Raw genomic sequence first — 57,671 nt, 5'->3', positions numbered from 1 at the left:
CCCCAGCGCGGTACTCCAGACTTTCGCCACAGACGAACCGGTGAGCGGCTGCGGTCCGATCAACTCCAGCGTTACACAATCCAGCGCCGAGGCTGCTCTGTCACGACGCAGCAATTCCGCAACGGCGACATCAGCGATATCGCGCGCATCAATCATGGAAACACCTGCCGAACCGATTGGCATTGGATAAACCGAGTAATCCTGAATGGTCTGTTGGACCATGCGATCGTTTTGCATGAAATAAGCCGGACGCAAAATAGTCACGGGCATGTCGAGGGTCTCGATCATGCGCTCAACCGTACGCTTGCCGGTGAAGTGCGGGACATTGGTGAACTTGTCCGCATGGATCACCGACAGGTAAACAATGCGCTCAATACCCACCTCGCGAGCAAGGTTCAGCGTAATGAGGGCTTGGGTGACCTCATCAGGCGTTACCGCATTGAGGAGGAACAGCGTACGCACCGACGACAGTGCCTCGCGCATCGACGCTACATCGGTTAGGTCTGCGACCACCTCAGTGACGCCCGTCGGGAAGGTCCGCTTACCCGGTTGGCGTACGAGAGCTTTGACGTCAGCGCCCGCGTCAGCAAGGCCTTGGGTGATCAGTGAACCAATAGTGCCGGTGGCACCAGTAACCAGAATGCTCATATTGAAACTCCTGCTGAGGATTTGAAGTTGATCTGCGAGTGAAATCCGCAACGACCTTGACGAGAAAGTAATCCGTTGCACTTATAAAACGAAGACCCCAAAATCCAGACACCTCGTTGCAAATATGGAACACCATGAACCTGAACGCGCTGATCGATTTCATGCTCGTCGCCACCCATTCAGGGCTGGGAAAGGCAAGCCGTGCGAGCGGTGTTTCCAAAGCCACGTTGTCGCGCCGAATCGCCGACCTTGAAGAGCAACTGGGCGTAAGGTTGATTGAGCGCAGCGCCCGCGGCCTGAAACTCACCGAAGCGGGCAAGGCGCTGATGTCTCGAACTGAAGCCCCGCTGAGTGAAGTAACTGAAGCAATGACGGCTGCAAGTGAAGGCGTTTCAACGCCTCGCGGGCGCTTGCGGGTCGCGGCACCGATTTTGTTCTCTCAGCTCGCGATGGGCCGTATCGGCGCCGAGTTCTGTGCGGCCTATCCGGAAGTCTTGATTGAGGTGGTTGCGGAAGATCGCATGGTCGATCTGGTGGAGGAGCAATACGACGTCGCCATCCGGATCAATCCAGGCCCGGACAGCAGCCTGGTCGGCAGGTGCTTCGCCAAAGACCGGCTGATAGTCGTGGCGGCGCCTGAAATACCCAAGCCGATGCCCGGCGCAATCAGACCCGTTCCGGGCATCGTGACTTCAACGTTCCAGCCCACCCACTGGAGTCTCGATGGCGGGCAGTTGGTCCTGGAGCCGATCCCGAAAATGAGCTTCTCTTCATTGCTGATGGTCCGCGATGCAGCTATCGCCGGGGGCGGTGCGGCCCTCATTCCACAGTCCATCGCCTGGAGTCAGCTTGCCCGAGGTGAGTTGGTTCAATGGGGGACTGTGTCGGGTGTCGAGCCGTCGCTGTGGGTTTTGCATACATCCAGGCGGCTTGCGGCTCCCAAAGTACGGGCATTTGTCGACTTCATGTGTGCTATGTATCCGGACATGTCCCTAGTGCTTGATGGGTAGAAAATCGCTCACACAAGGGAATGCATTTCTGATCGCACAGATGCTGTGATGGTATAGGCCCCTTCGCGAATGAATTCGCTCCTACCGGATTTGTGCAAGGCTGATGCTCAACGCAAACTGGTAGGACCGAATTTATTCGGGAAGACGGTATCCCTGACGACGCAAATGCTGTGGCTGTGCCGGCCCCTTCGCGAATGAATTCGCTCCCACAGGGTCTGCACCTTCCTCACGTTCACCCCGATCCTGTGGGACCGGATTCATCCGGGAAGGCGGCATTCCCGACGATGCAGATGCTCTGGATGTACCGGCCCCTTCGCGAATGAATTCGCTCCTACCGGATTTGCGCCGATCAATCATAAATAATCTTCTGATACACCGGGGTCTGCTGCGCGCTGTGTTTGATACGCCGCACCGAGCTGCCGGTGATCAATTGCCCGCCCAGTAGAAGATTGCCGCATGGTGATCGCGGTTCGAAGAGACGTTGCCTTAATACCCTGATCGCCTCCGCCCCCAACTCATCGCGAGGGACGTGAAGCGTGGTGAGCGGTATGTCGTTGATGTCAGCCAGATTGAAGCCATCCATGCTCATCACAGAAACGTCCTGAGGCACCCTCAAACCAGCGCTCTGTAGCGCTTTCACGGCACCGGCTGCTATGAAATCGCCCCCGGCAAGAATCGCGGTAGGTCGGTCATCAGGTGCGCAATCTGCAATAAAAGCCGCCACCCGCGCTTCCGCCTCGGCACTGCCGAAGCCTTCGGTAATGATCTGATGGTTCGCGTCGACAAACTCGAGATTCTGCTCCTTCCAGGCGTCGCGAATCCCACGCATGCGCAGATCCATCGTGTAGCGCCTGAGGCACTGCAATGTCAGTACGTTTCGATGACCCATCTGAAACAGGTAATTGATCGCAAAATGACCGATCAAAAAGTGGTCGGGCGATATGGAAGGCAGGCGCATGCTGCGATCAATGCAGTTGATCAGCACAGCAGGCTTGCTGAAATCCGCTGCCAACTGGTGAATGTGCGGATCATCAATGCCGATCAGAATCGCTGCATCGGTTTCTTTCTGATTCATCTTTTCAAGAAACAACAATGCGTCGCTGTCGACCTCCTCAAGTTCGCAGTAACGAACTCGAACATCATGCTGAGCAACCGCCTGGGTGATGCCCTGGATAACCTTGTAGTAGAAGATATCCGAGCGGACGTTGAAGGCACGCGAGGGTGCAAAGATGGTCAGCCCGTTTAGCAGAAACCGGCCATTGGCGAGGTCTTCCATCACCCCATGCTGGCGCGCCACCGCCAACACTTTCTGCCTCGTTGCCGCGCTAGTATTTGATTTACCGGCAAGCACTCGGGAAACCGTCGCAATCGACAGACCTGTTTGTGCAGCGATCTCAGTAATGCGTAGCTTGCCCACAGCGACTGATCCATTGAGACAATTTATGTAAAAGCTTTCATATCAGAAAAAGACCACAAGGCCTAGCGTGGTCTGGATTCCACCAATCGATTCACTAAGAAAATGTAAATTTATACATCGTTAGCTCTGTACGGGGCATAAGCCGTTGCCCTAGCGTTGAGCCTCAAATAAAAACAAAACGCCGGAAAATCCGGCACAGGCGAAGAATTGATGACTATCGATATCGACCGCAATGCTCGACTTTCGGCCAAGCGAAAATTCATCCCGCACCTGCGCTGGTGGATGCTCTCCCTGTTTCTGCTTGGCGTCACCGTCAACTACATCACCCGAAACTCATTGGGCATATTGGCCCCGGAACTGAAATCCACGTTCAGCATGTCGACTGAACAATACTCGTGGGTAGTCGCCGCTTTTCAACTGGCTTACACCCTCTTCCAGCCCATCTGCGGATGGCTGATCGATGCTGTCGGGTTGAAACTCGGCTTCGTGATATGTGCCGTCATATGGTCGGTGATGTGTCTGCTGCATGCGGGCGCAGCGAGCTGGGTACACCTGGCGATCCTGCGCTTTTTCATGGGTGCTTCGGAGGCTGCCGCCACCCCCGCGAATGCCAAAGCCATCGGCGACTGGTTCCCGAAAAAGGAACGGCCTGTCGCGGCAGGCTGGGCTGGCGTCGGCTTCTCGTTGGGCGCGATGTTAGCGCCGCCCATCATCTATCTGGCTCACGTTTCGCTGGGCTGGCAGGGCGCATTTTTGATTTCCGGTGGCATCGGACTGGTGTGGGCTGGCCTCTGGGCCTGGCTTTACCACGCGCCAGCCATCCACCCTCGCCTCTCTCCCGCTGAGCGGGAACACATCCAACAAGACGGCGAAATAACCGGCCAGCAAATGCCGTTTTTCAAAGCGCTGAAAAAGATCGGTCGGGACAAAAGGTTTTACGGAATCGCCCTTCCCGCCTTCATGGCTGAACCCGCCTGGGCGGTCATGAGTTTCTGGGTGCCTCTGTATCTGGCCAATGAGCGAGGCATGGACCTAAAGCAAATCGTTCTTTTTGCCTGGGTGCCTTTTCTGGCAGCAGACCTGGGCAGTATCGCCAGCGGTTATCTCTCCCGTGCCTACCACCGAATCTTCAAATGCACGCGGGTCAACTCAATCGTTGCGAGTTCGATCACGGGCGCGTTTCTGATGTTTTCGTTAGCCGTCATGACTCAGGTGAAAGATCCCTATGTCGCGATCGCGCTCATTTCAGTCGGCGGTTTTGGCCACCAGATTATCTCCTGCATGTTGAGTGCATTGGTGGTCGAGACCTTTGATCGGGATGAACTGGCGACGGTTAACGGCATGCGTGGTTCCTGCGCCTGGATTGCCAGCTTTATCTTCTCGCTGATCATCGGTGTCAGCGTCGACAAAATAGGCTTTAACCCACTGTTCATCGCCATGGGGCTCTTTGATTTTATAGGGGCAATTTTCATGATCATGTTTATCGCGGACCGTACCCAGTCCAAATCCAGGCCAAAATCTGAAGTGGTGCACCCACAATGAAATCACTCAAAAACTGGAAGTTCCACGCACGAAAAGAAGGCTATATCGAGCTGCTGGTCGAGGACCGGCATGTATTCCGCATCCATATGCTCGAAGATGGTTTGGCTCGTGTCCTGCTGATGCGCGCAGGCACATTGGAACTGGATCGAACCTGGAGCATTGCGCCCAGGGAAGATGTCCCTTGGGAAGGTCGGTCTCGTGAGTCCGTCGCTGACTTTTCCTTGCCCGCTTTTCAGCTCGAAGAGCTTCAGGACCGACTGATACTGACCACCCAGAAACTGCGCGTCACGGTGCATCAGCCGCTTTGGTTGCAGTGGGAATTTCACGACGGCCTGGCCTGGAAGCCGCTGGTCTCGGATCGCCCAACCGGCGCCTACTCACTCAACGCCCATGGTGATGGCGTCGAGCATTATCAGTTGCGCGCCCCTGAACATCGCTACTACGGCCTAGGGGAAAAAACCGGTGATTTAAACCGAACCGGCAGACGTTTTGAAATGCGTAATCTCGACGCCATGGGCTACAACGCGGCGAGCACTGACCCGCTTTACAAGCACATTCCGTTCGTCATTACCCAGCAGCAAGACGCAAGTTTCGGGATGTTCTACGACAACCTGAACACCAGCGTCTTTGATCTGGGCAACGAGCTGGATAATTACCATCGCCCGTATCGTCGCTACAAAGCGGACGCCGGGGATCTCGACTATTGGGTTATTGCAGGGCCGCGCGTACTCGATGTGACCAAGGCCTTCGTCCGCCTGACCGGGCGCACCTTGTTCCTGCCTAAATGGAGCCTGGGCTACAGCGGCTCAACCATGCGCTACACCGATGCTGACAATGCGCAGGAGCAGTTGCTCGGGTTTCTTGATCTCTGCCGGCAACACGAGATCCCTTGCGACTCGTTTCAGCTGTCCTCCGGGTATACGTCGATTGGCGACAAACGCTATGTGTTCAACTGGAATTACGACAAAGTCCCGGATCCAGAGGCGCTGGCGCAAGCGTACCGTGATGCTGGAGTCAGACTGATTGCCAACATAAAACCGTGTCTGCTGCAGGACCACCCACGCTACCCAGAAGTGGCAGATCAGAAGCTGTTCGTGACCGACTCGGAATACGACCAGCCAGAAAGGTCGGTTTTCTGGGACGACGAGGGCTCGCACCTGGACTTCACCAATCCGGCGGCCATCCGCTGGTGGCAATCAAACGTCACCTCGCAGCTTCTGGAAATGGGCATTGATTGCACGTGGAACGACAACAACGAATATGAAGTGTGGGACGGCGAGGCACGCTGCCAGGGCTTTGGTCGCGAGATAGCGATAAAACATATCCGGCCGGTCATGGCGCTGTTAATGATGAGAGCTTCGCTGGAGGCGCAGCAGCGATTCGCACCTTCAGAACGCCCTTACCTCATCTCCCGCTCGGGTTGTGCCGGGATGCAGCGCTATGTTCAGACCTGGAGCGGCGATAACCGGACCAACTGGGACACCCTCCGCTACAACACCCGCATGGGCCTCGGTATGAGCCTGTCAGGGTTGTACAACGTGGGGCACGATGTCGGCGGGTTCTCTGGCAACAAGCCGGATCCTGAGCTTTTTTTACGCTGGGTCCAGAACGGCGTGATGCACCCGCGTTTCACTATTCATTCCTGGAACGACGACGGCACCGTCAACGAGCCATGGATGCACCCCTCCGTTACCGACGCGATCCGCGACGCCATCCGCCTCAGATACCGGTTGATGCCTTATTTCTATACCTTGCTGTGGCAAGCGAGTCATGAAGACGAACCCATTTTGCGGCCGACTTTTCTGGACCACGAGCACGATCCGCAGACCTTCGAAGAGAACGACGAATTCCTGCTGGGCCGGGACATGCTGGTCGCCAGCGTTGTAGAGCAAGGCGCACGCGAGCGCGAAGTCTGGCTACCGGTTAACGAGACGGGTTGGTGCGACTGGCATACTGGTGACTGGTACGAAGGCGGCCAATACGTGTCCCTCGCTGCACCGCTGGAACGCTTGCCATTGCTGGTACGGGGAGGCGCTGCGATTGCCACCGGTAAATGCCACAAGCTCAATGACTCATCTCTTGATCGACACCGTGAGCTGCTGATTTTCCCTGCACCCTCAGGCTCCGCAAACGGGGTGCTGTTCGAAGATGATGGCATCAGCCACGGGTGGAAAAGCGGCAGCAGCCTACTGATTAACTGGACCCTCGAATATGACCCGGACTTCATTGATTTGAAGATCGTCAAAACAGGAAGTTTTCGTCCCGCGTGGGAGCAGCTTGAGGTGTCGCTGAAGGTACAGGATGCGCGACCGTTGAGGATCAATGGCAATAGCCGAACGACTTTAGGATTGGCCGAGATTCCGGATCACGAACATGATTGATCAATGACTGATTTGGAATGCTTTTCTGTAGGAGCTCACGAGCACCGCGAGGCAGCGATGGCGGTCTGTCTGATATACCGCTATCGCGGCCTCGCGGTGCTCGTGCGCTCTAATAAAACAACATGCAATTACTGGATTGAAATGCATTTTCTGTAGGAGCTGCCGAAGGCTGCGAAACATTTCTCCTGATACACCGCGATCGCAGCCTTCGGCAGCTCCTACAGGTCCTGTGTTTGCCGCTAGACAGCGCGGTGATATGGAAACAGGGCCAGCTTGGCTGCCAGGTCTGTGGAATGCCCAAGCTCCATAACCACCTCAGGATTCGTCGCCGAGCCGGGACAGGCTTGCCGCGAGCTCATCCTTTCGAAACGGTTTGGCAAGCCGTGGAATATCCGCATCAAGTCCCTCACGTTCGGCATAGCCGGAGACCAGGAGGATTGCAGTCCCGGGCCGGGAAGTTCGGACTACTCGGGCCAGATCGGTGCCACTGATACCAGGCATCAGGTGATCCGTGACAAGCAGGTTGAAGGGCTGCCCGGCGTCCAGCAGTTGTAAAGCCTCCTCGCCCGATGCCGCCTCGATCACCCGGTAGCCCAAGTCCGTCAGCATGTACGAGGTGCTTGCGCGTACAAGTTCTTCATCGTCGACCAGAAGCGCAATGCCACGCACCGATTGTCGCTCCGGAGCCTCGACTACGCGCAAGGCTGCTGCTGGTACGGTCATGCTGCGCGGAAGCCACAGCTCCACGTTCGTTCCCAGACCGGGCAAGCTTTGAATCGTAAGCGCACCGTTCAACTGAGATGCCAGGCCATGCACCATCGAGAGACCAAGACCCGTTCCCTTCCCGACGCCCTTGGTCGAAAAGAACGGCTCCACCGCCCGGGCGAGCGTTGCCGCGTCCATCCCCGTGCCGGTGTCAGCGACAGACAGACAAAGGTATTCGCCGGTCGGAAGCCTCGAGCGGTGACCGATACTGACCAACTCAGTGCTCGCGGATATGCGCATCGTCCCCCCTTCCAGCATCGCGTCGCGCGCGTTCACGGAGAGATTCAGAAGTGCCATTTCGAGTTGGTTCGGGTCCGCCATCGCCGCAGGCAGATTCTCCGGAGCATCAACGACGACCTTGATTTGCGGACCGGTGGTGCTGGCGACGAGATCGCCCATGTCGCTGACCAGCTTTGCCACGTCGACCGGAACCGCTTGAAGCGGTTGGCGACGCGCGAAGGCAAGCAACCTTTGCACAAGGGTCTTCGCACGATCCGCTGATTGCAGCGCACCGGATATCAGCCGCTGCTCTCGCTCGCCGCCCACGCCTCTGCGCTGGAGCATGTCCAACGTGCCAACGATCGGGGTAAGCAGGTTGTTAAAGTCATGAGCCACGCCGCCGGTAAGCTGACCCATTGCTTCCATCTTCTGACTCTGACGCAACGCCTGCTGGACTTCTTCCCGCTCGGCGATGGCCTGGGAAATCCTCGCTTCGAGCGTGGCATTGAGTTCGCGCAGTTCCTCCTCGGCGGCCTTGCGGGCGGTAACATCAACCACGGTGCCGGTAAAACGCAGACAGCGATTGGACGAATTGAATACAGCCCGGCCCTTGGCCGCTATCCAGCGGACAATGCCATCCTCGCGGCCAATCGTGCGGTAGTCCACTTCGTAAAGGGCGCGCTGCTCAGGATCGACGGCCGCTGCGAAGGCCGCAGTCGTTGCTTCTCGATCTTCTGGATGCAAGCCGTCATAGAAGTGTTGCAACGTGACCGGCACATCAGCCGAAATGCCGAACATGGCCTTGGTCTGTGGCGGCCAGATGAGCGTTTGATGAACGATATCCACGTCCCAGAAGCCAATGTCGGCGTTTTCCACGGCAAGGCGCAGTCGCTCCTCGCTCTCGCGCAGACGCATCTCGGCACCTACCCGCTCAACATGTGCCCAGCAGCGCTCGACGACTTCCCTGACCAGGGATATTTCGGACGGTTGCCAGTCCCGGGGCTGATCCTGATGAACCGCCATCATTGCCGTCAGCCGGCCGTCCTTCACGAGCGGGCAACAAATGATCGCGTCCACACCAATGGATAGAAAGGTCTCAAGGCCCGCGCCACGGTTCAGTTCTGCGACAACATCACGTATGACCAACGTGCGGCCTGCGCGCATATCCTGCGCAGCACGAGGTCCAAAAAGGTCGAGGCTATAGGCTCCAACCGAGCTCTGGATGCCGGGCGCATTGTAATCACTGCGAATCCAGAACCGGTCGTGGTCGATATCCACATCCGCGTAGGCGCAGCGCGAAATGTTCAGCCTCCGACCGAGCAGCTCGGTCGCGGCAAGCAGCGCGTCTTCGGCATGCTGGATATTGAAGAGCCGGTTGTCGAGTTCATCAAAAAAACGCAGTCGCGAAGCACTGTCTTGCAGTGCCGCCTCAGCCTGATGCTCGGCCGTGCGGTCGCGGAAGATTTTCACAAAACCGCCATGATCCATGGCGAGCGGCATCATCAATCCCGAACCCCAGAAGCGTGTACCGTTTTTGCGGACGTGCCAGCGCTCGTTGACGGCTCGCCCCTGCTCACCAGCGACTTTTAGCTCGTTGTGGAACACTCGCTCAGCCTGGTCCATGTCCGTATAGAAAAAGTCGCCCTTGCGACCGACTACTTCCTCTGCACCATAGCCAACAACGCGCTGGGCACCGATATTCCAGCTCGTTACCATGCCTTGCGCATCGTAGGTGATAATCGCAAAGTCCTCTGCGCCCTCAACGATCTGGCAGTATCGCGCCTCACTGAGCCGGATAGCAGCCTTCGCCCGAGCTCGATGCACAACGAGACCCACCGTCTGGACAACGAAGTCGACGATCTGGGTATCAGCTGACAGGGGCTTGCGCGGTTCATGGTGGTACATGACAAAAGCGCCGAGCACGTCGCCCTGCGCCGAACGGATCGGGAATGACCAGCAGGCGTGCAGGCCGTGTTCAATGGCTTTCTCCCGGAAACCGGCCCACAGCGGGTCGTTCGCAATGTCGGACATGGGCACTGGCTCGCGCCGACAAGCCGCAGAACTGCCGTAGCTCGAGCTCTGGCCGACAATGACGCCCTCCATGTCGGCATTGAATGCACCGGGAAGACTCGGGCCTGCGCAATGCTGCAGCTGCTGACCGTCTTCATCCAGCAGCAGAATACTTCCCAGGAAACGGGACGTGGAAAGCGCTTCCACTTCCCTGACAATCTCGTCCAGCGCGACATTGAGAGGAGTCTCTTCGACGGCCAGTTTCAGGATACGGTTCTGTGCATCGCCCAGCGCGGCCGCGCGATTGCGTGCCTCAGTGAGGCGCGCATTCTCGATGGCAATAGTCGCCAGACGTGCCAGACTTTCCAGCCGTTTGATCGTATCCAGGTCGTGGGTGCGGACCTCCGACCAGTAAGCGCCCAGCGCCGCAACCGAAACCGGTCGTCCGATCGGTACCATCACCATGCTACGGACAAAAGTCGGCGAATAGGCGTCTTGAGGAATGCGCGGGTCGAGCCGGACATCGGGAATGGCGACCGTCTCGCTGTGGTGCATGACCCAGCCCGAAATACAGTGGTCAGCCGGGAACGTCAGGCCTTCCCACAACGGAGAAACTGCGTCTTCCGCCACATAAGAACAACGCCCGTCATGCTCAATAACGACCGCTACGCCCTCTGCTCCGACAGCGGCACGCGCCGTGTCCCGAAGCACGGCAACGACCTCTTCCACCGATGCCGCCATAACCAGTCGCTCACTGGCATCCAGCACATGGGACAAGCGTTCATCAACGCCTGGAGCTATCGGAACAGATGGCAAACGAATCTCCCACCGACGGCCACAGAATCGCTCTTCCACGGACGGGTTCAAAATGAATGATGCTAAAAAGACATTATATATAGCATCCCGTCTCGATATGCAGAAATGCGACCATCGAGCATCACGTTAAAGAACTTCCAGCCTTAAGCCGCCTCAAGCGCCGCAGCAATAGCCTCGTTGAAAGCTGGGATATCATCCGGAGTACGCGAAGTAATCAGCGTCCATCCATTGGCCGGGCATCGCTTGACCTCGGCATCGACCCAACCGGCAGCACCGGCATTTTCCAGGTCAAGCTTTACGCTCGGGTACGAGGTGAGGGTCTTGCCATTGATCACGCCAGCGTTGATCAGCAACCACGGCCCGTGACAAATCGCAGCAATGACCTTGCCTGCATCAGCGAACTCCTTGACCAGACGCTGAGCGTTTTCATCCAGTCGCAGCGTATCGGCATTGACCGTACCGCCTGGAATCACCAACGCATCAAAATCCGACGCTTTAAGCCCGGCCAGCGCAGTCTGGGATTCAACCGTGCGATCTTTCTCAGTGTCCTGAACGAAAGTCTGAGCAGTCCCGCCGTCACTCGAACCATGGGTGACCGAAGCCCCTTGGGCCTTGAGCGCTTCTAGCGGTTTAATCAGCTCGTCCCGCTCGATCCCTGTATTGGAGGTGATGAACAGTACTTTTTTGCCTTCCAGTTGATTACTCATGGTGGTTACTCCGCCCTCTTATCAAGGTGATCAATTCATGCGTGCGAATGGTGATTCATCCGACGCGTTGAAGATGGGAGGTCGGACCGGTTTTGAAAGTTCAGCTGGATTTTGTGTTGGTGCCGGCTGAGTAGGCGGTACTGACACGACGCTATCGTGCAGTGAACACAAAACCCTTTGTGGGGGCCGGGCTTGCCCGCGATGCATGAGACACAGCCAGAAGGCAGACCGCGTCATCGTTTATCGCGGGCAAGCCCAGCTCCCACAGGATTTTGGAATGAGCATTACATCTTGAGCGTCTTTACAAAAAATCATGAATCAACAGCGGCTTCTCAGTCGCAAAAGTTGACTCATGAACAGCGCTACCACGCAGCGCAGAATACTTCGATCGCGACAGCTAACTTCAGCTAGCGCCGTCAATTGCAGCTACCACGGCAGATAAGTGTCAGGCTCAAGCCTGCTCATCTTGCTCGTCTTCATCATGCTTGAGCGCAGGCTTCATACCTGGCTGAGGTGCGTGCTCGGCATTCGGCGCGATCTCTTCGCCGTGATTCTTTTTCTCTTGCTGAACTTTTTTGTCGTGGGCAACGTTGCGTGGGTCGGTCATTGGATTTCCTTGATTGGGCAGTGATTCAAATACCCATCGACGCGAAAGCTGAATCTGAGCGCCCGGGCAAGATTTGGAGTTCGCTGGGGATAGAGCGTTCAGTGCAATTCAAACCTGTAACGGCCGAGCAATGCGAGGAGAGTAAAAGCGTCTAAGAACGAAGCCATCAGGATCGGAAACGAATAAATCAGCAATGCTGACGCAGGACACTAGTAGTACCCAAGGGTTTGCAACGTTCTGGCAAGACTCAGTACAGGTTGTAATTTTTCATCAAGCAACGTCCACCACTCGTGCTCAACCCACTCACCTGTCTCTGTCTGGTGCATGGGAGGTATCCATTCTTTATGTCGATTGAAAACATCCGGGATGGCTCGCCCAAGGGCCGAGAGTTGATCCTGGGTGAAACCCTCTTTTTGAAGCTCAAGAACCTTCGCGAGCGCCAGACGATAATGCTCAACGTAAGTCATCGCCGGAGTAGAACCAGCGACCCGTATCAATTCGGGCAGTACTGACTCCAGTTCCTTGAGCTGACTCAACCTGTCCGCGTTCGTATAACGGTATTCGGCCATTGTGATTCCCTACTATCTGTTGGATAGCTGCAACAAGAGGCTCTCTTGAGGCCGCGCGACAGCGGCTTCCCGAGAGCCTCAACCACTATGTCAGCGATACCAATCCGGTGCGCTTAGTCGATGAACTCGTCAGGCTTTTTAACCCACTCAAAGTAGCTCGTCCTTCAGCAGCTGCTTGATCAGTCGTTCCGTCTCATACATTTCGGCAAGAAATTCCTGATCATGATGACTGGTGGTTTCCAGGTAGCCCCGCGTGCAGTTCAAGAGCCCCTTCAAGCTCGCCTCCAGTTTTTGTTTTGAGCCGATCCCGATTAGCGCCAGACTTGCCTCGTACCGCTTCAAGTAATCAGCTACGACGACTTCATCAGACGCACTGCACTTGTCTCGAAGTGCAGCAATCGTTTTTTCGATTTGCTGGTTCACACTCCGCAAGCTGTCTGAAATCACCTTTTACTCCCGTTAATAGTCACCGAGCGGCGCCTGGATTTTATAGAGACAGATGAACGACAGGTTATGGCCGGGAGCGCTCTTCATTCGCCAGGCGGTTTGTGGCCGATTTCTGTCTCTCACGAAGGTTTGCAATCGGCTCGAAGCAGTCACTCAGATCTCAGCAAGCTTTCCAGGCTAAACGCAACGCCACATCAGCAACATCAAAATCGCGTTCGGTGAGTTGCTTGACTGCTTCAATCTTGAATTTTTCGGGGTAACGCCGATTTCTGTAGGCACCTCCTGATGGGCATGATTATGAGGCCTATCTACAAACCCAGCGGAGACTCACAACATCAACCCAAAGACAAAACAGGGCGGATTGGTTTAAGCGACAGCCGAATTAACAACTGAAATAAATCCGCCCCCTTTTCGGTCTCGGCAAATGGTTCTAGCGCTTCAATTCAAACCGACTTTGACAGAACGCTCGGACGACCAGGATTTCTGGCCTGACGGCAATATCGGCTCGGCAGGAATTCGATATTGCCCGAACTCCTTGACTACGGCCTGGTCGACGTCAGCGTTGCCCGAACTTTCGATCAATACGATTTGTGGCACATTCGAACCAGATTTTCCTTGTACTTGCAGAGTCACCGGTTTACTGACGCTGCCGTGTTGGACTTGCTGATTTAAGGCAAACTCGGTGTACATTGTCAGGCGATTGAGACTCTTGCGACTGGTATCAGTCCAGACCTCGCTATAGCGCTGGATCTGTTCAGCCGTTAGCACCAGTCCTTTGGCGCGGATACGCTGAATGCCCTTCCAAGAGACATCACCGGCATTCTGGCTGGCCTCCACGTAATACATCATTGCCCCGAACAAGTCCTGCGAGCCACCGCGACCCTCCTCCATCAATCTGGCCAATGCGAGTTTACTTTTATCGCTGTCGCTGTTGGTCAGTGCCAACTGATAAAGCCGTCGCGCTTCGACATCGTCAGGCGCCTGCCCGTGGCCGTTCTCGGCCATGAGTGCCAGTTTCTCGTTACCGACGCCATCCACGGCGGCGACGGACTCATAGAGCGATCTAGCCTTGCCAAAATCTTGCGGCAGGCCGCCACGACCGAACTCATACAAACTACCGAGAGTGGTCTTACAGCGCACGTTGCCGTTATCACTGGCGTTACGAATGTATTGGACCTCGTCCGCGGTGGGGTCCTTAGCGCCCTCAAACAGCATACATTGGACGTTGGCCATACTATTTTCCATGAGGCTTGGTGGCCTTGAGGTTTGACACCCTGCGATGAGCCCCGTGATTGCCAGTACAACAACCGCCTTTTTCATGTGATGCATCCGTGAAATCCTGAGGGTTTAAGTATGATCATTATCAAGGCACGCAGCGTTGCTGATAGATCGAATGAGATTGACGTCGCATGGTTTGCCAGATCATCTCCTGCATGAACGCATTCACGATCAATTGCGACCTCCAATATGACCACTCATTTCTACCGCTGTACTGTCACTGGATCGACCACAGTAGAGACATCAGCGACTACCTGTCCACAGTCTGCTGCTCGCAACCACAAGCGGAAATTTGTTGGATAAGTTAACGCTCTCCACAGCGGTTGAGGCCGCAGCAAGACTTGTGGCGTCCTACCGTTTCTTTAGATTTTAGCTCACGATATAGGGCCAAGCGCTGATCGATGGAGCCAATATGCGTATTACCCAAGATTTCCGCTCAGACGAAATTCTCAGGCTTGAGCATCTCTTGGAGGGCTTCAACTATTCCGTTTGGGTTAACACCTACGGGCCTTTTGATCTAAGCAGAACGCTTCAGGAGCAACTGTCCCATTGCACTGGTAACGAAGTAATCATTGGTGGCCAGTCCTGCGTAACTGCAAGCCAAGCCCGCCGCGAGATTACTGAGAACCTGCTGCACCTGGGGGATGGCGGTTATGGTCCAGTAGATCTAACAGCAAAGCGCTCAGAAATAATGATCCTCCTTGAGGCCCTACTCACGTATGTGCACCTCGACCAAGCCAGCGCCATAACTTCATTCTGGCTAACCGAAGGCCATCCGGCGTACCCGGTATTCTGGGACTTCTCTTTCGATATTCAGGGGTATGGGAAAAGATGGATTCTGATGGGCAGCAGCAGCGACTAGGCTAAGAAGGTCTGACCTTAAAACTCCCTTTTGGCAGGGCAAGCTCTTAATGATCGCTATGGGTCGAAAGCCGTCGGTCGCGACAGGCCATTCGAAGTGGAGGTGGAAGGTAGGCCGTTCAAAAAATTATTTCACACCGTGCCTCGACGGCCTGCACTCTTAGTGTCAGACCCGACTCGAACCGCATGACAAGGTGATGATCTGGCTGGATGTTGTCCGTGAGGTAAAAGGCTTGTGTATCGGCTTCCGGATCCACCGTTCCAATTGACTGAATAACACTGCTGTCGTCGTCAATTGGATTTGCATTACCCCCACTCGCTGAAAAGTACTCGACGTCATGGAATCTGAAAGTAATTTTGCGTGCTTCTTCGATCGGCACCCACGCGTCAGTCCGTCGAATAAAGCTGAGTACAACCGATCGATCCAATACATCGTAATTGATGGCGCTGGCTTGGTAGAAGTTATGCAGATCGTAAGCGCGACCGTTAATCTCAACCTCGATATGACCGAATACGAAACCTTGGAATAGCATGAGTTGACTCTAATCATTATCAGTAAGCGTGCATCGTACTGCGTAGATGCAATGATCGCTATCCGAGTGCATTCAGCCCAAAAGGCGGTCGCTAATTGCCGAGTGAAGGCTAAAGAACCTGATCACCTATCACTATGATGGATGCTCCGAAGGTTACGTCAGATAGCCGGGTAACCTCAGCCAATACCCGTGAAGGGGCAGGCAAATCGAAAAGTGTCCGTGGATTCAGTGGCCGGTATTGCAACTCATACCCCCTCAAGGCCTGTCCGGAATCGCGATGAACGTCCGACCAGTCGTATGCAAAGAACCCACGTCTGGCAAATTCAACGAAGGCGTTTGCGCCAGCCCGGGTATTGGCCCGATCTACCTCGGACACCTCAGGCAATGAAAGGACAAATTCTTCGGAGTTTTCGACGGAGGGCAGAGCGGAATCAGGAACCGGCCCGGGGCCGCCCGTAGTGAAGAGCGCAACCTGCCCGAGGGCGTCGGTGGCGACCCATCCAACATCACAATCCTGAAGAACGAAGGTAGTCACTATTTGCACCTACTTTAGAAAAGAGTCGAGGTCATTTCCCAACTCTACTTGCCAGCCCTGAATGTGTAAAAGCGCGTCAGCAAATTCTCAAAGCGTGAAGAAACTCGATGGGTGTATTTCCGAGTTTTGACCAATTGCTACCAGCCACGACAGGCAGGAATCGGCCAATTGCAGCTATCGGGATCTAGTGATTGAGGTGAGTGAAACGGTCATGCTCAGATGAACATAAACGCTCCACTACACCTCAGCTCCCTAATACACATAGCTGGCCAAGCTGGCCAAGGTTCTTGGTCTGCTCAGGTGTGTAATGCTCAACGACCTGAACCGTGTCGGACAATTGAATACTAGGGTAGTGTTCCCGCATCCCCTCAAGCATAACCATTGGCGGCCACGTGGCCTCCATGCCGCAGAACGCGGCCGCCTCGTTCAAAGGCATGTACGTGCAACGGGTGACCCACACGACAGTCGTTTGACCAGGTTTTCCTTCGCACTCATAACGCAGATAGCCAGGAACTATGTGCGATTCGCCGAAGCGGATCGTTGACCTCTTGTTTCCATTTAGCAAATCAGGGAAAAGTCGAGAGACCACCATTAATGTTTGCATGCTTGACTCCTTCATAAGCACATCAAGCGGTGCCGGGCGCGGAGGCAGATTTAAAAAAGCTTCTCTACCAAAACTGTAGTCGCGTGGATAGCCATATCTCCAAAATCACCCTCAAGGAATAAAACGTTCTCAACAATGTTTATCCCTTCAAGCTCTCCAAGCCCCCTTGAATCCTTAACATCAAGAGCGCCAAGCCTGATGGTGAGCTCAGTACCGTCGGCGTTCCATGCCATCAGCTTGTACTTGGTCTCGTCGTCCGCACTAACAACCATCTCAAAATATCGATGGGCCTGATCCACTGTGATCGACAAGACGTTGCTTTGCTCGAGCGCTTGAACATCCATGGCGAGGCTACTTTTGCTTAAAGCCGCATCCTACTACGACAGATGCTTGCCTTGGAATATTCTCGCCCCGGTCTTCGGCTCGAATGAATGCGGTTGAGATAGCAGTAGATATTGTGCCTAGACTTAGGTGTTCACCTTGGATAAAGCGCCTCATGGGCAATCCCCACGATAAAATCCTCACCCATCACAGCAAGGGATCACGGAGTCGGTTCAACATACGCTGGGGCAGTCTTACTGCGATGCGGCTCGTGACCGGACATTGATGGCTGAACAGAAATCGGTAATCTATCTGCTGTGCCTGACAGCCATAACCTTGAGACAATTACGGCGGTGGAGCGCAGCATGAAAATGATCTAGGGGCTGATCAAGTTGAATTGGCAAAATACGGATCCGAGACCTAAAGGTACCCGATCTACTCGTTAGGAGATGAGCCATGCAATATTATGTTCTTCGACATGAAGGGACAGCCGACAGCCTCGTCGATGCGGATGTTGAGTTCGTCCCTAGGCTTCCAGAGTACTATCAGGTGGGCAAGAAGTTTTTTTTGGCCGAAACCAGGGTTAACCTGAAGCTAGATAAGCGTGTGAAAAAGCTAAAGGCGGATTTCTTTCTTGCAACTTGCGGTGCTTTTTTCGTGTCGGAGCCATTGAAAGAAATACTGAGCAGCCATAAGGTTGCCCTGGATTTTCTCATGGTAAATTCCAGCTATTTCAATGGAAGCGCAACGGAAAATAGATATTTCCTGGCTCATGCTGAAAACAAGTTGATCTGTTTTGATTATCTCAATTCCGAGTACTCAGGAAAACCCATGATTTTAGACAGGATTGCAAACGGCGAGCTGTCTACGGATTATCAGGTCAGGGGTATAAAAAAATTATGCATCAATGAACAAGAAGTCAAAGGGTTGGACTTTTTCTTTGTTGATAAAATTATATGGATTGATCCTCTCATCTCCGAAACGGTTGTAAATGCTGCAAGGGACAGTGGAATTCGACTGAATGTGGAGAAGATTTGCTAGAACGATATTCTGCTGTGAAATCTTTATCACTCCGGTTCTTGTGATAAATGATTGGTGCCGTGGCTGCCAGCATTGAGTCAGCAACTTGTCGTCAGCCTATATCTGGCGCGATCAGGAGTAAAGCTATGACCCCGGGGGGCAATTTGATCGAAAAGCACATCACGTTTTCTGCCTCAAACGGCTGGTAGAGAACCGCCAAAAGCGCCCTGTCGCGATCAGAAACGTTTGACGACAACACGTCCCTCTCGCACTCTGCTTTACCCCTTTCGTTCACCAGGCTTCCCATGACACTCCCGACCGTAGTGCTGCTCGACTTCTGGCCACAGCCCAGTACGTCGCCCGAACCCGTGGTGTTCGCCACGGACACACAGCTATGTTTGCGGTACTGCGCCGATGGGGAGGAAATAGTTTTGATCCATTTTCCCTTGGTAAAAAAAATCCAGTTCGGCTGGCCAAACGATGAGGCTTTGGGCGGCCATCCATTGATTGGACTTGGCCTCAAGCAATACCAGATTCATCGGGTGGATAATTCGCCCTGGCTGGCAGAGCTTGAGCAGAGAAACGCCATTCATCCGCGACACGATAAGCGACTGTTTGTAGAAGATGCCATCCACTATGTCTTTACGTTTCAGGACTCAACTTTGGAATGCATCGTATCTGAGGGGCCGTTCTGGTATCCAAAAGTACAAGTCTTTACTTCGGAGCAGGAGGCAAGGGATGGCTGGCGCAAACTGATAAATGAAGTGGACACATGAACTCAATTGCCAGTAGCGAATGACAGCTCTGAATCGGAAGTGGTCTTACGTGAGAGGCAGAGATCGGCCAGACGAAGCCGTCCAGGACCATTGGGTCCCGCGCAGAAGATTCGTCGAGCGTGGGTGGGGGCGCAAGAGCTCGCGCGTCAGGCCAAACAGATCACCTCGCTCGAATCCAACGGCATTACGGTGCACCGGTACTTTGTGTTCGCTCAAACACACCCCGTTGTCCACGCGTTCATGCATCAGAGCCTGATGCGCTTCAGCTCGGTAATTGCCAGATAAACCGTCGGACCATCAGACGAAGAAGGTGCCCGGTAGCAACCCATTGCATCCAGGTGTTGAACCGCAAAGGCAGCAAGCTCCCAAGCCATGGCTTCGTCCTCGACAGGAAACGCCTCTTCGTTGCCAAACAGTTGAAAACCCGTAATGGCTTCCAGCTCCTTGAGCGGCAACGCCCGATCGCGAAGGGCGTCAGGCACGGTTGGATTACTCCAAGCCCATTTCCAGCTTGAGTGCTTTGGTACAAAGGAGCCGATATTGATAATCAGCGCTTCGGCGACCTTCCTGTCCTGCTCATCGAAAAAACTGAGAGAGGCGGTGTCCTGATCAAGCCACCAGCGCGCCATGCCACCCAACCCATACTGTTGCTGTAATGCTTCCTGCTTGCTCATCAACCCGGCCATGGCCGTTTCAAGCAGCACGTCAAAAGTGTCTTCCGACATCAATTCTTCCTTGTTCATTACGGCCCGTGCGCGCCTTTGAGCCCGGAAATCCATACGTGATATTTGAGCGATTTCTGCCTTATTGCATCGTCTGCTTTCGGGCCTATAGGCATAACCTACGGATATCGACCATTTGCTGCCTGTCACTGAAAGGCTACCCGTAAGGCAAGGCGAGTGCCGAGCGACTCATTGCGCGGATAAACCAGCGTTCAGTTGAGTCGCACGCTCCTCCAGAGTAAGCAGTCAGTAAAGGCCTGTGGCGCTATCAGGTTCGAATACCGGAACCTGGTGCACGCTGACCATGTTGTAGTTGAGCATGAAGCCGACGCCGCCCTCGGACTCCATCACTTCAGCCACCCAACCAATAGGGTTGATGAACAATGAGTTGTCGTGGTTCAGCACGCCGACCGCCGCAGTGGTCTCATCATAATCCCAAACGACATCGCCCCAGTGCCAGCCCTGCCCTTCTACGTACTGTTGGCCGAGCAACGCGCCAAGCGCGAATATTTCGTCTTCGGGCAACGTTGTGCCACTCGCTTTGCACTCACGCACCCGCGCCGTAATTGCCTCAACCACGTCAGCCGGAGCATGATCCTGAGTAAGGCTCAGTAAGCCGAGCCCTTGATGGATCAAACCTTTGAGCTCCTCTGCCAAATGGGCAGGCACCTTGCTGATTTCAGCCATTTCTATTCCTTCATTTAAAAAACTGCATCCAGGTTGAATAATATAGTGGCACAACGTATTGGGTTTTGACTTGTCAGCTTCATTAGCTCATTAACGGAAACTGAGTCATAAACAATACTTCAGCCATGCCCCTCAAGGTGCCTTATGAGTTTGATACCCGAACTGAACAGCGAAGCTCACGTGCTGGTTTGCGGAGCCAGCCGAGGTATCGGCCTGGCACTCTGCGCGGCTTTGCTGGCTCGCGATGATGTGGCTCAAGTCTGGGCCGTAGCACGAAAGGCAAGTACCTCCACAGAACTGGGAAAGCTTGCAGAGCAATATGGCGACCGTCTGAAACGAGCCGACTGCGACGCGCGCGATGAGCAATCCCTCGAAACACTCGTGAGCGAGACGCTTGAAGGATGCGATCATCTGCACCTCGTCATCAGTGCGCTGGGCATTCTTCATCAGGACGGCGCAAAACCAGAAAAGGGTCTGGCACAACTGACCCTTGCGAGCATGCAAGCGAGCTTTGCGACCAACACCTTTGCTCCAATCCTGCTGCTTAAACACCTGCTCCCGTTATTGCGCAAGCAACCCTCGACCTTCGCGGCACTCTCCGCGAGGGTTGGCTCTATTGGCGATAACCGATTGGGTGGCTGGTACAGCTACAGAGCCAGCAAGGCTGCACTCAACCAGTTACTACACACGGCCAGTATCGAATTAAAACGCCTAAACCCTGCGTCTACTGTTCTGGCAATACACCCAGGCACGACTGACACGGATCTGTCCAAGCCATTCCAGGCGAACGTGCCTGAAGGCCAACTGTTCGAACCGGCTTTCTCGGCGGACCGCATTATTGAGTTGGTAGGAGCGCATGGACCGTCCGACAGCGGGACCTTTTGGGCGTGGAACGACGAACCCATTGTCTGGTGAATTATTTCACTGACAACTCAAGACTATGGAGATCTATCGACGTATGAATCTGGCCCACGAAGACATCCGAGAATTTCTTACCAATGGCGTCGTTGTGGGTGATCTTCTTTTACCCACGCACTATGCCAAACCGGATCGTCTTGATGATTTTCAGGCTGGCTTCCGGACCCACGGGAATACCGGCGAAAGCCTGGTATCCGACATTGAAGGCGAATGGAATCCCGACTGGTATGTCCTCGCAATGACCGGGCTGGATGACCCGGTTTTTATTGCCGCGACCGAAGCTTCAAGCGGCTATCCCGTCTATACCGCACCCCACGGAGCAGGTCGGTGGGACGCCATACAGATAGCGCCGAGCATTATGGCTTTTCGCCGTTTGCTGGAAGCATTGGCAGAAGTGAATGATGACGCCGTCGAATTCAATCGCTTGATCATGGCGGAGATCGGCTCTGCGAATCAGTACTGGCGTGAAGTCATCGATGCGCGTCAGGAAGCAGAGCTTCTGGAGCAATCGACACCTGAAATCAGTGTCTATGATCCGGCTGATTTTGAAAGCGGCGACTTGATCGTTACTGCCTTTGGTCTCCATAAGCTCAAGGTCGTTCAGCTAGTCAGCAAAGGGAGCAAAGGGAGCAAATTGTCATTGAAAGAAGCACTGGCACTTGCCGACGCGCCTGAATTCAAGGCAGGAAGTGGCACCAGACTTCAACTGCGCCAATTGCGTGACCGGCTGGAGGCTTTGGGCGCAACGGTCGAGTTCCGGCCTGATTGATAGCTGAGCGCGTAATGCCTCGCTTGTTTGGACGACTGCTCACTCAAACCGAACATTTCATTGCGTTCGAGATTGACACCGATATCACACACCGAGAACTTCAATCCGTTGATCGCTGGGAGCGATATCTCTGCTCAGCAGGACTATTCAGTGTCGAAGAAAGGTATCGGGAAAGGCTATGGGGCTATAGCGTTGGAGGTCAGGCGACAACTTCTTTCCCTACCGCAAAAACCTGCCTTCAACGCTGCCACATGAGATCTTGTCGGAGGAGCTGACCAGAGTGTCCATAAGGTTCGCATTCGGCCAGAAACGACCGATAGAATTAGACTACACCGAAGTCCTGTCAGAGATTATTTGCATGCTGATTGAGTGTCTAAGGTGCGGCCTGGACACCAACTCCCTTCACCACCCCCAACGCAATAATTCTGCCCTCCCGCTCCAGCAAAAAGCGTGAGCCGGTAGCCGCCGAAACCGGCGCGCCAAGTTGCAGCGACATGTCGCCGCTGTCGCCAGGGTTGAGGGTATGGGTCGACGACACCCGCCCCTGGCTAACGCGGCCGTTTATCCAGACGGTGACGGGACTGTCTTTTTGCAGTGCCAACGTCCACTTCGACTCTAGCGGCGTTAACCGATAGATAAACGTCGCCAGTTGCTGACCGTTGATAAAAGCGAGAGATTCCTCCGGCCGATCAGGGGTATTTTTGAGTGCAGCAAGAGCGTCGCTTAACTCATCGCCACCGCGCCACAAGGTCTTGACCGTGAACAGCGCAGCTTGATCGCCGTTCAGGTCATAGGTGCTCAGCACTGCCCGGGCCTCTTGCTCTTCCATCTTCAGCAATTCACTGTCTTTCACTCGGCCGGTGTTGACGAACAACAAAGATAGGCTGGGCACTCCCGCCTGCCGGGCGATCAGGATATGTTCACGGATAATTTGCAGTGGGCCTCGTGTTGCGTCGACCACAATTACCGCATGCTTCGCGCGCTGGCCAAGGGAGGCGATGCTTGAGGCGGAACTGCCCAGTGGCGCAGTCGCTACGCTGTTCGCGCCGGAACGGCATGGCTGCGTGCATTGTTTCAGCAATAACACGCGGGCGTCGTCACCAAGCACCACGATATCGGGGTTGCTCCATGTGGGCAGGGAAAACATGAGTAGCATGCAGGCGATGGCCTTACAGACTGTCGACTTCATTGAGTTCCTATTGCGGTCGGTTCTAGCGATCACCTGCTTTCTCCTGCCACTGCGCAAAATTATCCTGGTGCCTGGATGGTGCCAGAAGCAGTCATCCCGGTTGAGCGCTATCCGGAATGACTTTGGCCTCGACGTCAAACCTGCTCAACAATGCGGCACCGTCAGTGACACCAAGGATCTGATCAATTGCATTCGCTGGATAATTGGGAGTGTCATTCACAAGGCAGTCAGGCGATCAAGCTGCTCTGCTGAAGGGAATCCTAGTGTCCGATAGCGAGGTGGATAGCCAGCTTCTGTAGTCAGCAGATCGCCAAGCTCGGATTCAAGTTCGCTCCATAGAACGGTTTTGACTGTCGGCTCCCCACCCTCAAAGGGGTCAACCAACACGATGCGATCACTCTTGGGCAATAGGGTCGGCACATCTTTTGTCCAAGTGCTGATCGATACGGTTTTGCCGTTCTGGTCAGTCAGCTCGTAGAGAAGGTACGAGGCAACAAACACATCGACGCTCGTTTCCAGATTGACCTTATCGAGCAACTCTTTCTGATTGCTGTAGCTACCCTGGAGCAGCAGATGTTCCAGCGTGGCCAGACGGTTATTGACCGCTTCATCATCAGGGTGAAATGGGACGATATCGCGCCCGTCATAGGTATAAATGTCGGTGGAGACTGCCCTGCCCCTCTCAAGCGCTTTGAAGCCAAGCTCGACCATCTGACGGATGCCTTGCTCGTCCTTGTCGCCCGTGACCATCAAGACGTCACGACTGGGGATCATGAACACCGGTCGACCTTTAACGGGTGCGCGCTGTAGAACATCTGGCAACAAGACTCTGCTGCTGTCGTATCCGTCCGCCCACTCCGCGGAGTAAAGCCCAGGGATAATTTCACCAAAGGCATCGTGCGTAGCATCGCGCAAGTTCTCAATGGAGATCGCCACTGCCTCATCCATTGTGACACCCCACTGCGCTTCAGGGCCGCTGGTAAGGGTGGCGGTGGACTCGGGAGAGTCAACGGCAAGCATAATCACACAGTCGCGGCCCAAGGGCTGATAAACGACATCGTGCCGCTTGTCGCTATGATTTCTGGCGTGCTCCAGTCGAATTTCCTCAAGCATGGCAAGATTTCGAATCACCGGACGTAATTGCGATTTCACGTTTTCAAAGACCGTCCCGGTTCTCTGGCCAGACACCAACAGAGTCGATACGTACCCATTCAGAATTGCGACCTTCTGGGTCTTGTCTCCATTTTGATAGTCGTGAAAGGCGTTATGAAGATTGAAGTACGAGCCATTGTTATGACGGATGCGAAACTCGCTAGCCTGAAAGTCCATGGCCTCGCTGTAGCCAGCCTTGCGGGCTGAGTCGATAAATTTTTTGGCAAATTCTTCCTGAGTCAGAGGACGACTGAAGATTTTGTCGAGCAGGGATTTGAGCATGCACAGGATCCTTCGTGTCAGCAGGCATTTGTAAACAGGGTGGGTTGGGCGAGGCTAAACTTGTTCACAGCTTGAACGGCTGCTTTCTATATCGACGGGTCTCAGATGAAAAACAGGGTCGTACACCTGGAGCTAATTTTATGAATCCTACAACCCGGACGGGCGTTATTTTATTGCAAATGCCCGCCTTTCACGATAGGCAGACATCAGCCAGAAGCTGCCTCCCAGAAAGCTAACGCCGAACGGTCAATCGTCAAACAAGGTCCAGCCATGGCAAATGCCGACAAAGTCTTTTGCCGTAAAAAACAATGTCAGCTCCTCTGGGTCAAATTCTTTGTAGAGCCAGTGCCCAGGTAGCGGGCCTCTCGTTATCACGTATTCCAGGTGGTATTTCTGGACGGTTCCAAAACTGCAGGAGCGTGAGTTCAACTCAAATCTGTCACCGCTGTTAAGCGCCCATAGATTTTCAACAAGGCATTCATCAAGCACCACCTCTCCCGCTATCTCAATGAGATGCTGCGAATGAAGTTTCTTCTGAAGCCTAACGCTTCTGGCCATATATCAACCTAAGTATGAACTGTCCGGGCATCGGCATAATAATACTGGTACATGGCGATGAGCGATCTGGTTGGAAAAAGCGGGCATTTCGAGTGTCGCTTGATTTAGGGGGGATTTCACTGCGTGGGCGGTTCTCGGTATCGTGGGAAATTTGGCGGTTCTCGTTATCACGGTCCAGCAAAACTCCTCGCGGTGATGGGCAATATCATATGTACTGACAGGCGGCTTGCAGCCATGAGCCGTTGATAGCGAAACGAATCCTGGAAGTGAGTAAATATTTTATGAACGAAGGTTGGCAAAACGACGATTACCTCATCGTGCTCACACAGGATGAAAGCTTCGCTGCGATGAAAGCCTACCGGTTTGACCATTACCTGCGGGGCTACACGCTACTGGGCCTGAAGAGTTGGGATGACTTTGTAGTCATCAACTCCTGCGGAGTAATGTTTACGGTTCCAACGCTGCCACTTGATGTGTCCTGTATTACACCGTATGAGCTGCCCCAGCAGATTTCGCTGGAGCCTGACGAGCAGTTCACAGGGAAGATCAAGTGGTATGTGAAGCCGTTAGCCTGCGGGGGCGACCCAACAGACCAAACGAATGTGGCGTGGGTCACTCATGAACAACATGCTGAACTTGTCGTCTGGTGGAACGAGCAGTACAAGCGCGCAGCTGTCGCGAAGTAAAGCTCTAGACTCAATACAGCCTTTAGGTGTTGGCATCGCCTGGAAGCCGCCTGATTTACACGGGATCCAGTGCACTCTCATCATTAGGTATCAGGAATGATCAAGCGCGTTGCGATTACGACACTGGCCTTTCTCATTGCACTCCCATCATTCGAATGGTTATTTAGTGAAGCGGCAGTGTTGTTTGAGATGGCTAACACGGGAGCCACGTCAAGAGCTGAGCTGGCAGACGACTTTGGTCTTGGCATCATTGGAATCATGGTTGTCTTGCCAGCAACCATAATCGGTGCAGTCATCACAGCATCAGTTGTCTGGTGGAAAATGAGCCCCCGAGAGTGAGGCTAAATGCCTGGCAGAACATCCAGAGCGGCTGAAAGAAGCGTTTCACTAGACGATCCTCTCGTAAACCCAAATATTGGTTCCTGCCGTGAAGATAGTGAAATCTGTCCGTTTTGACGATGTCGACCTTGATCTGGAGTACGAGTACCGTGGATACAATTACAGCGTAGAGCACGAAGGAAAAATGTTCCTGATCAGAACTTACGATGACGAGCCTGGGCGGGCGATAGTCATCAGTCCGGCTACGATGCATACCAACGGTAATCTTGGGCCGCTTGTCTCTTTCTTGCAGGCGGAGTTAGGGGTCTCCAGAATCAGGCTCTATAAGGGAGACTTGGGAAGCTACGCCGAGATCGACCCTGATACGTTAGCGTTCCTTCCCGTTTGAATCAGGCTGCGACAGCAAGATTTTTTGGGGAGACGCACTCCAGGTCACTCAAGAGCTACGCAGACCTGTTCGAACCACGCCGCAAAGGTTGGCCAGCTTTCGTCTGTACTTCCGTTGTGTGACCAGTATCGAACAGCACCTGCCTGCGATATGCAGAAGTAGTCGCTGTTATCCTCAATGAAAGGCAACCAATCCCGCGACAAGCCCTGAGCCCAGGCGGCTTCAGCAATTTCAAAGATATCCAGATGGCTGCATCCGCTCAAAATCAACGCGGGTTCAAATACGGCGTTTGCGACATCGCTGCCACCTTTCAGGAACTGGATATATTGATCGGGAAAGCGAAAGCTGAGCCTGCTCTCCGCGTCAGCAATTTCAGCATCTGTTGGGATACGAAAAGGATCGTCTGTCATTCGTTCAAGTCCGAGTGTTGATCAGTATCATGTGATTAGCTTATTCAATCAGAAAGTGCAGGAGTCCGCTTTGAGTCGATAGCGGCGGCTGCACACTACGCCGTCAGCCATTGCATCAACGCTAACGTGATTCGAAAGTGGATGCCGCTGTACCGAGATCAGCCACCAGCGATGCTATCAGCTTTTATTCCAGTGAAATCTACGCCAAAACGGTCGACTGAAAAGTCGGCGGTTATCGATCTGTCGTTTGGCGATCAATCGACCACAGTGAACTGGCCAACTTCTGATCATGAAGCTGGTAGTTCTATCACGCGACTTTAAAAGGCTGTAATTCGCGCCGAAAGGCGGCAATTCAGCTATCAGCAAGGTGTATCTGCCAGACGCTCACATTAAGCGAGCACAATAGGCTGAAGCCCGGTAAACCAACCTCTCTCACCCTTCAAAAATCCCTTTCACCAACGCGAGCCCTAGCGTCTCGCGCCTCGCCTCAATCTCCTGATCAACCCCCCGCTTACCACTCACCAACCGCACAGCTTTCAACTCTGGCAACGGCTGATCAAGCAAAGCCAGCAAATCCAACTCCGGCGTTTTATAAATCGACAACTTGCCAATCGGCGCTTCGCTCAACCCGTCAATTCGCCCAAGCGACTTGAGATTAGCCAAACGCAACGCCCGCAACCTGCTACCCGCCCCGAAAACCAGCTCACCCAAGTGCGGCTGATCCTCAATCTCCAACACCTCAAGCCTGGGAAAGCGTCCAGGCTCCAGCGCTTGCAACCCGCGGACCCGGAGCAGGCTCAAGTGCGTAACGCTGTCACTGAACAACTCCGGCATCGCCTCACGGCTGCCAAATCCGATTGAAAGAGTCTCCAAACCGGGTAACTTCGAGATCACCTCAAACGTGGTAGTGGCCGGCTGTCGGTACAGGCTGAGTTCGGTCAGTCCAGTAAGCGCTTCCAGCGGCTTCAGCCCCTGGGTTTTTGCATTCAGGTGCAGCACCCGCAGGTGGGGCAGGCGGCTGACCGAAGCGAGGTCCAGCTTTGGCCCCACTTCCTGGAAAACCCGCAGCATGGTCAGGTTTTGCAAGTTGCTAAAGGCCAATATCGGGTTCAGGTCAAGCTTGTCCACGCCAAGCGCCAGACTGCGCAGGTGCTCAAGGCTTGCCAGCGTCTCAAGCCGTTCGGCGTGATAGAGGCAATCGAGGGTCAAGGTCTGCACATTAGGCAGGGCTTCGAGTGTGCGACCGTCGAAGGGCTGGTCGGCGGCGTAGTGCCCGTAGAAGCGCACGTCGAGGCGATGGCCGTGTTGTGCGCACAAGGCATCCAACGCTGTCAATATCGGTGCCGGGTATTGCTCGGGCGCCGAGAACTGCACCACGACGTGTTCGTCACTGTTGCCGAGCAGTTCGGCCACGGTGGTTTGCAGGTCGTGCAACGAAGGTGATTGGATACGTTGGGGCAACATGGCACAGCCTTTTTAGCAGAGAGTAAGGGTCGATGTCAGGAGTGACGGCATTCACAACGTCGGTTTCGGCCGCTCTGGAGCGACTCGAATCCGCTTGCGATCCTCTTCCAATGAAGGCACATAGGGAAGTCCGCACCAGAGATCACCCAGGCTAAGATACGCCCCAGTCTTCCAGCGTGCAGACAACTTGAAGCCTAGCGTTTCCTCATAAAAGGCAATGCTGCTTAGCAAGCTGCATACGGCGAGGATGAGATGATTGAATCCGGTCAGCATGAGATCGCCTGAAACAGATGGACGGCTAGAATGTAGATCAGACAGGATGAAATGTCAGCTTTGGCTGCAATGAAGCTCAGCCCCCGGTGCCACATATCAGAATCATCCACCCAAGAGATCGTAAAGGCGGGATGCCCGGACGGTGACTTCTTATAAATTCAGCAATCGGCATTTGCGGTCAGGCTATATCGGGAACACGGTCGCCCCTGGACGTGATCACAAGCGCTCACCCGTTCAGTATTGCCTGTGCCAATAGCGACTAATGGCCCGTCGAGCTAACCCGGAATACGGCCCTATAAAACTTCACGGAGAAAGCCAGATGTCACGCCGCATTCTCATCACAGGAGCCAGCATCGCAGGCTGCGCCACCGCTTGGTGGCTGGCTCAGCAGAACTGCGATGTCACGGTCGTCGAGCAGGCGCCAGCCTTTCGGGACGGTGGGCAGAATGTTGATGTCCGGGGCCCGGCCCGGGAGGTGCTGCGGCTTATGGGGCTTGAGCAAGCGGTTAGAGATCACAATACTGGCGAGCGTGGAATAGCGTGGGTCGACAACCAAAACACGACCGTGGCTCGTATTGACCTGGCTGATCTGGAAGGAGACGGCCCTACCGCCGAGCTGGAGATATTGCGCGGCGATTTGGCTCGTCTCATCTACGAAGCATCATTGCCTCACACCGAGTATCGCTTCGGGGAGCGGGTCACTGCCGTTGTACAGGATGAAAAGGGAGCGATTGTCCGGTTCGAGAGCGGCACCGAGGAGCGCTTTGATCTGGTGATCGTAGCCGAAGGCGTTGGCTCGTACACTCGCGACATGGTGTTTCCCGAAGAGAACACACCTCGCTGGATGGATCTGGCGACTGCATTCTTCACCGTGCCACGCGCTTCGACGGACAGTGAGACCGCACGTTGGTATAACGCTCCCGGCGGTCGAAGCGCAGGCGTGCGCCCGGACAATAGTGGTACCACCCGCGCCTTCTTCAACATTCAGGGGCAGCGAAACGTGGCAACCGTCAGGACTATCGCCCAGCAGAAGGCTTTTCTGAAAACGCATTTCGAAGGTGCAGGATGGGAAGTACCACGCCTGCTCTCGGGCATGGAGGCAGCCGACGACTTCTGGTTCGACGATCTGCGGCAGGTGAAGATCAAGCGGTGGTCGGCGGGTCATGTGGTTCTCACCGGCGACGCCGCCTGGTGCGTCACCCCACTGGGAGGGGTTGGAGCTTCACTGGCCCTTGTAGGCGCATACGTGCTGGCTGGCGAACTCTCGAAATCCCATGATCTTTCTGCTGCGTTTGCAGCTTATGAGAGCGTCATGCGACCCGTTGTCGAAAAGTCGCAGAACATCCCGAAGATCGTCCCCCGCCTGACCCACCCTCGCAGCCGCGTGGGGATCACCTTGCTCCGTACCGTGCAGCGGATTGTTACAAGTCCTGTTATTAGCAAGCGTGCAGCGAAATCGCTTACTCCAGCTCTACAGTCGTTCAAACTACCGAGCTATTAACTGTGCTTAACGACGCGTTTCTCTGTCTCCTCGCCACACTCGACTTTCCAGACAAATATTGGGCGTTGTGTGATCGCTTCCCTCTAGTTCCTGGTTCATCATTTACTGCATCGAAAAAAGAGCTACTTAGCGCCTTCGAAGCAGCTGGGGCTTCCATACGCTACGACAGTCGCGATCGATCATTTGAGATCGAGTCAGAAAAGATTGGCGCGATTGAATGGAAGGCGTTGCTCGTAAAGCAGCGCGGTGGTCTCGAGTTCATGATTTCGGGGCTCGGCCCTGAAGGATATATCGGGTCTAACTTTGCTGTGCTTGCCTATGAGGGAAAGCGCAAGGAAGACCCAGGCTTTGTCCGCAGTCCGTTCTCAGGCCCGCCGCCATACCCAAGACCTTCAGCCTCAAATCCTGTTCAGCTCGCAGCTCTAGTGCAAGAGTTCGTTGGACTGGTGAGGGAAATCAAGGCAGCACTTCGCAAATGCGCAGAGGCTGTGTAACAGATCGCTCAGCGGTAGCGAGGGACGACAAAGGTCACGCCCATTCTTAAAAATCGAAATGCTGATCAAACACCATCTGTCGCCCGTGGTTGATCAGTTTCATTTTCCCAGCCCATCAGATCAGATTTAAAGCATCACAAATCACCCAACCCCTCATACCGCCCCTGAATCCGCCCCAACTCCCCCGACTTTCGCAGCTTCTCCAACGCCCTCCTCCATCCCGTCACCACCTCATCATCACAATCCAGACTGAACGCTATGTACAACGAAGATCGGTACACCTCCACCGGTATCCGCCTCAGCGTGCCCGGCGGGATTTTCAGTTGGCGGGTGTAGTAAGCGACGCCTGCATCGGTATCGCCGACGATGACGTCGGTGCGCCCGGCAAGGAGCATGCGGTAAAGCTGAGGGCTTTGGGTGGCGGTTTTGTCGAGGTTGGTGAAGTTGAGGGCTTGCAGGGTGTCGGGCACCAGACCGGCGTGTCGGGTGGTGACCATTGGCGCCTGGCGGAGTTGTTCCAGAGTGTTTAACGGCGGAGCATCGGCCATTTGGTAAGGATGTATCGATTCCTCGACGATGGGACCGACCCATTTGTATAACGGCTCGCGCTCGGTGGTGCGGAACATGGAGTACATGATGGTTTTGGGGCGGGCGTTCAGTGCGTAGCTGGCGCGCATACTCGGTAGCAGCACGATGTCGAAGTTGTCTCCGGTGAGCGCCATGATGGCCCGAACGATTTCGGTGGTCATGCCGGTGAGTTGGTTGTTTTCCACATAGTTGTACGGCGCCCACTCTTCGGTCACGACCTGATAGTGATCGGCCCTGACGGGCGTGCCGAGTAACAGGCAGAGGCAGAGCAAGGCTGCGTTGGGTATCGAATGTCTCACGTGTTCTGCCTGGTAGGCTGTGCGCGAAGGGTCGACCTTGTCTGCAAGGTCAAACTCAGCATAGACCCTTCCAGACATCTACCCCCTTGAACCACGCCGCAAACGGTGAGATTTATCACGTTTCTTCAGCGATAAACCTGGGCAGAGCGGGTTTAGCACCGCTCAGGAAGGTGAACTTCAGGTCGGCAGAACCAGCGTGAAAACGGTCCCGGCGCTTTCACTTGTGACGGTGACCTGTCCTCCGTGGGCTTGCATGATCGAGCGCACGATGGCCAGACCCAGTCCGCCCGAGTCGCCGGGCTGGTTACGGGAAGGATCGCAGCGATAAAAGCGCTCAAAAAGATGCGGCAGATGTTCTGCGCCGATAGGTTCGCCGACGTTGTGGACGTATATCTCTAAACCAGCATCGCTGAGCGTACTGCCGATGGTGACCGGGGTGTTCGGCGTGGCGTAACGCAGGGCGTTGGCGATCAGGTTGGCCAGTGCGCGACGCAGTAATTCCGGGTCGGCGTTTAGCGTGCACTGGCTCTTATCAAACACGGAATAACCATCTGGATAAACCTGGTCTTTCTGTTGGAGCGAGGCTTGCCCGCGAAGAACGATAGCGTGGTGTGCGTGACTTACCGAGTCGACGGCTTCGCGGGCAAGCCTCGCTCCCACAAGCCCGTGTTTGCCGCACGACAGCGGGGTGTCAGTGACACTGGGGCGGCTCCTATTGATCAGCTCGATGCCACGGTCTTCGCCCATGCCTTCGAAGTAATCGCACAACTGAGCGACCATCGCGTAAAGGTCGATCTTTTGGCGGTTGATCGAGGATTTGGGCTGTTCGGTACGCGCCAGGAACAACATGCTGTCGATCATGCGCGCCAGACGTTCGTACTCTTCCTGATTGGAAACCAGCAGTTCCTGATAGACCTCAGGCGAGCGGCCCCGGCCCAGTGCCTGTTGGGTTTGCCCCATGAGGTTGCTCAGCGGTGTGCGCATTTCATGGGCGAGGTCTTCGGAAAAGCGGGTGAGCTGAGCGAAACCGTCTTCGAGGCGGGCGAGCATCTGGTTGAGGGCGTGACTCAGGGCGCTCAGTTCGTTGACGTCCTTGAACGCCTGCAAGCGCAGGTGCAGGTGTTGCGCATCGATGCTGGCAGCACGTGTCGCCAGTTGTCGAACCGGGCGCAGCCCCCTCTGGCTGACCATCCAGCCCAACAAGAACGCCAATACTGCGCCTACCAGCAAGGCTATGCAGATTTTCATGCGGTAGGCGCTGAGCATTTGCTCGCGCTCGTTGACCAGCTTTCCAGCGATCAACTTGAGGTGTCGATCGGCGCCTGGCACATCGAGCCACGCCAGCCGCAACGACTTGTCACCCGGGCTATCACCCAACTGTGGCGAAGGCGCTGCTGGCAACTCGGGCACTGGCAGGGCAAGCGGGTTGACGTCGATGAGCAGTTGCCCGGCGTCATCGACAATCCACAGCACGTTATCGCGATTGCCCAGCATGTTTTCGTAAAGCTGCGGGCGTTTGCGCAGGGTGTCGATGCTGTCGCTGTCAGTGATCAGCGCCTGCATGCGCTGCACGCGACCGAGGAGCGCTTGATCATCGCGCCAGGTGATTTCGCGTTGCAGGGATTGATAGAGGTAAAAGCCGACAGCGCCTAAAAGCAGCACGCTGACCAAAGCGAACATGAACGCCAGGCGCAGGCTCAGGGTTCGGGGCCACAGGGTCATTGCTGCAGCTCCAGCAGGTAACCAATGCCGCGCACGGTGTGGATAAGTTTCGCTTGGTAGGGGTCGTCGACTTTGGCACGCAGCCGCCGAATCGCGACGTCGACCACGTTGGTATCGCTGTCGAAATTCATTTGCCAGACGTGGGAGGCAATCAGCGCACGGGACAGGACTTCGCCTTCCCGACTGAGCAGAAGATGCAGCAGTGCGAATTCCTTGTTGGTCAGGTTCAGGCGTTCGCCATTACGGGTGACTTTGCGCTTGAGCAGGTCAAGGTGCAGATCGGCGATCTGAAACTGTTCCACTTCACGAGGCGGACCGCGACGCAACAAAGTGCGAACCCGGGCCAGCAGCTCCGCGTAGGAAAAGGGTTTCACCAGATAATCATCGGCACCCAGTTCGAGGCCTTTGACGCGATCTTCCACGGCGTCGCGTGCAGTGAGGAACAGCACCGGTGTCTGCCATTTACGGCGAATGATCTGCAGCAGTTGCCAGCCGTCGAGGCCGGGCAACATGACGTCGAGGATGATCAGGTCGAACTCGCTTTCCTGAACCAGATGCAGCCCGTCCAGACCGTTCAAGGCCACTTCCACCAGATAGCCGGATTCCCCCAGCCCTTTGCGCAGGTAATCCGCTGTTTTCGCTTCGTCTTCAACCACCAGGATACGCATTAAGTCCTCCGCCACTGATGCATAGCGTAAGCCGATACGCCGCCCCATCTCATTACAAATACGTAATCCGCAGGCAATCAGTTTGTGCGGAAGGCTTGGGCAGTATGGCTGGCAATTGCTCAGCCGAGCCTGAACCGGAGATTTGCATGCTGATCCGAAGCGTCACCCTTTCTTTATTGACACTGGCCATGGGGTCCGGCGTCGCGCTGGCCGATGTGCCGAACGTCGCCCAGCGTCCGGATGTCACCCTGAAGCTTGCCAATGACCTGCTGAGTGCAACCTTGGCGGCCTGTCACGCCGATGGCAAAACCGCTGTCGCTGCGGTGGTTGATCGCGGCGGCAATCTGGTTGCCGTGCAGCGCGACGACAATGTTGGCCCGCACAACACGCTCGCGGCGCAACGCAAAGCCTTTACTGCGCTGTCGACCAAAACCCCGACGCGACTGCTGTCCGAACGCGCTCGCAACAACCCCGAAGCCGAGAACCTCAACACCCTTGATGAGCTGCTGCTGTTAGGCGGTGGCGTGCCGTTAAAGGTGGGCGATCAGGTTATCGGCGCTATCGGCGTTGCGGGTGCAGGTGGTGCGGAAGTCGATGAAGGCTGCGCGCTGAAAGGCATCGCTCACGTTTTACCCAACCTCAAATAATCTGGAATATCACATATGAACATGTTCAAAACACTGATTGCAGGCGCTGTATTGAGCGGCCTTTCGTCCATCGCGCTGGCCGCGGGTAATCCGCTGAGCGTACACGTGCTGAACCTGCAGGACGGCCTGCCCTCCTCCGATGTCAGCGTGACGCTGGAAAAGCAGGAAGGTCAGGGCTGGAGCACGCTGAATAAAGGCGTCACCAATGAGCAAGGCCGAATTACCGGACTGTACCCGGAAGGCAAGACGCTGGAGAAAGGCACCTATCGCGTAACGTTCAAGACAGGTGAATGGTTCCAGAAGCACCAGACGGCGAGTTTCTTTCCGGAAGTACCGGTGATCTTCAATGTGGACGGCAGCTTGCCGCATTACCACATTCCGCTGCTAATCAGCCCTTATGGGTTCTCGACGTATCGCGGGAGCTAGTAGGCGCATTGTTGCGTGGATGGATCTGACATAAGCGCCATCGTTCATCGCGAGCAAGCTCGGCTCCCACAGGGGAATGCATTCCTGCAGAGATAACAGCGCAGCACCGACATGAGCAAGCGCCGAATATTTAAAGCGAACTCCGTATCTGTGGGAGCTGGGCTTGGTCTGGGCGGCATTCCGACGATTCAGACACTTCGGTGTATCAGGCATACCGCGTCATCGTTCACCGCGAGCAAGCTCGGCTCCAAATAATAAGCATCGCATTCCCTTGTAGGAGCTGCCGAAGGCTGCGAAGGCGTTTTGCCTGACGCACCACATCGCAGCCTTCGGCAGCTCCTACAAGGGTGTGTGGTAATTAATCACTAAGTAATGGCGTCAACAAAACGTCTAAAAATCACATTCGTTACACATCGTTTTTTCCAACCGCCGAACGGGCGACGGTTTCCCGACGCACGGTCACAACTTTTACGCGTCTTCGTGTCATATCAGAGTGCTAGCCGATTGGATTTTGGCAGCCGAGCAACCTAAGCCTGATAACGGAGATAACCCCATGATTTTTAACGTCCAAAATTTTGGCGCCAAAGGAGATGGCGTCACGGATGACACCGCTGCCATCCAAAAGGCTATTGATGCAGCAGCAGCGGCAGGCGGGGGTCAGGTTTATATTCCGCCAGGGACGTTCATTGTCAGTGGGGGTGAGGAACCGTCGGACGGCTGCCTCATGCTCAAAAGCAATGTGTACATGTACGGCGACGGGATGGGCGTTTCGAACATCAAGGTGGCTGACGGCTCGGATACGAAAATCACCGGCATCATTCGCTCGGCGTACGGCGAAGAAACCCACGACTTCGGCCTCAGCAACCTGACCCTCGATGGCAACCGGGATAACACCACCGGCAAGATCGACGGCTGGTTCAACGGTTACATTCCCGGCCAGGAAGGTTACGACTCCAACGTCACCCTGGACGGCGTCGAAATCAAGGACTGCTCCGGTTACGGCTTCGACCCGCACGAACAGACCGTCAACATGGTCATCAAGAACAGCGTGTCCCACGGCAATGGCCTGGACGGCTTCGTGGCCGACTTTCTCAGCAACAGCACGTTCGAGAACAACGTCGCCTACGACAACGACCGCCATGGCTTCAACGTGGTCACCAGCACCCACGACTTCACCCTGACCAATAACGTCGCCTACAACAATGGCGGCGGCGGGATCGTGGTGCAGCGCGGCAGCGAGAACATTCCTTCGCCGAGCAACATCGTCATCACCGGTGGCGAAGTTTACGGCAACGGTGCCGAAGGCGTGCTCATCAAGTTGTCCAGCGACGTCACCCTCAGCGGTGTGGATATCCACGACAACGGCAGCGCCGGGGTGCGGATCTACGGCAGCAACAACGTTGACGTGACCGACAACACCCTCAGCAACAACGCTCTGAAAGGCGGTGTACCGGAAATCATCATCCAGTCCTACGACGATACCCTTGGCGTCTCCGGCAAGTATTTCAACGGCAGCGACAACACGATTCAGGGCAACACCATCACCGGCAGCAACCTGTCGACTTACGGCGTGGCCGAACGTAACGAAGATGGCACCGACCGCAACGCGATCATCGGCAACACCATTGGCCATACCACCAAGGGCGAGACACTGGTTTATGGCGATGGCAGTTACGTCAGCGCCACCGTTCCGGTCGTCACTGTTCAGGGCACCGACGGCAACGACACGCTGATCGGCAGCAGCGCCAATGAAATCCTTTATGGCGCAGCCGGTAACGACGTGATCAATGCCGGGGCAGGAGCCGATATCCTGGTCGGCGGCGCGGGCGTCGACAAGCTCACCGGCGGTGCGGGCGCGGACACCTTTCGCTTCGCCAGCCAGTCCGACAGCTATCGCAACGCGACGAACAGCTTCGTCGACACCGTTACCGATTTCGATGTCACTCAAGACAAGATCGATATCGCCGACCTGGGCTTCACCGGGCTGGGTACCGGTCGCGGCGGCACCTTGCAGCTCACCTACAACGCCAGCAACGACCGCACCTACATCAAGGATTACGATGCGGATGCCAACGGCAATCGCTTCGAGCTGATTCTGAACGGCAATCTCACCAGCACGCTGACGGCCGACAACTTCATCTTCAACCGGACGGTGACCGGCACCAGCGGCAACGACTCGTTGCAGGGCACGGCGGCGGCAGACACCCTGCTTGGCCTAGCCGGTAACGACAGCCTGGCTGGCGGCGCGGGCGATGACACGCTCAATGGCGGCTCGGGCATGGACACGCTCAGCGGTGGTGCGGGCGCGGACACCTTTGTGTTCTCCGAACGCACGGACAGCTACCGCAATTACAACGCAGGCGGCGCTAACCTGGGTGACCTGATCACCGACTTTGATCGCACCGCCGACAAGATCGACGTCTCGGCGTTGGGCTTCACCGGTCTGGGCGATGGCAAAAACAACACCCTGTATCTGGTGCTCAACGACGCCGGGACCAAGACTTACATCAAGTCACTGGAAGCCGATGCCAACGGCAACCGCTTCGAGATCGCGCTGGATGGCAATTACCTCGACAAGCTGACCAACGCCAACTTCGTCTTCGCCACCGCGCCCACCACCAATCAGGCGCCGATCGTTGCGACGCCGCTGCTGGATCAGAATGGGACGGAAAACACCGCGTTCAGCTATGTCGTACCTGCGACCAGTTTCACCGATCCTGACAATGACAGCCTCAGCTACACCGCATCCCTCGCCGACGGCAGCGCCCTGCCCGGCTGGCTGACGTTCGACGCTGCCAGCCGCACACTCAGCGGCACGCCGGACAGCACCGCTTCGGGCAACTATTCAGTGAAAATTACTGCCACTGACGGCAGCAATGCCACGGTCAGCGACAGTTTCACACTGGCGGTGCAGGACGTTCCGGGTGCGCCGATCATCATCAATGGCACACCAAACAACGACACCCTGACGGGCACTGCGGCCAACGAGCAATTGCTGGGAGGTGCAGGTAACGACACGCTCAACGGCGGCGCGGGCAACGATATTCTTGTCGGCGGTGCCGGCGCGGACAAACTTACCGGTGGTGACGGCGCTGACGTTTTCCGCTTCACCTCGAAGATGGACAGTTATCGCACCAGCACGACCAGCGCCAGTGATCAGATCCTTGATTTCGATGTAGCCGCCGACAAGATCGACGTTTCGACGCTGGGTTATACCGGCCTGGGCAACGGCCTCAACGGTACGCTGCAGGTCACCTACAACGCGTCCAACAACCGCACTTATCTCAAAGACAATACGGTCGACGCCAACGGCAACCGCTTTGAGGTTTCAATGGCGGGCAATCTGGTCAACAGCCTGACGGCCAACCATTTCGTGTTCGCTGACCAGAACACGCCGAGCAATGTCGCGCCAGTCGTAGTGATTCCGCTGCTGGACCAGAACGCCACTGAAAACACCGCCTTCTCGTACACGGTGACCAGCGACAGCTTCGCCGATGGCAACAAGGATGTGTTGAGCTACAGCGCCACCCTCGCAGACGGTACAGCACTGCCTTCATGGTTGAGCTTTGACGCCGTCAACCTGACCTTCAGCGGCACACCGACCAGCACAGCGGCAGGCAACTACGACGTACTGATCAAAGCCACCGACCCAGCGGGTGCGTCGGTCAGTGACAACTTTGCATTGGTGGTGGCGGATGCTCCGGCCAATACCATCGCAGGCACAGACAACGCAGAAACCCTGATCGGTACAGCAGGCGCGGACCTGATTCTGGGTCTGGGCGGCAACGATACAATCCGCGCGGGTGCCGGGGCGGATATTATTGACGGCGGCGCCGGACGTGACTCGCTTTACGGCGGTGAAGGTGCCGACACGTTCCGCTACAGCAACGTGCTCGACAGCTATCGCGACTATGACGCGGGCGGGGTTACCGCAACCGACACGATCTATGACTTCACCCAGGGTGTGGACAAGATCGATGTCTCGGCCCTGGGCTTCCTCGGCCTGGGCGACGGCAGCAACGGCACGCTGTACATGACCCTCAATGAGGCGGGCGACAAGACCTACGTCAAATCCAGTGTGCCCGACGCTGATGGCAACCGTTTCGAAATCGCCCTCAGCGGTAATTACCTCAACACGCTGACCGCCGACGACTTCGTTTTCGGCCAACGTGCTCAGCAGGACATTCTTTACCTGCCGACGCTCGGGCAGTCCAACGCGCGGCTGCTGCGCATGACCGAGGACGATGATCAATCCGGCACCTCGATGCTGGTCAACGACCTGAGCAAGTACACCACTTACGACGTGCGCAGCCAGTTCAACGATGCTGATGGCAATGGCATCGACATCGCAGTGGGTGGCAGCACCGTCAACGGCATGTCCACACTGGGCGCCGAAGAGCTGAAATTGTGCTGGTGGTTGACCGACACCAACGAGCCGGGCCCGGCGCTGTTGCGTGCCGTTGCACTGCTGCAGAACCAGCTCACCGAGCTCAAGGCCATCGATAACGTCAAAATGGGCATCATCTGGGGTCAGGGCGAAGAAGCAGCTCAGGAGATTGGCCGGGCCACTGACAAACAGGCTGCGGCGGCTGACTACAAGGCGGCAACGCTGGCGGTGTTCGACTACCTGCACGCGCAGGTCGGCAGCTTCGATGTGTACATGATGGAGACCGGTCACTACGACCAGGACGCCGCCCGTGCACGGGGTTATTCCGAAGAGAAGATCGCGCAGATTGTTGAAGGTGTGGACTACGTCCGCGCCACACAGGAAGCCATTGCTGCCGAACGTACTGACGTGAAACTGGCCGTCGATTACACCGACTTGCCGTTGCGTCATGAAGTCGATCCGCTGGTATATCCCGATGACGTCTGGCACTTGCATGAAGAGTCCGCAGAAATCGTCGGCCAGCGTCTGGCTGACTACATTGCTGATGACTTGGGCTTCAAGGGCAACCCGAACGACAACAACAGCGTGCAGGACATCTTCGACAACGCTCATAACGAAGGCGGGATGATCTTCGGCACCGATCAGGCCGACACGCTGGTTGGCACCTCGGGCAACGACACGCTGGACGGCGACCTGGGCGCTGACACCATGACCGGCGGCGACGGCAACGATATTTATGTGGTCGACAACGCCTTCGACAGCGTGGTGGAAAGCAACACCTCCCCGGCGCAGATCGACACGGTGCAGGCCTCGGTTAGCTGGACACTGGGCGACAATCTGGAAAATCTGGTGCTGACTGGCGTCTCGGCAATCGACGGGACAGGCAACGCGGTCCGCAACTTCATCACCGGTAACTCGGCCAATAACGTCATTAACGGTGCGGCTGGTGCGGACAGCATGAGCGGTGGCAACGGCAGCGACACCTATTACGTGGACGACATCGGCGACAACGTGATCGAGACCAACAGTGACAAGGTGTCGGGCGGTACCGACAGCGTTCACAGCAGCCTGGCGACCTACACCCTCACGGCGAACGTTGAAAACCTGTACATCGACAGCAACGCGGCGGCCAATGGCATCGGTAACGCGCTGGACAACATCCTGTTCGCGGGTGCTGGCGATAACGTGCTGGAAGGCCGTGATGGCAACGATACGGTTTCGTTCGAGCGCGCTCTGGCGGGCATCACTGCGACGCTGTCCACCTCTGCGCAGCAAAACACCGTGGGCTCGGGACTGGATACCCTCAAGGGCATCGAAAACCTGACCGGCAGTGCTTATGCCGACACCCTCTCCGGCAACAGCAGCGCCAACGTGCTGAATGGCGGCGCCGGCAATGACACGCTGGTGGGTGGTGCAGGCAATGACCGACTGATCGGCGGCGAAGGCACGGACAGTCTGACCGGCGGAACAGGCGCTGACACTTACGTCTTCGGCTCGCTTTCGGACATGGGCACCGGTGCCTTGCGGGACGTCATCAGCGGCTTTAAAACCGCTGATGGTGATCAACTGGACTTCACCGGTCTGGATGCCAACCCGCTGACCAGCGGGATGGACGCCTTCAAGTTCATCGGCAGCAACGCCTTCGACACCGCAGACGCCACCGGCCAGATTCGTTTCGCCGACGGCATCCTCTACGGCAGCCTGAATGCGGACGCCACCGCGGAGTTCGAAATCCAGCTGGTCGGTGTCAAGGAGCTGCACGCCAGCGACTTTACGGCCTGATCAGTGTGAGGGGATCCGGTGTGGCTTCTGATATCAGGGCTGCATCGGATCTCTACACATTGGTCTGTAGGAGCTGCCGAAGGCTGCGAAGGCGTTTTGCCTGAGACACCGCCGTTCGCAGCCTTCGGCAGCTCCTACAGATTCCCTTGTCACTGCTCAATGGCGAGTTACTTTCCCTGTGGGAGCCGGGCTTGCCCGCGATAAGGTTTCGGTGATCTGCCTGCCAGACCGCGGTGTCTGTATCGCGGGCAAGCCCGGCTCCCACATGGATCTGAGTCGGCTGGAAGATCGCAGCGGCATTAAAACAACCGCTGCACCTGTTCCAGCACACCGCGATTCATCAGGCCGGTGTGGGTATGCAGGCTCACATAGCTTTGCAGCATGTCGAGCTTGGCGTTGAGCAAATCACGGCGTGCCTGAAACACGCGTTGTTGTGCATCAAGGATATCCACCGTCGAACGAACACCACCCTGAAAACCTTTCTCGGTCGAGGTCAGCGCTTGCTGGCTGGACTCCACCGCACGCTGCATGGCCTTGCTTTTGGCAAACCCGGCAACTACCCCCACGTAATCCGTTTCGATGTCTTCCGCCAGTTGCTGACGCTGCACGTCGTAGTCTGATTGCGCGCCAGCCAGTTGCGCCTCGGCCTTGGCCACCGACGCTCGAACCGAGCCACCGCGATACAACGGGATATCCAGCTGGACACCCACGTAATACGTGTCCTGACGCGGATCGAGGTCCTGATACTGGCGGGTCTCTCGACGCGTCAATTGAGTGGTCAATGACAGCGTCGGATAATGCCCGGCACGTTGCGTATCAGCCTGCGCCTCGGCCACCCTCATGGCCGCCAGACGCGCTGCCAGCTCCGGGCTGGCGTCCTTGGCAATGGCCGTCCAGTAAGGCAAATCCTGTTCAGCAGGGATCGGGCTGGCGGCGGAAAGTTCTTCGCGCATCGGCTGAATATCATCAATCGGCACGCTCGCGCGGCCAGACAACGCTCGCAGCGCGGCCGTGCGCCGCGCCATGGCTTCTGTCTCCTGCGCTTCAACAAGATCCAGACGAGACTGCGACTCGTAAATGTCGGTAATAGCGCCCTGCCCAGACTTGAACAGTTTTTGGCTTTGCGTGACCAGGCCGCTGATCGCTGCTTTTTGCTGAGCGATCAGCTTGATCTCGTTTTCGGCACGGGCTACATCGAAATACCCCTTGGCAACCCGGTCATAAAGACTCTGATTGGCAAGATCGAACTGCTGCGTCCCCAACACCCCGCGCGCCTTGCCCTCTTGATAAGCCGCCCAGCGCCCTTTGTCATACAGCGGTTGCTGTGCGGCGAGCGTGACGTTGTTGGCCTGATAATCATTGCTGTTCACATAGCCGTTATCGCTGCCGCCATCGGTGCGGCCGCCATTGCCATAGCGCGAGGTCAAAGACACCTGCGGAAGAAGACCGCCACGACCGATCGCCTCCTCCTGCTGTGACGCGTCATAAGCATGACCGGCCGATTTCAGCGTCGGATCATTAAGACGTGAGGCATCGTAGGCCTGGGTAAGGCTCAACCCGGCCTCAGCAGCCCATGCCGGATTGAACACCACACAGCCAGTCCAGAGAACAGCACAGAGACCTGCCACTAAAAAGTAACGGGAACGGCGAGAACGCGGGATCATGCTCATTCCTCTTTGAACGCAGCGAGCATCCGTTCGCGCAGGGGCTTCATCAGGTAATTCATCAGCGTGCGCTCTCCGGTCACCACCGTGACATCGGCAAGCATGCCGGGACGCACCAGCAATCCAGCATTTTGCAGCGCGACCACCGTCTCGGCAGGGATCTCGACCTTGGCGGAGAAATACGGCCGACGGGTCTGCTCATCCAGCAACTGATCCGCTGACACGGTACTCACCACACCTGTCACAGTGGGCGTATCAACCCGTTGCAGCGCTGTGAAATGCACGTTCACCGGTAAACCAGGTCGCAATTTGTTTGCCATCAACGGTTCGAAACGCGCCGTGATTGCCATCGGCGCATCCAGCGGCACGACCTGCATCAGGCTTTGGCCGGCCTGCGCGACACCGCCCACGGTGTGAATCGTTACGTCCATGATCTGCCCGGAAACCGGCGCGCGGATGGCACCGCTTTCGACTTCAAACTGCAACGCACTGATCTGATCGGCAAAGCCTGCTGCCTCGGCGGAAACCTCGCTGAGCTGGGTCTCGGCATCGCGACGAAACTCCTGTTGGGTCTGCAGCATCTTGAGTCGGCTTTCATTGATCGCCTGACGCGTTTTGCCAACATCCCCCTGCCCGGACGAAATTTGCCCCGCCAGCAACGCGCCGTTGCGCTCGGCTTCGTAGAGCTTGCTGCGCGGCACATACCCTTCACGCGCCAGTTCGCGCAGGCCTTCAAGTTCCTGCTGCTGGAACTGCATCTGCGCATCGAAATTCCGTTTCACGCCTTCGTAACCTCGTAGTTGCTGCTGCAACGACTCGATTTCGTGCTCGATGATTTTCAGGCGGCTGGCCAATTCGGCGCGACGGGTTTCGAACAATTGGGTCTGCAGCGCCATGGCCGCCTTGATTCGTGGCTCCTGAGCGCGCTCCAGCAATTCAGGCGGCCATTCGATGCTCGGGTTGCCCAGACGCTCCGCGATCAACCGCGCTTCCACCGCACGATCATTGAGTAACTTGCCTTGGGTGACGTCCAGCTGCGACTGCGCGCGCAAGGTATTGAGCTGCACCAGCAATTGGCCCTGACTGACGTGATCGCCGTCGCTGACCATCAGTTTCTCAACCACACCGCCAACCAGCGACTGCACCGCTTTGCGCTCACCGGCAACCACCACCGTGCCGCTGCCCACGACGCCTTGATCAAGCGGCGCAAGGCACGCCCACAGAAGAAAACTGCCCAGAGCGACACAGAGAAAAATGACCCCGTAACGCGCAGCGCCGCCCGCGTCGGTACTGGCCTTGGGCGCGGCACCGGGGTTACGCACGCTGACGGGATTGTCGATGCGCACGTTGGCGCCAGGATCAAGATCACGCATCTTTGTTGGCTACCCTGACAGGAGCGGTTTTATCGGCTGGCATCAATGCCTTGAGCACCTGATCCCTTGGACCAAAGGCCTGCTGGGCGCCGTCTCTGAGCAACAGAATGTGATCGACCACGGCCAGAATGCCTGGCCGATGGGTGATCAACACCACGGTACTGCCGGAAGCCTTGAGTGCCTTGACCGCCTGAATCAATGCCAGCTCGCCCGCTTCATCCAGGTTGGAGTTGGGTTCATCGAGGACGATCAATGCCGGATTGCCATACAGCGCACGGGCCAGGCCCAGACGCTGCTTCTGACCGCCGGACAAGCCGAGCCCGCCCGGGCCCAGTGGTGTGTCGTAGCCTTGGGGAAAACGCAGGATCATGTCGTGAATGCCCGCATGACGGCTGGCCGCGATGATCTTGTCGGCGTCCTGCTCACCAAACCGGGCAATGTTGTCGGCAACACTACCGGCAAACAGCTCGATGTCCTGAGGCAAGTAGCCCAAGTGAGGGCCTAGGGCGTCGTGAGTCCACTGACTGATTTCGGCGTTATCCAGACGCACCGAACCGCCCAGCACGGGCCAGACGCCGACCATTGCTCTGGCCAGCGTTGACTTGCCACTGGCACTGGCGCCGATCACCGCAAGCACGTCGCCTTTACTGAGGGCGAAATTGATCCCGCGCAGGATAGGTTGCGTCGCGCCCGGCGGTCCCGCATACAGTTGCTCCAAACGCACCGCGCCTGTGGGTGGCGGCAATGGCATGCGCAGTCGTTCGCGGGGATGCTGAGTCAATAGCTGGCTCAAGCGCTGATAACTCTGGCGCCCTGAGCTGAACTGCTTCCAGGAACCGATAGCGATTTCAACCGGAGCCAGCGCGCGGCCGAGCAACAGCGACATGGCGATCATCATGCCCGCCGAAAGCTGGCCCTCAAGCACTAACAAGGCGCCCAGCCCCAACGCCAGCGACTGCCCGGAAATACGGACGAATTTGGTAGCAGAGGTGATCTGAGCGCTGCGGTCGCTGGCTTGCGACTGGGCGGCAATGATCCGCTGCTGCAACAGACTCCAGCGTTGGCGCAACGGGCCGAGCATGCCCAGCGCCCTGATCACTTCGGCGTTCTGCAACGTGCTGTTGACGTACCCCGCCGAACTCACGCTCACGCGGTTGGCTTCACCCAGACTGGCCCGCGTCGCCAGTTCGCCCCACAGCGCCAGACCGATCAATACGAGGGCGAGCACCAGCGTCAGCAGACCGAACCAGGGGTGAATAACAAACGCCACCAAGAGAAAGATCGGCAGCCACGGAGCATCCAGCAAGGCAATCAAGCCCTGCCCGGTGATCAACTGACGAAGGCTGGTCAGATCGCTGAGGACCTGCGCCGGATTGGCGTTGTGCTCTTGCAGGCTGCGGGCAAATGCGGCGTCGAACACACGCTCGCCCAGCGCCTCATCCAGACCCGCGCTCATGCGAATCATCACGTGGCTGCGCACCCACTCGATCATCCCGCTGAACATGAACAACGCCAGCGCGATCAGGGTCAGCATGACCAGAGTGGTTTCGTTCCGGCTGGTAAGCACACGATCGTAAACCTGCATCATGTACAGCGAAGGCACCAGCACTAACAGGTTGATCACCCCACTGAACAGCGCCAACGACCAGAACACCCGGCGGTAGCAGAGCAAAGCGGCATCAATGTCATGACGCGGATCAAGCAGGAAGCGCATAGGGTATCGACCGAAAAGAAGAGTCAGTGTATTGATCGCAATCCATGCGCTCGGGTTTTATCTGGAGGTAAACCCAATCCTGTAGGAGCCGCCGAAGGCTGCGAAAGCTTTCAGCCTGCCACACCGCTATCGCTGAATTGGAATGCTTTTTACCTGTAGGAGCGCGCTTGCCCGCGATCGCGTCAGCACAGTCGATATATCCATCAACTGACAGACCGAATCGCGGGCAAGCGCGCTCCTACAGGTCCTGTGTTTGCTGCGCGTCAGCGCGGTGCCATTGGCACCAGCGTCGCGTCTGCAGATTCAATGTTCGCGGCGCCGCGTCAATGTCCCGGCAATCCGCAAGTGATTGACAGCACTTGGCCAGCTTAGTGCCTGTTTGGTGGGCTTTTTTCTGCGGGGATTTGGGATAAGTCGTGCAACACACTGATCGCGAACAGCAGGCCGAGGCAGCTTCAGCCAGGGACCTGCCGTTCACTGTGCGACTTACAGAAAGGTAAACACCGATTCGGCAGCCAGACGCGACTTAGGCAGCTTGGCGTTGAAGTCGGTTTCGCTGCGATAACCCAGGCTGACGATCACCAGGCTGGTGAAACCCTGAGCGCGCAGACCGAGCTCTTCGTCGAGTTTCTTGAAGTCAAAACCTTCCATTGGCGTGGCATCCAGCCCCAGCGAAGCCGCGCCCAGCAGCAAGGTGCCCAGTGCCAGGTAGGTTTGCTTTTCCATCCAGTGCTGCACGTCTTTCTGGTCATAGCGGTGCATATCGACATAGCCGCGACGGGTTTTGTCCTGACCCGCCCTGGCCTCGGCATTCTGAAAGCGACCGTCCAGATCCTCCTGATCCAGCACAGCGTGCAGGTGATCCTCGGTCATCTCGGTGCGGGTGCACAGCACAATGACGTGAGACGCGTTGAGGATCTTCGCCTCGTTATAGGCAAAACCATCCTGCGCACCTTTGGCGATGCGTGCTTTGCCCTGTTCGTCGGCGGCGACCACAAAATGCCAAGGCTGCGAATTCACCGACGACGGGCTAAGGCGCAGTTGGTCCAGCAGCGTATCGATACTGGCCTGAGGGATTTTGCGGGTCGCGTCGTAGGCCTTGGTGGTGTATCGGGTTTTGGCGAGGCTGGCGAGTTCCATGGTGTTCTCCGGTCAAAAATGCTTAGCGAGTCGGCGCTGGCGCTGCGTTGATTTTTACCCGCAACAGGCTGTAAGGCTTCTGGCGCAGGTCTTTACCCCCTTGGAAACCGGCCTGGCGATGCAACTGGTTGGCGGTGAAATACAGATAGCCATCCGGACCTATAGACAAGGTATCCGGCCACAACACCCGAGGATCGTGAACGATGGTTTGCCAAGTGCCATCCGCGAGTCGCTTGCGGATGCCGTTGTGCTCGTAATCAGTGGCATATACCGCTCCGCTCGCGTCCGCTTCCAGGCCATCGGAAGCACCTTTTTCACCGAGATCCTGAACAGCTGCGTCCAGTGCCTTCTCGCTGACGCTTGTATCTCGCAACAGGCTGGTCGGTACGGAATACAGATGACGGCTCGACAGCGGACTGAAATACAAAGTCTGGCCATCTGGCGACAGTGCGATGCCATCGGAAGCAACCGCTGGCGCTTTCTTCTTGCCATCAGCGCCCGTGGCCATGACGGCCTGCCCTTCGACGACCGGAATGAACGACGGATCAACCGATGTCGACTTCGCACCGCTCAAACGCCGCGTCGCCTTACCAGTAGCGATGTCCATAACAATGATTGCTCCTGGCCCGCTCACAGAGGAGTCGGTGACATAGACCGTGCCTTCCTTGCCATGGCGAAAATCAAAACGCATGTCGTTGACGTAAGTGCTCGGCAGAATGACGTTGGCCGGGAAGACCAGCGCTTTCACCACCTTGTTACTCGCCAGATCGACCGCCACCAGCTTCGCGCCACCTGGCTTGGGAGCAGCAAAACCGGGAGCAGCCGTGTCGAGCAACCAGACGCGACCCTGCCCGTCAGCCACTACGCTTTGCACACTGATCAGGCCCTTGGCCGGGTCCTGGGGATCTTCCTTGTTGATCTGTGTGTTCGGCCAAGCCTGTACTTTGCCGTCCCGAATTTCCGCGACCGTAAAAGGCACGTCATCGCCCCAACGCGGGAAGTTGACGAAAATACGGCCGGTTTCGCTCACGGTCACGCCCGTGGGCATGGCGTCGTGGAACGCGAAGACTTGCTGCAATTGGCCTATGGACTTGTCGGCCGGTGCGCTTGCTGAAAAATCGGTTGCCGGTGCCGCCAATGCGGTGTGAGCAGTCATGGCCACACCAAGCGCCAAGGCAGAAACAGCAAAAAAGGACTTCTTGAACACGAACATTCTCCCGACTGCCTGCTGGACGCAGGCAGCCACTGACATATTGATAAAAATCAGAAGCCTTCGAGGACGATCTTGCCTTTGGCCTTGCCGCTTTCTACAACGGCGTGAGCACGGCGCAGGTTAGCGGCGTTGATCGTGCCGAAGTGCTCGCCGAGGGTGGTTTTGAGCACGCCTTGATCAATCAGGTCGGCAACGCGATTCAACAGCTCATGCTGCTTGATCATGTCCGGGGTTTCATAAAGGGACCGGGTGAACATCAGTTCCCAGTGCAACGACAGTGCCTTGCGCTTCATCGGCACCACGTCGAGGCTTTTCGGGTCGTCGATCAGGGCCAGTTTGCCTTGCGGGCGCAGCGCTTCGATCAATTGCGTGAAGTGGCTGTCGGTGTGGGTCAGGCTGGCGACATGAGTCACTTCGCCAACACCAATCTGCTCCAGTTGAGCCACCAACGGCTGGCTGTGATCGATGACATGATGCGCGCCGAGCTGCTTGATCCACGCTTGAGTTTCAGGGCGCGAAGCGGTGCCGATCACGGTCATTTTGGTCAGTTGGCGGGCCAGTTGGACGAGAATCGAACCGACGCCACCCGCTGCACCGATGATCAACAGACTTTCGCCCTCGCCACCGCCCTCTTCCACACCCAGGCGATCAAAGAGCAATTCCCAGGCCGTGATGGACGTCAGAGGCAAAGCGGCTGCGTGGGCGTTATCAATGGATTTGGGCTTGCGGCCGACAATGCGCTCATCCACCAGATGGAATTCGCTGTAGCTACCCGGGCGCACGATTGAACCGGCGTAGAACACTTCATCGCCGGGCTGAAACAGTGTCACGTCACTGCCCACTTCACGCACTGTGCCGACGGCGTCCCAACCGACCACCTTCGGCTCGGTCGGCCCTGAACCGGCGCGGATCTTGGTGTCAACCGGGTTGACCGAAACAGCGTGGACTTCCACCAGCAGGTCACGAGGCCCCGGCGCAGGCTTGGGCAGGTCCATGTCGAGCAGTGCATCTGGATCTTCAATCGGCAGACCGTGTTGGGTAAAGGCGATAGCTTTCATGGGAAATCCTTTGAAAGTGGGTTCAAAAACGTGGAGACATACTCACCTTCTCTGCGACAAAGAAAAACCCCTAAAATGCGCCAACACTTTCACAGCTGGAGTGAAGATGATCCGCATTGATGACCTTGCCTTGTTCGTCCGCACGGCAGCGCTGGGCAGCTTCTCCAACGCAGCACGAGAAGTCGATCTGCTGCCGGGGCAAGTGGCGGCGGCAATCAAACGTCTGGAACGCGAGCTGGATGTGCGCCTGTTCGCGCGCTCTACCCGCAGCCTGCGCCTGACCGTTGAGGGCGAGCAATATTTGCCCAATGCGCAAACCGTGCTCGATACGCTTAAAGAGGGTCGCGAAAAACTCCGCCGCGAAAGCGCTGAATTGCGCGGTGTGCTGCAAGTGGCGGCACCTTCGGACCTGGGGCGTAACATGCTGCTGCCATGGCTGTCCGGGTTTCGGCGCGAGCATCCTGGCCTGTCGATGCGCTTGTTCTTATCCGATCAGGTGGCAGACATGTTCCGCGACCCGGTGGACGTTGCGATCCGCTATGGCTTGCTTGAAGACGCCCATTACATTGCCCTGCCGCTGGCATCGTGGAATCGACGGGTGCTGGTGGCCTCGCCTGACTACCTGCAAAAGCACGGACGGCCACAGACGCCGGATGACCTCTTGCGTCATGACTGCCTGCTCTACACCCTGGGCGGACGGAGCTATGACAAATGGCGAGTGGGCGCTCGGGTGATATCTGTTTCGGGCCCGCTGTTCTGTGATGACGCCGACGTGGCGCGGCGCTGGGCGGTTTCGGGGGAAGGGATTACCTATAAATCGTGGCTGGACGCCAGTGAAGATATCAAGGCCGGACGGCTGGAGATTTTGCTGCAGGACTATCCTGGTGAACCTGTACCTTTGAATCTGGTATGCCCGCACCGCAAACAGTTTTCCCCGGCGATTCAGCAATTGCATTCGTTATTGAAGGGGAAGTTTGCGGAGCTTGAGCAGGAGTTGCCTGGTTTGATTTGAGGTAATAGAAATCAAAGCCGGACGCAGGACCTGTAGGAGTGAGCTTGCTCGCGATTCAGTTTTTTGGCCGACGAATATATCGTCTGAACTGACGCCATCGCGAGCAAGCTCACTCCTACAGGAACCTCATTTCAAATCAGATTGTTATGTGTTGGCTCCTACAGGGAATGCGTTTCAAAGCCATAATCATTGATGAGCACAGCTGAAAACTGGACCCACCCATGCAAAGAACCACCGAACGACTGCTACTCAGACCACCCCGCCCCTATGACCTGGCTGCAATGTTCGCCATCTACAGCGATCCAGCCACCAACATGTTCAATCCCAACGGCCCGATGAAAGAGCTGGCGCAGGCGCAAATATTCCTGAACGCCTGGATGCGTCACTGGCAGGAACAGGGTTATGGCTGGTGGGCGGTGGCGACTCGGGAAGCGCCGGATGAAATCATCGGTTTCGGCGGTGTGGCGTTGATGAAGTATCTCGACGTCGAGCGGGTCAACCTGGGGTACCGCTTTGGTGTACCGGCATGGGGCAAGGGTTATGCGACGGAGCTGGCCAGCGCGACGCTGGACTATGCCTTCAACGAACAGAAGCTACCCAAGGTATACGGGCTGGTCAGGCCGACTCATCAGGCCTCGATTCGGGTGCTGGAAAAGATCGGCATGAACCGTGTTGATGTGCTGGACGATGTGCCGGGGCAAGCGCCCAGTCTGGTGTTTCTGGCGAACCGGAGCTGATGTCGCGGCAAGCCCGGATAGAGCTTGCCGACGACAGTCAACGCATCAGTGCATCTTGCTGTGATCATGCATCGCGCCATGATCCGGCGCATTCAACGCTCGGGCCGTGGCTTCAACAGCGATCGACTGTTTGACGCCTTTGCCATCTTCGACGATCAGGGTCAGCGGGACTTTATCGCCCTCTTTCACCTGAGCCGTAAGGTTGATCAGCATGATGTGATAACTGCTCGGGTCCAGTACCACTGGCTGGCCTGCAGGCAAGGCAACCGAAGTCACTTCATGCATGCTCATCACATCGTCTTTCATGCTCGATTGATGAATCTGCACGAGCTTCGCCACGGGTGACTGAGCCTCCAGCAACTTGCTGTCGGCACTGGCCTTCAACGTCAGAAATGCACCCGTGGACGCCTGCCCCGGCACCGTTGCACGGACCCATGCGTCTTCAACAACCGTTTGCGCTGAAGCCTGAGCGGCGAGGCCCAGCAACGAAAGGCCCAGTAGTGCTTGCTTGAAAAATGTTTTCGGGCGTTCAAGGTTCATCAGCAGACCTCCATGACAGTCAGCAGATCTTCTGTGCACTGTTGGGCAGAAAGGGAATGAGACAGGCCGAGGCGCAGCACGCCGCGGGTGTCGAAGACGTAACTGGTGGCGGTGTGGGACATGGTGTACGTGTCACCGCTCGGGATTTTCTCGTAGAACACGCCAAACTCTTTGGCCGTGGCGGCGGTTTCTTCGAGGGTGCCGTACAACGCCACAAAGCTCGGATCGAACGCTTTGACGTAAGCATCAAGCATTTGCGGCTTGTCGCGCTCCGGGTCCACGGTGATGAAGATCACCTGGAGCGTATCGCCATCCGGGCCCATCAACTTCTTGATCTGCGCCGCACGTGCCAGCGCTGTCGGGCAAACCGCCGGGCATTGGGTGAAGCCGAAAAACACCATAGGCATGGTGCCGCGGAAGCTCGACAGGGTTTTCACGTTGCCCTGGGGGTCCTTCAGTTTGAAGGTCCGGCCGAGAATCTTGTCGCTCAAATCCTTGCCGTACTTGAACGACAACTTGTTTGAATCACCGCAACCGGCAAGCGCGCCCAGACTCAGCACGCTCAAGCCGCCGATAAGCTGGCGGCGGGTCAGTAATGTGTTCATGTGTGGCCTCTTGAAAAACAACGGAGCGAACCAACTGCCCCGTCGTCAAATTCTCTGTGCTGCTAAAGCCGCGTAGGTTACCTGTGACATTTCCTACAGTCGCTGTAGTAATGTCAGAAAATGCTTCATGGCCTTTCTGCATGGCCCTGACTGCGCACAAAGGCGACAGACGGCGCGCGGTACGTGACGATGAGGTCGCAGATCACCAGCGCCAGCAGGCTCCAGCCCAACACCGGCAAGCAAATGCCAAGTCCCACTGCCGCGAGCAGCCATGCGGCTTTGGCAACAAGGCCTGACTGACGCCACGCATCCACAACGGTCGGCTGCCGCCCGAGGGTCGGCCTGCGGCGCCACCACATGAGGTAACCGATGATCACCATCATCACCAGTCCGGTGGCAAAAAACACCAGAATCAACTGATTGGCTAGCCCGAACAGCACGCCCATGTGCGCGTCGATGCCCCAGCGGGTGAGCTTGGCAGGCAACGTGTATTGGGAAAACTCAACCTGATCGACCACCTTCAGGGTGTCCGGATTGATTGAGACTGCATCGACCTGGGTCGGCCAGCTGCGATCAATCTCGGCGACTACCCAGGCTTTATCCGGCTTGCTCGACGGGCGGATTTCTAACTTGGCCGCTTCGATATTAGCGCTCCGCGCAGTCGCCATAACGCTGTCGAACAGTGCAGGATTTAGCGCGCTGTTCGAGGCAGCAGGTGCCATGTGCATGTGATGTTCGGCGTGCTCGTCCATCGGCATGTTCATGTTCATTGCGCTGTCGGCCGGTTTCGCCAGCGTCGTCGCAACGCTGGGCGTGGACCAGCCATAGTAAGCGCGCAGCACACCAATGTTCCCGCCCGCGTACTGCGACCAGGTCAAACCGGTCGCCGAGAAAAACAACAAGCCCAGCATCAACCACAGCCCTGCGCTGGCATGCCAGCTGCGCAAACCACTGCGTAGCGTCCTGGCACGTTTGCGGCGCACCGCCCACAACACAATCCCCCCCGCTGCTGCGACCCACAGCCAGGAAGCGGCCAGCTCGCTGTAGATGCGACCGACGTCACCCAACAACAAGCTGCGGTGGAACTGATCGATCCAGGTGCGCAGCGGCAATATTCCGCTGGTGCCGTAGACCTTCATGTCGCCGCGAATCTCTCCGCTGACCGGATCGACAAACAGCGCACGATGCTCCGATTCGCCTAACCCCGGAACGTTGAACATCACGCGGGTGGTATCGCCCTGATTGGGCGCTGGACGAACGGCGGCGACCGTCGGCCCGGAACCGGCGGCCTCCTGAGCCAGACGCACCTGGGCTTCGAGACTCAAGGCCGGGCCTTGGGTTTCGGTGTGCAGGGCATGGGCGTAGAGGTTTTTTTCGATCTGCGGCGTCAGGGCATAAATAACCCCGCTGAGTGCCGCGACCAGAATGAACGGCCCGATAAACAGGCCGATGTAAAAGTGCAGCCGTTTCGTCAGCGCGACAAACGCACTCGACGACGACTGTGCAGGTAAAGCAGACATAGGGCTCACCAACGGCTAAACGCGCCCGACCGGGACGATCCCGGCGAGGCAAAAAATCGATATTGGTTTTTAACGGCGAGTGGGTGCCGTCAGGGAGCCTGCGGGTTGAGCCCGGGGAAACACTGGCGCGACGTAAGGCCCGGCCAGAGCGTAGGGAAGATGAAACGAGGACTGCGGGTACGGATCAACCAGCTCAGGGCGACGAAGAAAATCATCGCCAGGGTCAACGTCCCGGCAAAAGAACAGTCGCCGAACAGCGATTGCAGGCTGCCCGGCGTCGCCATGGTTTTGCTGGCGCTGTCCATCGGCATCGGCATCGGCATCGACATGCTCATCGACATCTCGTGATGCGCATCGCTCATGGAAGCGCTGCCGTGATGCTCATGATGGGAAGGCGCCGCTGCGGGCTCCCCGGAAAACGCACCCATCATCTGGCCATGACTCATGGCGCAGGCGAGCCCATTGAACAGGATGAAGGCGTACAGCATCCAGGCAATGGGCGAGCGATGGGTTCGGAAGAAATTCATGGCGGCTAATTTAGCATTTCAGCCGGGGGCAGGACAGGACGCAGGTCAATGGTTGATCGCAATCCCGTTGGAGCGAGGCTTGCCCGCGAATGGGACGACGCGGCGTTGCAGGAAGTCTGCATTATCGTTCTTCGCGGGCAAGCCTCGCTCCAACCAGGGTTTGGTCGCCCCAATGACATCACCGAATAGAAAGTGATCTGCACGAGCACTCGCTGAACCAGCGTCAAATCGCCAAGGCGTGTGAGCAAATCTTTACTAGAAAGCTCATGACTGATAACGATTTGTATTTGCTGTCGTATTCACACCTTGTTAGGATCGCGTCATCTTGTACGCCCTCAAGTTGTCTATGTTCACCATAAATAACAGGGCAACCCTGCCTGAAAGCTAGAGAGCGCTCCATGAAAAGCCCTAAAACGGGAGTTTCGTGCGAACAAACTCTGCGTTCTTGCCGCGTATCAACAGTACGAATACTCAACGTTGCGATGACTTTGTCGAATACGGCTCGCGCCGCAAACCTTAAGGTTTTGACTCGATAAAAACTCATGGAGCTAGCGTCGGAAGCTTTTGACTCATCAAGGATATCGAGCATGACCAATAACAAAACCAGATTTGCCAACACTCCTCTGGCACGCCGAAGTGCGATCGCTACGGCTCTCCTATGGGCACCACTCGGCGCAGTAGCCCAAGAGACTAGTAATGCCGCCGAGGACGAAGCTTATCGCCTGGCGCCGATCATCGTTAACTCCAACGTAGCTGTAAATGAAGACGCCAACTCAGTGGTCGCTCAAGAGCTTTGGGTAGGCGGTAAAGTTGCTACCAGCATTCTCAATACACCCGCTTCCGTTTCTGTTATCACCCAAAAGGAAATGGAACAACGGAGCGTTAACACTACTGAAGAAATCCTCCAGTACACACCTAGCGTCATCACCGACTTCTACGGCACCGACGACCGAAACGACTACTTCACTATTCGCGGGTTTCAGGCTTCGACCTATCGTGACGGGATGACTCTTGGGTCGATGCGCGGTGTACGCGAGGAACCCTATGCCTACGAGCGCGTCGAGGTCCTGCGTGGTGCCAACTCCACATTATTCGGCCCGGCAGATCCAGGCGGTTCGGTGAACTTCGTGACCAAAAAGCCGCGCTTCGACAAGTTCGGCCAAGGCTATGTCACTTACGGCTCCTTCGATCACAAGGAGACGGGACTCGATGTGGGGGATTCGCTCAACGACGATAAAACACTGGCTTATCGTTTGACCGGCAAGTTCCAGGACAGTGAACGCGAATATGACCACTCTCAGGACGACAACAAGTTCTTGATGGGGGGCCTGACCTGGGCGCCGACCGAATTTACTTCGGCAACCGTGGTTTTTGATCACCTCAAGACCAAGAGCTCGCCCAACAGCGGTGGTTATCCGCTAGACAAAGAGTACGACCGGAGCAAATTCTTTGGCGAGCCTAGCTACAACTTTCACGATGTCGAGCGCAACACCATCAGCGGCAATATCACTCACGACTTTGACAATGGCTTCGTGCTGCGCAGCAACCTGCGCTACAGCAAGCTGACTGACGATTTCGGCTACGTTTTCCTCGATTCGAGCAACCGCACAGGCACTACCGTGGATCGCTTTCTGTTTGGCACAGACACAGAGGCAGAGCAGGTCAACGGCAACGTGATGCTGCAATATGATGCACGCTTCCAGGACATCGACAGCAGTTCGATCGTGGGGGTTGAATATCGCAATGACGAAAGTAAAGATACTTCGGTCTATACCACGACTACATCAATTGATGTCGCCAACCCGGTGTACACCGGCGTTCCTCGTAACGTGGCGCCGTTCAGTCGCAACAAACAGGATTACACGACCAAATCCGTGTTCGCGCAGCAGAACCTGTCCTTCTACGACCGCTTCATCGTCACCTTGGGTGCGCGTAATGACTCTCTGGATCTGTCCAGCACTGACATTACCGATACCAAAGTCTCGGATAGCTTCTCGGAGAACTCTGTTCGCGGCGCTTTGACTTATATCGTCACCGATGAAGTTTCTACCTATGTGAGCATGGTGGAATCTGTTTCCCCGCCAACGGTTGGCGTTACTCCGCAGCGTGGCAAGCAGTATGAGCTGGGTGTGAAATACTCGCCGATGGGTATGAACGCGTTGTTCTCGGCAGCCGTTTATGACCTGACCCAGGAAGACGTTTCCATCGCTGTTGTGCAGTCGAATGGCACCATCGAACAAGAAACGGTTGGCGAGTCTAAAGTTCGCGGTCTCGACCTGGAAGCCAAGGCCGAGTTGACTCAGAACCTGAGCCTGATTGGTGGCTACTCCTTCATGAAATCGGACGTCGTTCGCGGCACGCTAGCTGACGGCACAGATCTGAAGGGCAACCAGTTTACCGCTGTACCGAAGCATTCGGCTTCGCTGTGGAGCTACTACAGCTTCCCGGGTACAAAAATGAGCGCAGGCCTGGGTGCCCGATACATCGGCGCCTACTACTTCAATGCGGCCAACACCGGCGGCATGAGTGACGCAACCACCCTCTTTGATGCAGCGTTCAAATACCAGATTGCCAAAGGCACCGATCTGGCACTCAACGTCAGCAATATCATGGATGAACAGCATGTGGTGGGTTCAGGTACTGCGGACTTCTACAATCCTGGTCGCGAAGTCACAGCGAAACTGAGCTACAGCTGGTAACAGGTATCGCGGGCCCGACTCACTCCTGTGGGAGCTGGGCTTGCCCGCGATTCAGGCACCTCGGTGTATCAGATATATCGGGTAATCGTTCATCGCGAGCAAGCTCACTCCTACAGGGTCCCATGTTTGATGCGCGACAGCGCTGTGTCAGGAACACTGAGAGACCTCTAATCAAACAAAATGCAACATACTGAATGAATGGGGCTTTTCTGTTGGAGCGAGGCTTGCCCGCGAATCAGTCGACTCGGAAGGCCAGAAGCACCGCGTCATCGTACTTCGCGGGCAAGCCTGAACTGGCTTAATGATCCCGGACACCTCTTAAGGGCGATATGATTCGCCCAATCAGGAGGTTTCATGCAAGAGCGAAAGACCTACACCCGCGAGTTCAAGCAACGTGCTGCGAGCATGGTTCTTGATGACAACTGCTCAGTTCCCGATGTCTGTGCATCGAT

Annotated in this window: 51 protein-coding genes and 1 pseudogene (1 of these 52 running past the window's edge); 19 read left to right on the top strand and 33 right to left on the bottom strand. The window is 56.3% G+C overall.

Annotated features, from left to right (window positions below):
* Positions 1-648, bottom strand: the 5' portion of a protein-coding gene (locus tag KDX30_RS06190) for an NmrA/HSCARG family protein (protein WP_231675280.1). Its footprint begins 222 nt before the window's first position; 648 of the gene's 870 nt are visible here — the first part of the coding sequence; it begins with the start codon at positions 646-648; its stop codon lies off the left edge, out of view.
* A gap of 134 nt (positions 649-782) precedes the next feature.
* On the opposite strand from KDX30_RS06190, the gene KDX30_RS06185 reads away from it, so the two are divergent.
* Positions 783-1,658 (top strand): LysR family transcriptional regulator, encoded by an 876-nt coding sequence (locus KDX30_RS06185; protein ID WP_231675279.1) that lies wholly within the window; start codon positions 783-785, stop codon positions 1,656-1,658.
* A gap of 349 nt (positions 1,659-2,007) precedes the next feature.
* On the opposite strand, the gene KDX30_RS06180 is transcribed toward KDX30_RS06185, so the two are convergent.
* On the bottom strand, positions 2,008-3,075 hold the full coding sequence (locus KDX30_RS06180) for a LacI family DNA-binding transcriptional regulator (RefSeq protein ID WP_231675278.1): 1,068 nt from the start codon (positions 3,073-3,075) through the stop codon (positions 2,008-2,010).
* A 210-nt stretch (positions 3,076-3,285) separates the two neighbouring features.
* Here KDX30_RS06180 and KDX30_RS06175 point away from each other — a divergent pair, with 210 nt between their 5' ends.
* Together KDX30_RS06175 and KDX30_RS06170 are read left to right on the top strand one after the other, a co-directional pair.
* On the top strand, positions 3,286-4,617 hold the full coding sequence (locus KDX30_RS06175; RefSeq protein ID WP_122708454.1) for an MFS transporter: 1,332 nt from the start codon (positions 3,286-3,288) through the stop codon (positions 4,615-4,617).
* Entirely contained in the window at positions 4,614-6,998 is a 2,385-nt protein-coding gene (locus tag KDX30_RS06170) for a glycoside hydrolase family 31 protein (protein ID WP_231675277.1), read from the top strand. Before KDX30_RS06175 ends, KDX30_RS06170 begins: the two co-directional genes overlap by 4 nt.
* A gap of 315 nt (positions 6,999-7,313) precedes the next feature.
* On the opposite strand, the gene KDX30_RS06165 is transcribed toward KDX30_RS06170, so the two are convergent.
* From KDX30_RS06165 to KDX30_RS06135, 7 genes and pseudogenes are all read right to left on the bottom strand, one after another.
* On the bottom strand, positions 7,314-10,733 hold the full coding sequence (locus KDX30_RS06165; RefSeq protein WP_406643766.1) for a PAS domain S-box protein: 3,420 nt from the start codon (positions 10,731-10,733) through the stop codon (positions 7,314-7,316).
* Positions 10,734-10,951: 218 nt separating this feature from the next.
* Complete coding sequence (locus tag KDX30_RS06160; RefSeq protein ID WP_231675276.1) at positions 10,952-11,515, bottom strand: type 1 glutamine amidotransferase domain-containing protein; 564 nt, start codon at positions 11,513-11,515, stop codon at positions 10,952-10,954.
* A gap of 451 nt (positions 11,516-11,966) precedes the next feature.
* On the bottom strand, positions 11,967-12,122 hold the full coding sequence (locus tag KDX30_RS06155; RefSeq protein ID WP_080238097.1) for a hypothetical protein: 156 nt from the start codon (positions 12,120-12,122) through the stop codon (positions 11,967-11,969).
* A 209-nt stretch (positions 12,123-12,331) separates the two neighbouring features.
* A complete protein-coding gene (locus tag KDX30_RS06150; RefSeq protein WP_231675275.1) occupies positions 12,332-12,691 on the bottom strand; it encodes a hypothetical protein in 360 nt (119 codons plus the stop codon).
* Positions 12,692-12,838: 147 nt separating this feature from the next.
* Entirely contained in the window at positions 12,839-13,138 is a 300-nt protein-coding gene (locus KDX30_RS06145) for a hypothetical protein (protein ID WP_027900097.1), read from the bottom strand.
* Positions 13,139-13,316: 178 nt separating this feature from the next.
* Positions 13,317-13,403: pseudogene (locus KDX30_RS06140) on the bottom strand (transposase); the annotation flags it as partial.
* A gap of 173 nt (positions 13,404-13,576) precedes the next feature.
* Positions 13,577-14,371, bottom strand: coding sequence for a tetratricopeptide repeat protein (locus KDX30_RS06135; protein WP_231675274.1), 795 nt, complete (start codon positions 14,369-14,371; stop codon positions 13,577-13,579).
* A 457-nt stretch (positions 14,372-14,828) separates the two neighbouring features.
* Between KDX30_RS06135 and KDX30_RS06130 the strand changes: the two genes are divergently transcribed.
* Complete coding sequence (locus KDX30_RS06130) at positions 14,829-15,278, top strand: hypothetical protein (RefSeq protein WP_231675273.1); 450 nt, start codon at positions 14,829-14,831, stop codon at positions 15,276-15,278.
* Positions 15,279-15,396: 118 nt separating this feature from the next.
* Here the strand turns inward: KDX30_RS06130 and KDX30_RS06125 are convergent, their stop codons facing one another.
* The 3 genes from KDX30_RS06125 to KDX30_RS06115 form a co-directional block, all read right to left on the bottom strand.
* Positions 15,397-15,810, bottom strand: coding sequence for a hypothetical protein (locus KDX30_RS06125; RefSeq protein WP_231675272.1), 414 nt, complete (start codon positions 15,808-15,810; stop codon positions 15,397-15,399).
* Between the two features lie 779 nt (positions 15,811-16,589).
* Positions 16,590-16,949, bottom strand: a complete 360-nt coding sequence (locus KDX30_RS06120; RefSeq protein ID WP_122708458.1) for an ASCH domain-containing protein — start codon at positions 16,947-16,949, stop codon at positions 16,590-16,592.
* Between the two features lie 50 nt (positions 16,950-16,999).
* Positions 17,000-17,293: a hypothetical protein gene (locus KDX30_RS06115; RefSeq protein WP_231675271.1), complete on the bottom strand. Its 294-nt coding sequence runs from the start codon at positions 17,291-17,293 to the stop codon at positions 17,000-17,002.
* 433 nt (positions 17,294-17,726) lie between these two features.
* On the opposite strand from KDX30_RS06115, the gene KDX30_RS06110 reads away from it, so the two are divergent.
* Positions 17,727-18,311: an imm11 family protein gene (locus tag KDX30_RS06110; RefSeq protein ID WP_231675270.1), complete on the top strand. Its 585-nt coding sequence runs from the start codon at positions 17,727-17,729 to the stop codon at positions 18,309-18,311.
* Between the two features lie 410 nt (positions 18,312-18,721).
* Complete coding sequence (locus KDX30_RS06105; protein WP_231675269.1) at positions 18,722-19,066, top strand: hypothetical protein; 345 nt, start codon at positions 18,722-18,724, stop codon at positions 19,064-19,066.
* Between the two features lie 245 nt (positions 19,067-19,311).
* On the opposite strand, the gene KDX30_RS06100 is transcribed toward KDX30_RS06105, so the two are convergent.
* Both KDX30_RS06100 and KDX30_RS06095 read right to left on the bottom strand, forming a co-directional pair.
* Complete coding sequence (locus tag KDX30_RS06100) at positions 19,312-19,791, bottom strand: DUF6882 domain-containing protein (protein ID WP_231675268.1); 480 nt, start codon at positions 19,789-19,791, stop codon at positions 19,312-19,314.
* Between the two features lie 243 nt (positions 19,792-20,034).
* Positions 20,035-20,475 (bottom strand): hypothetical protein, encoded by a 441-nt coding sequence (locus tag KDX30_RS06095; protein ID WP_231675267.1) that lies wholly within the window; start codon positions 20,473-20,475, stop codon positions 20,035-20,037.
* A gap of 144 nt (positions 20,476-20,619) precedes the next feature.
* On the opposite strand from KDX30_RS06095, the gene KDX30_RS06090 reads away from it, so the two are divergent.
* Positions 20,620-21,390, top strand: coding sequence for an SDR family NAD(P)-dependent oxidoreductase (locus KDX30_RS06090; protein ID WP_231675266.1), 771 nt, complete (start codon positions 20,620-20,622; stop codon positions 21,388-21,390).
* 43 nt (positions 21,391-21,433) lie between these two features.
* A complete protein-coding gene (locus KDX30_RS06085; protein WP_231675265.1) occupies positions 21,434-22,162 on the top strand; it encodes an SMI1/KNR4 family protein in 729 nt (242 codons plus the stop codon).
* Between the two features lie 373 nt (positions 22,163-22,535).
* Here the strand turns inward: KDX30_RS06085 and KDX30_RS06080 are convergent, their stop codons facing one another.
* The 3 genes from KDX30_RS06080 to KDX30_RS06070 form a co-directional block, all read right to left on the bottom strand.
* Positions 22,536-23,351, bottom strand: coding sequence for a hypothetical protein (locus KDX30_RS06080; RefSeq protein WP_231675264.1), 816 nt, complete (start codon positions 23,349-23,351; stop codon positions 22,536-22,538).
* Between the two features lie 216 nt (positions 23,352-23,567).
* Positions 23,568-24,785, bottom strand: a complete 1,218-nt coding sequence (locus KDX30_RS06075; RefSeq protein ID WP_231675263.1) for a DUF1444 family protein — start codon at positions 24,783-24,785, stop codon at positions 23,568-23,570.
* A 246-nt stretch (positions 24,786-25,031) separates the two neighbouring features.
* Positions 25,032-25,343, bottom strand: coding sequence for a hypothetical protein (locus KDX30_RS06070; protein ID WP_099270565.1), 312 nt, complete (start codon positions 25,341-25,343; stop codon positions 25,032-25,034).
* 281 nt (positions 25,344-25,624) lie between these two features.
* Here KDX30_RS06070 and KDX30_RS06065 point away from each other — a divergent pair, with 281 nt between their 5' ends.
* The 3 genes from KDX30_RS06065 to KDX30_RS06055 all read left to right on the top strand — a co-directional run bounded on the left by KDX30_RS06065 (position 25,625) and on the right by KDX30_RS06055 (position 26,756).
* Positions 25,625-26,029, top strand: a complete 405-nt coding sequence (locus KDX30_RS06065; protein WP_231675262.1) for a hypothetical protein — start codon at positions 25,625-25,627, stop codon at positions 26,027-26,029.
* Positions 26,030-26,125: 96 nt separating this feature from the next.
* Complete coding sequence (locus KDX30_RS06060) at positions 26,126-26,368, top strand: hypothetical protein (RefSeq protein WP_231675261.1); 243 nt, start codon at positions 26,126-26,128, stop codon at positions 26,366-26,368.
* Between the two features lie 88 nt (positions 26,369-26,456).
* Complete coding sequence (locus tag KDX30_RS06055; protein ID WP_231675260.1) at positions 26,457-26,756, top strand: hypothetical protein; 300 nt, start codon at positions 26,457-26,459, stop codon at positions 26,754-26,756.
* Between the two features lie 44 nt (positions 26,757-26,800).
* Here the strand turns inward: KDX30_RS06055 and KDX30_RS06050 are convergent, their stop codons facing one another.
* From KDX30_RS06050 to KDX30_RS06040, 3 genes are all read right to left on the bottom strand, one after another.
* Positions 26,801-27,166 carry an SMI1/KNR4 family protein gene (locus KDX30_RS06050; RefSeq protein ID WP_231675259.1) on the bottom strand — a complete coding sequence of 122 codons (366 nt, stop codon included), beginning with the start codon at positions 27,164-27,166 and terminating at the stop codon, positions 26,801-26,803.
* 432 nt (positions 27,167-27,598) lie between these two features.
* Positions 27,599-28,630: a leucine-rich repeat domain-containing protein gene (locus tag KDX30_RS06045; RefSeq protein ID WP_231675258.1), complete on the bottom strand. Its 1,032-nt coding sequence runs from the start codon at positions 28,628-28,630 to the stop codon at positions 27,599-27,601.
* A gap of 51 nt (positions 28,631-28,681) precedes the next feature.
* Positions 28,682-28,903 carry a VOC family protein gene (locus KDX30_RS06040; RefSeq protein WP_406643759.1) on the bottom strand — a complete coding sequence of 74 codons (222 nt, stop codon included), beginning with the start codon at positions 28,901-28,903 and terminating at the stop codon, positions 28,682-28,684.
* Between the two features lie 319 nt (positions 28,904-29,222).
* Between KDX30_RS06040 and KDX30_RS06035 the strand changes: the two genes are divergently transcribed.
* Positions 29,223-30,404 (top strand): FAD-dependent monooxygenase, encoded by a 1,182-nt coding sequence (locus tag KDX30_RS06035; protein WP_231675257.1) that lies wholly within the window; start codon positions 29,223-29,225, stop codon positions 30,402-30,404.
* 2 nt (positions 30,405-30,406) lie between these two features.
* A complete protein-coding gene (locus KDX30_RS06030) occupies positions 30,407-30,898 on the top strand; it encodes a hypothetical protein (RefSeq protein ID WP_231675256.1) in 492 nt (163 codons plus the stop codon).
* A 134-nt stretch (positions 30,899-31,032) separates the two neighbouring features.
* Here KDX30_RS06030 and KDX30_RS06025 read toward each other — a convergent pair whose 3' ends face one another.
* From KDX30_RS06025 to KDX30_RS06015, 3 genes are all read right to left on the bottom strand, one after another.
* On the bottom strand, positions 31,033-31,785 hold the full coding sequence (locus KDX30_RS06025; RefSeq protein WP_231675255.1) for a substrate-binding periplasmic protein: 753 nt from the start codon (positions 31,783-31,785) through the stop codon (positions 31,033-31,035).
* A gap of 177 nt (positions 31,786-31,962) precedes the next feature.
* Entirely contained in the window at positions 31,963-33,507 is a 1,545-nt protein-coding gene (locus KDX30_RS06020; RefSeq protein ID WP_231675254.1) for an ATP-binding protein, read from the bottom strand.
* Positions 33,504-34,175: a heavy metal response regulator transcription factor gene (locus KDX30_RS06015; protein ID WP_087274254.1), complete on the bottom strand. Its 672-nt coding sequence runs from the start codon at positions 34,173-34,175 to the stop codon at positions 33,504-33,506. Before KDX30_RS06015 ends, KDX30_RS06020 begins: the two co-directional genes overlap by 4 nt.
* Before the next feature lie 146 nt (positions 34,176-34,321).
* On the opposite strand from KDX30_RS06015, the gene KDX30_RS06010 reads away from it, so the two are divergent.
* The 3 genes from KDX30_RS06010 to KDX30_RS06000 all read left to right on the top strand — a co-directional run bounded on the left by KDX30_RS06010 (position 34,322) and on the right by KDX30_RS06000 (position 41,417).
* Entirely contained in the window at positions 34,322-34,822 is a 501-nt protein-coding gene (locus tag KDX30_RS06010) for a GlcG/HbpS family heme-binding protein (RefSeq protein ID WP_122708475.1), read from the top strand.
* 15 nt (positions 34,823-34,837) lie between these two features.
* Positions 34,838-35,248, top strand: coding sequence for a hydroxyisourate hydrolase (uraH, locus tag KDX30_RS06005; protein WP_027900118.1), 411 nt, complete (start codon positions 34,838-34,840; stop codon positions 35,246-35,248).
* 553 nt (positions 35,249-35,801) lie between these two features.
* Entirely contained in the window at positions 35,802-41,417 is a 5,616-nt protein-coding gene (locus tag KDX30_RS06000) for a putative Ig domain-containing protein (protein WP_231675253.1), read from the top strand.
* A gap of 299 nt (positions 41,418-41,716) precedes the next feature.
* Here KDX30_RS06000 and KDX30_RS05995 read toward each other — a convergent pair whose 3' ends face one another.
* The 6 genes from KDX30_RS05995 to KDX30_RS05970 all read right to left on the bottom strand — a co-directional run bounded on the left by KDX30_RS05995 (position 41,717) and on the right by KDX30_RS05970 (position 49,579).
* The gene (locus KDX30_RS05995; RefSeq protein WP_231675252.1) at positions 41,717-43,081 is read right to left on the bottom strand and encodes a TolC family outer membrane protein; all 1,365 of its coding nucleotides are present in this window, start codon (positions 43,079-43,081) and stop codon (positions 41,717-41,719) included.
* Positions 43,082-43,083: 2 nt separating this feature from the next.
* Positions 43,084-44,454, bottom strand: a complete 1,371-nt coding sequence (locus tag KDX30_RS05990) for an HlyD family type I secretion periplasmic adaptor subunit (protein WP_122395002.1) — start codon at positions 44,452-44,454, stop codon at positions 43,084-43,086.
* Positions 44,447-46,168 carry a type I secretion system permease/ATPase gene (locus tag KDX30_RS05985; RefSeq protein WP_231675251.1) on the bottom strand — a complete coding sequence of 574 codons (1,722 nt, stop codon included), beginning with the start codon at positions 46,166-46,168 and terminating at the stop codon, positions 44,447-44,449. Before KDX30_RS05985 ends, KDX30_RS05990 begins: the two co-directional genes overlap by 8 nt.
* Positions 46,169-46,654: 486 nt before the next feature.
* Positions 46,655-47,308: an oxygen-insensitive NAD(P)H nitroreductase gene (gene nfsB / locus KDX30_RS05980; protein WP_231675250.1), complete on the bottom strand. Its 654-nt coding sequence runs from the start codon at positions 47,306-47,308 to the stop codon at positions 46,655-46,657.
* A 22-nt stretch (positions 47,309-47,330) separates the two neighbouring features.
* Positions 47,331-48,464 carry a major royal jelly family protein gene (locus KDX30_RS05975; RefSeq protein WP_231675324.1) on the bottom strand — a complete coding sequence of 378 codons (1,134 nt, stop codon included), beginning with the start codon at positions 48,462-48,464 and terminating at the stop codon, positions 47,331-47,333.
* Between the two features lie 107 nt (positions 48,465-48,571).
* The gene (locus KDX30_RS05970; RefSeq protein ID WP_231675249.1) at positions 48,572-49,579 is read right to left on the bottom strand and encodes a zinc-binding alcohol dehydrogenase family protein; all 1,008 of its coding nucleotides are present in this window, start codon (positions 49,577-49,579) and stop codon (positions 48,572-48,574) included.
* A gap of 106 nt (positions 49,580-49,685) precedes the next feature.
* On the opposite strand from KDX30_RS05970, the gene KDX30_RS05965 reads away from it, so the two are divergent.
* Together KDX30_RS05965 and KDX30_RS05960 are read left to right on the top strand one after the other, a co-directional pair.
* Complete coding sequence (locus KDX30_RS05965; protein ID WP_231675248.1) at positions 49,686-50,591, top strand: LysR family transcriptional regulator; 906 nt, start codon at positions 49,686-49,688, stop codon at positions 50,589-50,591.
* Between the two features lie 221 nt (positions 50,592-50,812).
* A complete protein-coding gene (locus KDX30_RS05960; protein WP_231675247.1) occupies positions 50,813-51,328 on the top strand; it encodes a GNAT family N-acetyltransferase in 516 nt (171 codons plus the stop codon).
* A gap of 45 nt (positions 51,329-51,373) precedes the next feature.
* Here the strand turns inward: KDX30_RS05960 and KDX30_RS05955 are convergent, their stop codons facing one another.
* The 4 genes from KDX30_RS05955 to KDX30_RS05940 all read right to left on the bottom strand — a co-directional run bounded on the left by KDX30_RS05955 (position 51,374) and on the right by KDX30_RS05940 (position 54,520).
* Positions 51,374-51,868: a copper chaperone PCu(A)C gene (locus KDX30_RS05955; protein ID WP_231675246.1), complete on the bottom strand. Its 495-nt coding sequence runs from the start codon at positions 51,866-51,868 to the stop codon at positions 51,374-51,376.
* Complete coding sequence (locus KDX30_RS05950) at positions 51,868-52,473, bottom strand: SCO family protein (protein ID WP_027902096.1); 606 nt, start codon at positions 52,471-52,473, stop codon at positions 51,868-51,870. The genes KDX30_RS05955 and KDX30_RS05950 overlap by 1 nt, the downstream gene beginning before the upstream one ends.
* A gap of 125 nt (positions 52,474-52,598) precedes the next feature.
* On the bottom strand, positions 52,599-53,993 hold the full coding sequence (locus tag KDX30_RS05945; protein WP_231675245.1) for a PepSY-associated TM helix domain-containing protein: 1,395 nt from the start codon (positions 53,991-53,993) through the stop codon (positions 52,599-52,601).
* A gap of 89 nt (positions 53,994-54,082) precedes the next feature.
* Positions 54,083-54,520 carry a DUF2946 domain-containing protein gene (locus KDX30_RS05940; RefSeq protein WP_231675244.1) on the bottom strand — a complete coding sequence of 146 codons (438 nt, stop codon included), beginning with the start codon at positions 54,518-54,520 and terminating at the stop codon, positions 54,083-54,085.
* Between the two features lie 587 nt (positions 54,521-55,107).
* Between KDX30_RS05940 and KDX30_RS05935 the strand changes: the two genes are divergently transcribed.
* The gene (locus KDX30_RS05935) at positions 55,108-57,219 is read left to right on the top strand and encodes a TonB-dependent siderophore receptor (protein WP_231675243.1); all 2,112 of its coding nucleotides are present in this window, start codon (positions 55,108-55,110) and stop codon (positions 57,217-57,219) included.
* Positions 57,220-57,671 lie beyond the last annotated feature (452 nt).

The sequence above is a fragment of the Pseudomonas quasicaspiana genome, assembly GCF_021147825.1.
GTDB lineage: Bacteria > Pseudomonadota > Gammaproteobacteria > Pseudomonadales > Pseudomonadaceae > Aquipseudomonas > Aquipseudomonas quasicaspiana.
This window is presented reverse-complemented; position numbering and strand designations above follow the sequence as displayed.

What these genes read in the sequence shown, in the direction of transcription:
- KDX30_RS06100 (WP_231675268.1), bottom strand. Translation starts at nt 19,791, where the DNA reads ATGTCGGAAGACACTTTTGACGTGCTGCTTGAAACGGCCATGGCCGGG.
- KDX30_RS05975 (WP_231675324.1), bottom strand. Translation starts at nt 48,464, where the DNA reads ATGACTGCTCACACCGCATTGGCGGCACCGGCAACCGATTTTTCAGCA.
- KDX30_RS06185 (WP_231675279.1), top strand. Translation starts at nt 783, where the DNA reads ATGAACCTGAACGCGCTGATCGATTTCATGCTCGTCGCCACCCATTCA.
- KDX30_RS05985 (WP_231675251.1), bottom strand. Translation starts at nt 46,168, where the DNA reads ATGCGCTTCCTGCTTGATCCGCGTCATGACATTGATGCCGCTTTGCTC.
- KDX30_RS06050 (WP_231675259.1), bottom strand. Translation starts at nt 27,166, where the DNA reads ATGACAGACGATCCTTTTCGTATCCCAACAGATGCTGAAATTGCTGAC.
- nfsB (WP_231675250.1), bottom strand. Translation starts at nt 47,308, where the DNA reads ATGGAACTCGCCAGCCTCGCCAAAACCCGATACACCACCAAGGCCTAC.
- KDX30_RS06075 (WP_231675263.1), bottom strand. Translation starts at nt 24,785, where the DNA reads ATGCTCAAATCCCTGCTCGACAAAATCTTCAGTCGTCCTCTGACTCAG.
- KDX30_RS05940 (WP_231675244.1), bottom strand. Translation starts at nt 54,520, where the DNA reads ATGAATTTCTTCCGAACCCATCGCTCGCCCATTGCCTGGATGCTGTAC.
- KDX30_RS06085 (WP_231675265.1), top strand. Translation starts at nt 21,434, where the DNA reads ATGAATCTGGCCCACGAAGACATCCGAGAATTTCTTACCAATGGCGTC.
- KDX30_RS06155 (WP_080238097.1), bottom strand. Translation starts at nt 12,122, where the DNA reads ATGACCGACCCACGCAACGTTGCCCACGACAAAAAAGTTCAGCAAGAG.
- KDX30_RS06000 (WP_231675253.1), top strand. Translation starts at nt 35,802, where the DNA reads ATGATTTTTAACGTCCAAAATTTTGGCGCCAAAGGAGATGGCGTCACG.
- KDX30_RS06090 (WP_231675266.1), top strand. Translation starts at nt 20,620, where the DNA reads ATGAGTTTGATACCCGAACTGAACAGCGAAGCTCACGTGCTGGTTTGC.
- KDX30_RS06040 (WP_406643759.1), bottom strand. Translation starts at nt 28,903, where the DNA reads ATGCTGACCGGATTCAATCATCTCATCCTCGCCGTATGCAGCTTGCTA.
- KDX30_RS05995 (WP_231675252.1), bottom strand. Translation starts at nt 43,081, where the DNA reads ATGATCCCGCGTTCTCGCCGTTCCCGTTACTTTTTAGTGGCAGGTCTC.
- KDX30_RS06175 (WP_122708454.1), top strand. Translation starts at nt 3,286, where the DNA reads ATGACTATCGATATCGACCGCAATGCTCGACTTTCGGCCAAGCGAAAA.
- KDX30_RS05950 (WP_027902096.1), bottom strand. Translation starts at nt 52,473, where the DNA reads ATGAACACATTACTGACCCGCCGCCAGCTTATCGGCGGCTTGAGCGTG.
- KDX30_RS06065 (WP_231675262.1), top strand. Translation starts at nt 25,625, where the DNA reads ATGAACGAAGGTTGGCAAAACGACGATTACCTCATCGTGCTCACACAG.
- KDX30_RS06170 (WP_231675277.1), top strand. Translation starts at nt 4,614, where the DNA reads ATGAAATCACTCAAAAACTGGAAGTTCCACGCACGAAAAGAAGGCTAT.
- KDX30_RS05955 (WP_231675246.1), bottom strand. Translation starts at nt 51,868, where the DNA reads ATGAACCTTGAACGCCCGAAAACATTTTTCAAGCAAGCACTACTGGGC.
- KDX30_RS05970 (WP_231675249.1), bottom strand. Translation starts at nt 49,579, where the DNA reads ATGAAAGCTATCGCCTTTACCCAACACGGTCTGCCGATTGAAGATCCA.
- KDX30_RS06045 (WP_231675258.1), bottom strand. Translation starts at nt 28,630, where the DNA reads ATGTTGCCCCAACGTATCCAATCACCTTCGTTGCACGACCTGCAAACC.
- KDX30_RS06160 (WP_231675276.1), bottom strand. Translation starts at nt 11,515, where the DNA reads ATGAGTAATCAACTGGAAGGCAAAAAAGTACTGTTCATCACCTCCAAT.
- KDX30_RS05965 (WP_231675248.1), top strand. Translation starts at nt 49,686, where the DNA reads ATGATCCGCATTGATGACCTTGCCTTGTTCGTCCGCACGGCAGCGCTG.
- KDX30_RS06125 (WP_231675272.1), bottom strand. Translation starts at nt 15,810, where the DNA reads ATGCTATTCCAAGGTTTCGTATTCGGTCATATCGAGGTTGAGATTAAC.
- KDX30_RS06165 (WP_406643766.1), bottom strand. Translation starts at nt 10,733, where the DNA reads ATGGCGGCATCGGTGGAAGAGGTCGTTGCCGTGCTTCGGGACACGGCG.
- KDX30_RS06080 (WP_231675264.1), bottom strand. Translation starts at nt 23,351, where the DNA reads ATGAAGTCGACAGTCTGTAAGGCCATCGCCTGCATGCTACTCATGTTT.
- KDX30_RS06020 (WP_231675254.1), bottom strand. Translation starts at nt 33,507, where the DNA reads ATGACCCTGTGGCCCCGAACCCTGAGCCTGCGCCTGGCGTTCATGTTC.
- KDX30_RS06135 (WP_231675274.1), bottom strand. Translation starts at nt 14,371, where the DNA reads ATGGCCAACGTCCAATGTATGCTGTTTGAGGGCGCTAAGGACCCCACC.
- KDX30_RS06115 (WP_231675271.1), bottom strand. Translation starts at nt 17,293, where the DNA reads ATGGATGTTCAAGCGCTCGAGCAAAGCAACGTCTTGTCGATCACAGTG.
- KDX30_RS06110 (WP_231675270.1), top strand. Translation starts at nt 17,727, where the DNA reads ATGCAATATTATGTTCTTCGACATGAAGGGACAGCCGACAGCCTCGTC.
- KDX30_RS06150 (WP_231675275.1), bottom strand. Translation starts at nt 12,691, where the DNA reads ATGGCCGAATACCGTTATACGAACGCGGACAGGTTGAGTCAGCTCAAG.
- KDX30_RS06035 (WP_231675257.1), top strand. Translation starts at nt 29,223, where the DNA reads ATGTCACGCCGCATTCTCATCACAGGAGCCAGCATCGCAGGCTGCGCC.
- uraH (WP_027900118.1), top strand. Translation starts at nt 34,838, where the DNA reads ATGAACATGTTCAAAACACTGATTGCAGGCGCTGTATTGAGCGGCCTT.
- KDX30_RS06060 (WP_231675261.1), top strand. Translation starts at nt 26,126, where the DNA reads ATGATCAAGCGCGTTGCGATTACGACACTGGCCTTTCTCATTGCACTC.
- KDX30_RS06120 (WP_122708458.1), bottom strand. Translation starts at nt 16,949, where the DNA reads ATGCAAACATTAATGGTGGTCTCTCGACTTTTCCCTGATTTGCTAAAT.
- KDX30_RS05935 (WP_231675243.1), top strand. Translation starts at nt 55,108, where the DNA reads ATGACCAATAACAAAACCAGATTTGCCAACACTCCTCTGGCACGCCGA.
- KDX30_RS05960 (WP_231675247.1), top strand. Translation starts at nt 50,813, where the DNA reads ATGCAAAGAACCACCGAACGACTGCTACTCAGACCACCCCGCCCCTAT.
- KDX30_RS06095 (WP_231675267.1), bottom strand. Translation starts at nt 20,475, where the DNA reads ATGGCTGAAATCAGCAAGGTGCCTGCCCATTTGGCAGAGGAGCTCAAA.
- KDX30_RS06015 (WP_087274254.1), bottom strand. Translation starts at nt 34,175, where the DNA reads ATGCGTATCCTGGTGGTTGAAGACGAAGCGAAAACAGCGGATTACCTG.
- KDX30_RS05990 (WP_122395002.1), bottom strand. Translation starts at nt 44,454, where the DNA reads ATGCGTGATCTTGATCCTGGCGCCAACGTGCGCATCGACAATCCCGTC.
- KDX30_RS06010 (WP_122708475.1), top strand. Translation starts at nt 34,322, where the DNA reads ATGCTGATCCGAAGCGTCACCCTTTCTTTATTGACACTGGCCATGGGG.
- KDX30_RS06130 (WP_231675273.1), top strand. Translation starts at nt 14,829, where the DNA reads ATGCGTATTACCCAAGATTTCCGCTCAGACGAAATTCTCAGGCTTGAG.
- KDX30_RS05945 (WP_231675245.1), bottom strand. Translation starts at nt 53,993, where the DNA reads ATGTCTGCTTTACCTGCACAGTCGTCGTCGAGTGCGTTTGTCGCGCTG.
- KDX30_RS06070 (WP_099270565.1), bottom strand. Translation starts at nt 25,343, where the DNA reads ATGGCCAGAAGCGTTAGGCTTCAGAAGAAACTTCATTCGCAGCATCTC.